Genomic DNA, 57,671 nt, shown 5'->3' on the forward strand with positions numbered 1-57,671 from the left:
TCGATATCGACACCGCCGAGCCGGTGCCGGAATCGCTGCTGCGCAATATTGAGAGCGCGGTCTATTCGGCGAGCAATATCCGCGACCGCTTCTCGCCGGATGGCTGGCTGGCGCTCAACGATCTCGCCAAGACCGCTCGCCGCTTCCACTCGACTATCACCGCCGGTGACGATGCCAGCCACGCCATGACCATCCTGCTGCGCAAACTCGCAGGCTTCGCCGGTCTCGTGCATGAAAACATGTACCGCTTTACCGGATGGCGCTTCCTCTCGCTTGGCCGATACATTGAGCGCGGCCTGCATATGACGCGGTTGCTCGGCCACATGTCCGGCCCGGAAGCGCCCGACGGCGCACTCGACATGTTGCTCGAAATCGGCGACAGCGTCATGACCCACCGCCGCCGCTACAACGTCAACACGGCGCGGCTGACGGTCACCGACCTGCTGGCGCTCGATCCTCTTAATCCGCGCTCGATCCTCTTCCAGATGAACGAGATCCATCGCGAGGTGGAGCAGCTTCCAAACGCTTTCATGAACGGCCAGATGTCGCCCTTCTACCGCGAGGCGATGCGCCTGCATTCGGGCCTAGCCGTCATGACGCCGGAAACGATGAATGGCGACGTCTATCATAGGCTGGAGCGCGAGCTGGAACACCTCTCCGACCTCCTGGCGCAGACCTATCTCGGATGACGGCGGTGCTTTACGATCTCACCCTGCATATGGGCTATGCCTACGACACGCCTGCGTCAGGCGCGCGCCATATCATGCGCCTCATGCCGCTCTCGCTGGCGAACCGCCAGCGGCTTGTCGCGGGCTCGATCAGCATTTCGCCGCAGCCGGACGAACAGTCGCATTTCGTCGATTTCTTCCAGCATCCGGCAACGTCCTTCCTGCTGCGCTCGCCGCATGAAACGCTCGATATCCGCATGCAGGCCCGCGTACAGGTCGAAAGCCAGGTCATGTCGGCGGACTTCTCGCCGCTGCTGGCTAACCTGCCGGAGGAAGTCGCCGGAATCTGGTCGCTCGATTCGGAATCGCCCCACCATTTCCTTGGCGACAGTCCGCGCCTGACCGAAACCAAGGCGATCAGTGAATACGCAAAGACCTGTGTACAGCCGTCGCTGACCGTCATGCAGATCGCCTATGCGCTGTGCGCTCGCATCAACAAGGATTTCACCTACGATCCGGAAGCGACGACCGTCGACACGACACCGCTGGAATCCTTCAAGCTGAGGCGTGGCGTCTGCCAGGATTTCACCCATGTCATGATCCTCGCGCTGCGCAGCCTCGGCATTCCCGCCGGCTATGTCTCCGGCTTCCTGCGCACAATCCCGCCGCCGGGCAAGGAGCGGCTGGAAGGGGCTGACGCCATGCATGCCTGGGTCCGCGTCTGGTGCGGCGAAACGGCCGGCTGGATCGAGCTCGATCCCACCAACAATATCCCTGCTGGAACCGACCATATCGTCGTCGCATACGGCCGCGACTATGCCGATGTCGCTCCCGTTATCGGTGTGCTCAAGAGTTATGGCAGCCAGCGTTCCGTGCAGGCAGTGGACGTAATTCCGCTCAAATAATCCCGAAATTGGAAAAAACAGCCAGTTGCCTGCAATTTTAGAGACTGGCTTTAGCGCCCATTAAAGTCATCTGGTCCATCAAGAGCCAAATAGGGCTCCTTCGAACCGGTGGACATGATGAACACCCTGCATTCGCTTCTTGATCGGCTGCGGCGCGACCGTGGCGGCAATTTCGGTATCATGACGGCCATCTTGCTGCCTGTGCTTATCGGCACCGCGGGGTTGGCTATCGACTATTCAAATGCGATCCTGTCCAAGCGCGAGCTTCAGGAAGCGACGGACGCCGGCGCTCTGGCAGCCGCAACCGCGCTTGCCAACGGAACGGCCGCCAACAGCGCTGCCGCCGAAGCTCTTGCGAAGGATTTCGTCAGCGGCCAGATGGCCAATTATGTCGGCACTGACGCCGTGGACGACATCAAGGCCGCAACGAGCATCAACATCGACACCAGCACGACGGCAACCAGCAAGAGCTATAAGGTTACGGTGAACAGCTCCTACGCTCTTGCCACCACGCCGTTCATGGGCGTCCTCGGCTACAAGACGATGAATGTCGGCACGACGAGCTCGACGACGAGCGGCACGAACGACACCAAGAACGCCCTTTCGATGGAACTGGTGCTCGATCAGTCGGGTTCGATGGGCGACAAAACCAGCACCTGCGCCACGTATAATGGCACAAAGTGCAAGACCTATGTTATCAAGATCGACGCGCTCAAGCAGGCAGCCAATGCTCTCTTTTCGGCATTGAACACCGCCGATCCGGATCACAGCCTCGTGCGGACTGGCGCATACTCTTACAATAATGGTCTTATCTATAATTCAAAAAAGACCCAGATCAAAAGCATGAGCGCCATGGCGTGGGGCACGGCGACGACCGCAACCTATGTAAGCGGCATTACTGCGACCGGCGGCACGGATGCCACCGAACCGATGAGACAAGCAACTCTTTCCGTCCAGAAAGCCCAGGACGGTTCTGATGTTGAAAGCATGGCACACGAGGCCAAGGGCAACAAAAACGTATCGCGCTACATTGTCCTGATGACCGACGGCGAAATGACGGGCAACACAGGCGAATGGCAGAAGACCTACGACCAAAATGTTCGTGACCAATGCGATGCGACCAAAACAGCGGGCATCAAGATCTTCACCGTCGCGTTCATGGCTCCAGACAAGGGCAAGAGCCTGCTTCAATACTGCGCTTCGCCGGGCGGCAACTACTATGAGGCCGAGACCATGGAGAAACTGGTGGCATCCTTCACCAGCATCGCACAGGAGGCGACGAAGGCTCTCACACTGCTGACGAACTGACGGCCGCAGCCCGTATTTCACCACAGCAAAAAGCCGCTCCGGAACAAACCGGGGCGGCTTTTCGTTTAGACTTTATTCGGCCCATCAGATCGGGAAAACCGATTGAAATCAAGTCCCTTGGGCCTGTCGAATATGAAGGTTCCGCAAATTTTTCGTTTGCCCAATTCCCTTGTTGCAAGTGCGTGATAACGGTGCATAAACTGCCCTGTCGGTATAAGCGACAAATCGATTGAATCAGGCGTAAGATACTGTAACCAAATCAAAATTGGCGAGACCTGACATGAATACTGTTTCGAAGCCGATCATCCCCTCACCAGCTCCGCGCAGTTCCCGGCCAGAAATCCTCGCTGAGGAAATCATCGAGCGTCTGACCTACCGCATTGGCAAGGATGCCAAGGTCGCCAAGCCGCATGACTGGCTGACGGCAACCATTCTCGTGGTGCGTGACCGCATCATCGACAAGTGGATGGAGTCCACCCGCAAGGTCTATGAAACAGGCGCCAAGCGCGTCTACTACATGTCTCTCGAATTCCTGATCGGCCGCCTGATGCGCGATGCCGTGTCCAATCTCAACCTGATGGAAGAGGTTCGGGATGCGCTCGCTTCGCTCGGCGTCGATATCAACGTCATTGCCGGCCTCGAACCGGATGCCGCGCTCGGCAACGGCGGTCTCGGCCGTCTTGCGGCCTGTTTTATGGAGTCGATGGCAACTGTCGATGTTCCGGCTTATGGCTACGGCATCCGCTACGTCCACGGCCTCTTCCGCCAGCAGATGGCGGACGGCTGGCAGGTCGAGCTGCCGGAAAACTGGCTTGCGCACGGCAACCCCTGGGAATTCGAGCGCCGCGAAAGCGCCTATGAAATCGGCTTCGGCGGCTCGATCGAGGTCATCAACAGCCATGACGAGCAGCCACGATATGTCTGGAAGCCGGCCGAGCGTGTCATTGCCGCCGCCTTCGACACACCTGTCGTCGGCTGGCGTGGCAAACGCGTCAATACGTTGCGCCTCTGGTCGGCACAGCCGATAGACCCGATCCTGCTCGACGCCTTCAACGCCGGCGACCATATCGGCGCGCTGCGCGAGAGCAACAGAGCTGAAAGCCTGACCCGCGTTCTCTATCCGGCAGACGCAACGCCTGCCGGCCAGGAGCTGCGCCTGCGCCAGGAATATTTCTTCTCGTCGGCCTCTCTGCAGGACATCCTGCGCCGTCACCTGCAGCAGTATGACGACTTCACCTCCTTGCCGGACAAGGTGGCGATCCAGCTCAACGACACGCACCCAGCGGTTTCCGTTGCCGAACTGACGCGCCTGCTCTGCGATGTGCACGGCATGGATTTCGAACAAGCCTGGGATATCACCCGCCGCACCTTCTCCTACACCAACCACACGCTTCTTCCCGAAGCGCTGGAAAGCTGGCCGGTTCCGCTCTTCGAGCGTCTGCTGCCGCGCCACATGCAGATCATTTATGCGATCAACGCCAAGATCCTGATCGAAGCGCGCAAGACGCGGAATTTCTCCGACACCGAAATCCGTTCGATCTCGCTGATCGATGAAAGCGGTGACCGCCGCGTGCGTATGGGCAACCTCGCCTTCGTCGGCTCGCATTCGATCAACGGCGTCTCCGCGCTGCACACCGACCTCATGAAGGTTACGGTCTTTGCGGACCTGCACAAGCTCTACCCTGATCGCATCAACAACAAGACCAACGGCATCACCCCCCGCCGCTGGCTGCAGCAGTGCAACCCCGGTCTGACCGGCTTGGTGCGCGAAGCGATCGGCGACGAATTCCTCGATGACGCCGAGAAGCTGCGCGCACTCGACAAGTTTGCAACGGACCCGAGTTTCCAGCAGAAGTTCGCGGCCGTGAAGCGCGCCAACAAAGTGGCTCTTTCCAATCTCGTCGCCAGCCGCATGGGCGTGAAGCTCGATCCGTCGGCCATGTTCGACATCCAGATCAAGCGCATCCACGAATACAAGCGCCAGCTCCTCAACATCGTCGAAGCCGTCGCGCTCTACGATCAGATCCGCTCGCATCCGGAGCTGGATTGGGTGCCGCGCGTAAAACTCTTCGCCGGCAAAGCGGCGCCGAGCTATTACAACGCCAAGCTCATCATCAAGCTCATCAATGATGTCGCCCGCACCATCAACAATGACCCGTCTGTCCGCGGCCTGCTGAAGGTCGTCTTCGTGCCGAACTATAATGTCACGCTCGCGGAAGTCATGGTACCGGCGGCAGACCTCTCCGAGCAGATTTCCACGGCCGGCATGGAAGCATCAGGCACCGGCAACATGAAGTTCGGCCTGAACGGCGCACTGACGATCGGCACGCTCGACGGCGCCAATGTCGAAATGCGCGACAATGTCGGCGAAGACAACATCGTCATCTTCGGCCTGCAGGCAGACGAAGTCGCCAAGATCCGTAGCGAGGGCCATAATCCTCGTGCGATCATCGAGGGTTCGCGTGAGCTGGCGCAGGCGCTTGCCGCCATCAGCTCGGGCGTCTTCTCTCCTGACGACCGCAACCGCTACACCGGCCTCATCGACGGCATATATTCCCATGACTGGTTCATGGTCGCTGGCGATTTCGATGCCTATGCGGCCGCCCAGCGCGAGGTCGACCAGATCTGGACCAACCAGTCCTCCTGGTATGAGAAGACGATCAACAACACGGCGCGGATGGGCTGGTTCTCTTCCGACCGCACAATCCGGCAATATGCAGACGAGATCTGGAGAGCTTGATGAAGCCGCCGAAAGCCGCCCCTGAAGTGAAGCTTCCCTGGGAAATTTCGGCTGACGAAATAGCGGCAATCCTCAGTGGCTCGCATGACAATCCCTTTGCCGTCCTGGGCGTGCATCAGGCCGGCGAGGCCTTCATCACCAGGTGTTTCCTTCCGGGCGCCGAAGCTGTCACGGCAATGGCGCTGGATGGAACGCCGATCGGCGATCTCCACCAGCTCCATCCTGACGGTATTTTCGGCGGCCAGGTCTCCATCACAAAATTCCAGCCGGTGCGCTATCGCGCCCGGCGCGCCGACGCCGAATGGGCAGTGACGGACCCATACAGCTTCGGCCCCGTACTCGGCCCGATGGACGATTATTACGCCCGGCAGGGTTCGCATCTGCGGCTCTTCGACAAGATGGGCGCCCACCGCATCAAGCATGAAGGCGCGACCGGCATCCATTTTGCCGTCTGGGCACCGAATGCCCAGCGCGTTTCCGTTGTCGGCGATTTCAATAACTGGGACGGACGGCGTCATGTGATGCGCTTCCGTTCCGACAGCGGGATCTGGGAGATCTTCGCTCCCGACGTGCCGCTCGGCGTTCCCTATAAATTCGAAATACGCGGTCATGACGGCGTTCTGCTGCCGTTGAAGGCTGATCCCTTTGCCCGCCGCAGCGAACTGCGCCCAAAGACGGCCTCCGTGACCGCAGCCGAGCTTATACAGGACTGGCAGGACGAGCCGCATCTGAAGCACTGGCGCGAGACTGACAAACGCCGTCAGCCGATCAGCATTTACGAAGTTCATGCCGGCTCCTGGCAGCGCCGCCAGGACGGCTCCATGCTGTCATGGGATGAGCTTGCTTCGAGCCTCATCCCCTATTGCGTCGACATGGGTTTCACCCACATCGAATTCCTGCCGATTACCGAACACCCTTACGACCCCTCCTGGGGCTATCAGACGACCGGTCTTTATGCCCCGACCGCCCGTTTCGGTGAGCCGGAGGGGTTCGCCCGCTTCGTCAACGGCTGTCACAAGGTCGGCATCGGCGTCATTCTCGACTGGGTACCGGCACATTTCCCAACCGACGAACATGGTCTCGGCTGGTTCGACGGTACCGCGCTTTACGAGCACGAAGACCCGCGCAAGGGTTTCCATCCGGACTGGAATACGGCGATCTACAATTTTGGCCGGACCGAAGTCGTATCTTACCTCGTCAACAACGCGCTCTACTGGGCGGAGAAATTCCATCTCGACGGTCTGCGCGTCGATGCAGTCGCTTCGATGCTCTATCTCGACTATTCGCGCAAGCACGGCGAATGGATCCCGAACGAGTATGGCGGCAATGAAAACCTCGAAGCCGTCCGCTTTCTGCAAAGCCTCAATACCCGCATCTATAGTGAGCATCCCGGCGTCATGACCATCGCCGAGGAATCGACGTCCTGGCCGAAAGTCTCGCAACCAGTTCACGAAGGCGGCCTCGGCTTCGGTTTCAAGTGGAATATGGGCTTCATGCACGACACACTGAGCTACATGAGCCGCGAACCGGTGCACCGCAAGCATCACCACAATGAGTTGACCTTCGGGCTGCTCTACGCCTATTCGGAAAACTTTGTCTTGCCACTGTCCCACGACGAAGTCGTGCACGGCAAGGGCTCGCTGATCGCCAAGATGCCGGGCGACGACTGGCAGAAATTCGCCAATCTGCGTGCCTATTACGCCTTCATGTGGGGCTATCCCGGCAAGAAGCTGCTCTTCATGGGGCAGGAATTTGCCCAGTGGGCCGAATGGAGCGAAAACAAGTCGCTCGACTGGAACCTTCTCCAGTATCGCATGCACGAAGGCATGCGCCGTCTGGTGCGCGACCTCAACTTCACCTATCGCAGCAAGGCCGCCCTCCATGAGCGCGACTGCGAGGGCGACGGTTTCGAATGGCTGATCGCCGATGATTACGAGAACTCGGTCTTCGCCTGGCTGCGCAAGGCGCCCGGCCAGAAGCCGGTTGCCGTCATCACGAACTTCACGCCTGTCTATCGCGAGAACTACTCGATCCGACTGCCTTCGGCGGGGCGCTGGCGGGAAATCCTCAATACCGATGCCGACATCTATGGCGGCAGCGGAAAGGGCAATGGCGGGCGCGTGCAGGCCGTCGATGCCGGCGGCGAGATAAGCTGCTCGATAACCCTGCCGCCGTTGGCGACGATCATGCTTGAACCTGAGAATTAGTGACTGGTGGGAGGAGAAAATGGTAGAAAAGCGCATTCAGCCACTTGCCCGCGATGCAATGGCCTATGTTCTCGCCGGCGGTAGGGGAAGCCGCCTCAAGGAACTGACCGACCGACGCGCCAAACCAGCCGTCTATTTCGGCGGCAAGGCGCGCATCATCGATTTCGCATTGTCCAATGCCTTGAATTCCGGCATCCGCCGCATCGGCGTCGCCACCCAGTACAAGGCACATTCACTGATCCGCCACATGCAGCGTGGCTGGAACTTCTTCCGGCCGGAGCGCAACGAGAGCTTCGACATCCTGCCTGCCTCCCAGCGCGTTTCCGAAACGCAGTGGTACGAAGGCACCGCCGATGCCGTCTATCAGAATATCGATATCATCGAGGATTACGGCGTCGAGTACATGGTCATCCTGGCTGGCGACCATATCTACAAGATGGACTATGAATACATGCTGCAGCAGCATGTCGATACCGGCGCGGATGTGACCATCGGCTGCCTTGAAGTCCCGCGCATGGATGCGGTCGGTTTCGGTGTCATGCATGTCAACGAGAAGGACGAAATCTTCGCCTTCATCGAAAAGCCGGCCGATCCGCCAGGCATTCCCGACAAGCCGGATTTCGCGCTAGCTTCGATGGGCATCTATGTCTTCCGCACCAAGTTCCTCATCGAGGCATTGCGCCGTGATGCCGCCGATCCGACCTCCAGCCGCGATTTCGGCAAGGATATCATTCCCTACATCGTCGAGCACGGTAAGGCAGTCGCCCACCGCTTCGCCAAGTCCTGCGTGCGCTCTGATTTCGAGCATGAGCCCTATTGGCGCGACGTCGGTACGATCGACGCCTACTGGCAGGCCAATATCGATCTGACAGCGATCGTTCCGGCCCTCGATATCTATGACAAGTCCTGGCCGATCTGGACCTATGCCGAGATCACCCCGCCGGCGAAATTCGTCCATGACGACGAAGACCGCCGCGGTTCGGCGACCTCGTCGGTCGTTGCCGGCGACTGCATCATCTCAGGCGCAAGCCTCAACCGGAGCCTTCTCTTCACCGGCGTGCGGGCCAATTCCTTCTCCAAGCTGGATGGAGCGGTCATCCTGCCCAACGTGAAGATCGGCCGGCGCGCGCAGCTCAAAGATGTTGTGATCGACCATGGTGTCGTGATCCCGGAAGGTCTTGTCGTCGGCGAGGATCCGGAGCTCGACGCGCGGCGCTTCAGACGGACCGAAAGCGGCATTTGCCTGATCACGCAACCGATGATCGACAAGCTGGATATCTGACTTATGAAAGTTCTTTCGGTTTCGTCCGAAGTCTTCCCATTGATCAAGACAGGGGGCCTTGCCGACGTGTCAGGCGCCCTGCCAATAGCCCTCAAATCCTTCGGCGTCGAAACCAAGACCCTCATGCCCGGATACCCCAGCGTCATGAGGATGCTGCAGAACCCGGTCGTTCGGCTGGAGTTTCCGGATTTGCTCGGCCAGCCGGCAAGAGTGCTGGAGGTAGAGCATCAGGGTCTCGATATCCTCGTGCTCGACGCTCCCGCCTATTACGACCGCCCGGGTGGTCCCTATCTGGATACGACCGGGAAGGATCATCCGGACAACTGGCGCCGTTTCGCCGCCCTTTCGCTGGCTGGTTCCGAAATCGCGGCAGGCCTGTTGCCTGGCTGGCGGCCGGATCTCGTGCATGCCCATGACTGGCAGGCCGCCATGGTGCCGGTCTATATGCGCTATTATCCGACGCCCGAACTGCCGAGCATCCTGACGATCCACAACATCGCCTTCCAGGGCCAGTTCGGCGCCGATATTTTCCCCGGCCTGCGCCTGCCGCCCCATGCCTTTGCCACCGAAAGCATCGAATACTACGGCACCGTTGGCTTCCTGAAGGGCGGCCTGCAGACTGCCTCCGCCATCACCACGGTCAGTCCCTCCTATGCCGACGAGATCCTCACTCCCGAATTCGGCATGGGTCTCGAAGGCGTCATCGCCAGCCGCCGTGACGTGTTGCATGGCATCGTCAATGGCATCGATGCTGACATCTGGAATCCGGCGACTGATCCGGTCGTCCACACGCACTACGGCCCGACGACGCTGAAAAACCGTCTGGAGAACCGCAGGTCGATCGAGGAATTCTTCCATCTCGACCATGACGACGCGCCGATCTTCTGCGTCATCAGCCGGCTGACCTGGCAAAAAGGCATGGATCTTGTCGCAAGCACTGCAGATAAGATCGTCGCACTCGGTGGCAAGCTCGTTGTGCTCGGATCCGGCGAGGCAGCCCTCGAAGGTGCGCTGCTCGCCGCTGCCAACCGCAACCCCGGCCGCATCGGCGTTTCCATCGGTTACAACGAGCCGATGTCCCACCTCATGCAGGCCGGCTGCGACGCAATCATCATCCCGTCACGCTTCGAGCCTTGCGGTCTTACCCAGCTCTATGGTCTGCGTTATGGCTGCGTGCCGATCGTGGCGCGCACCGGCGGTCTCAACGATACCGTGATTGATGCCAATCATGCCGCACTTGCGGCAAAGGTGGCGACAGGCATACAATTCGCACCTGTAAACGAAGAAAGCATGCTACAGGCACTGCGCCGCGCCATGCACCTTTACGCGGATCAAAAAGTCTGGACCCAATTGCAAAAGCAGGGCATGAAGTCGGATGTCTCTTGGGAGAAGAGCGCCGAACGTTATGTTGCCCTGTATTCAAGCCTCGTCTCGAAAGGCATGTGAACTAAAATGATCAAGTCCGTTCCCACCACGCCCTATCAGGACCAGAAACCCGGCACCTCAGGTTTGCGCAAGAAGGTTCCCGTCTTCCAGCAGCCGAACTATGCGGAGAACTTCATCCAGTCGATCTTCGATTCGCTGGAAGGCTATCAGGGCAAGTGCCTGGTCATCGGCGGCGACGGACGCTACTACAACCGCGAAGTCATCCAGAAGGCGATCAAGATGGCCGCTGCCAATGGCTTCGGCAAGGTCATGGTGGGCAAGGGCGGCATTCTTTCGACGCCCGCAGCCTCTCACATCATCCGCAAGTACAAGGCCTTCGGCGGCATCATCCTCTCGGCCAGCCATAACCCCGGCGGCCCGACCGAAGACTTCGGCATCAAGTACAATGTCAACAATGGCGGCCCGGCCCCGGAAAAGATCACCGACGCGATCTTTGCCCGCTCCAAGGCGATCGAGAGCTACAAGATCGCCGACTTCGCCGACGTCAATATCGACCGCATCGGCAAGGAAGAGCTCCCGGGCGGCATGATCCTCTCGGTCATCGACCCGGTAGAGGACTATGCCGCGTTGATGGAAGAACTCTTCGATTTCGGCGCAATCCGCAATCTTATCAGCCTTGGCTTTCGCATCGCCTTCGATGCCATGAGTGCTGTTACCGGCCCCTATGCCAAGGAAATCTTCGAGAGCCGTCTCGGCGCGCCCTCCGGCTCCGTTCGCAATTTCATGCCGCTCCCGGATTTCGGCGGCCATCATCCGGACCCGAACCTCGTTCATGCAAAGGAACTCTATGACGAGATGATGGGTGAGGATGCGCCCGATTTCGGCGCTGCGTCCGACGGCGACGGCGACCGCAATCTCATCATCGGCCGCGGCATCTTCGTCACCCCGTCCGACAGTCTTGCAATCCTCGCTGCCAATGCCAACCTGGCGCCCGGCTATTCCGGCGGCCTCGCCGGCATTGCCCGCTCCATGCCGACATCGGGCGCGGCAGACCGTGTGGCGGAAAAGCGCGGCATCGGCATCTACGAGACCCCGACCGGCTGGAAATTCTTCGGCAACTTGCTCGACGCAGGCATGGCGACGATCTGCGGTGAAGAAAGCGCCGGTACCGGATCCAACCATGTCCGCGAAAAGGATGGCCTCTGGGCCGTTCTGCTTTGGCTGAACGTCCTGGCCGTCCGCGGCGAGAGCGTGCAGGAAATCGTCACCCAGCACTGGCAGACTTACGGCCGCAACTACTACTCCCGCCATGATTATGAAGGTGTCGACAGCGATGCCGCAAACAGTCTGGTCGACAATCTGCGCAGCCAGCTTTCCACATTGCCCGGCAAGACCTTCGGCGATCTGACAGTCGAGAAGGCTGACGATTTCGCCTATCACGATCCTGTCGACAAGTCGGTCAGCGAACATCAGGGTATTCGCGTCCTTTTCCAGGGCGGCTCCCGCGTCGTCTTCCGCCTTTCCGGCACCGGCACGTCTGGCGCAACCCTGCGCGTCTATATCGAACGCTATGAGCCGGATTCGACTCGCCATAATATCGAAACGCAGGAAGCGCTCGCCGATCTGATCGCGGCCGCCGAAAGCATCGCCAACATTCGTGATCGCACGGGACGCAACGAGCCGACCGTGATCACCTGATCCCGGGGGGCATATGGGGGGCAACAGTTCCGCACAGGGCGGTGCCATCGTCTTTAAAACTGGCGTGGAGTTCGCCGTCTGGTCGCATCATGCAGCGCAGGTTGATCTCTGCCTCTTCGACGATGACGGCAAGGAATATGCGAGGCTCCCCATGGCCCGCGACAACGACCACGTCTTCCGTCTTTTCGTCGATGGATTGAAGGAAGGCGCGCGCTACGGCTACCGCGCCGACGGCATTTACGCTCCGGATAACGGCCTGTGGTTCGACCCATCGAAACTGCTGATCGATCCCTATGCCAAGGCGGTCGATGGGCCTTTCCATTACGACCCGCGGCTCGGCATCTTCGGCGAAGATACGCAGCACCTGATCCCGAAGTCGGTCGTCACCAAAGACGCGCCCCTCAAAAGCCGCATGCCGCTCTTCAAACCGGGCGGCTTTATTTATGAGGTGGCGGTCAAGCCCTTCACCATCCTGCATCCGGACGTGCCGGAAGCTCAGCGCGGCACAGTCGCCGCTCTGGCCCATCCCTCCGTAATCACTCACCTGAAGCGCATCGGCGTCGATGCCGTCGAGCTGATGCCGATCACCGCCTGGATCGACGAGCGGCATCTGCCGCCGCTCGGTCTGACGAACGGCTGGGGCTACAATCCTGTTGCCTTCATGGCACTGGATCCGCGTATCGTGCCGGGTGGCATCGCAGAGCTCAGCGAAACAGTGGCGAAGCTGCATGAGGAAGGCATCGCCGTCATCCTCGACCTTGTTTTCAACCATACGGGCGAAAGCGACCGATACGGCGCGACGCTGTCGCTGCGCGGTATCGATAATCTCAGCTACTACCGTCACGTAGCGGACCGGCCATCCGTGCTCGTCAACGATACCGGCACCGGCAATACGGTTGCCTGCGACCATCCCTACGTCCAGCGGCTCATCATCGACAGCTTGCGCCATTTCGTCCGCAATGCCGGCATCGACGGCTTCCGTTTCGACCTCGCTCCCGTTCTCGGCCGCACAGCAAACGGCTTCGACCGCAACGGCACTCTGGCCGCGATCCTCGCCGATGACCTGCTCGCCGATCGCATCATGATCGCCGAACCTTGGGATATCGGCCCAAGCGGCTATCAGCTCGGCAATTTCCCGGCACCCTTCCTGGAGTGGAACGACCGTGCCCGCGATGACGTCAGGTGCTACTGGCGTGGCGATGGCTGGAAGACGGGTTCGCTCGCAACCGTGCTGGCCGGCTCGTCGAACATCTTCTCAGCCAATGGCGGGACAGAGACCCGCAGCGTCAATTTCCTCGCCGCCCATGACGGTTTCACGCTCATCGACCTCGTGTCCTATAGCGGCAAGCACAATGAGGCGAACGGCGAGAACAATCGCGACGGCCACAACGAGAACCATTCCTGGAACAACGGCGTCGAAGGTGAAACCGCCTATCCCGTCATCCGGGAACGCCGCAAGGCCGATGTCATGGCGCTCATCTCCACCCTCTTTGCCAGCCGCGGCAGCGTGATGCTGACGGCCGGCGACGAGGGCGGCCGCACGCAGCACGGCAACAACAACGCCTATTGCCAGGACAACGAGATCACCTGGGTCGACTGGAAGCTGCTGGACGAAGACCTGATCGCCCATACCGCCTTCGTCGCCACGCTTCGCCGCCGTTTCTCGGTCTTCTCCGACCTGGCCTTCTTTTCCGGTAACGGCGATGTGGAGTGGATTTCGCTCGCCGGCGAGCCGATGACAACAAGCGAATGGGAAACGCCCTCGCTCTCCACCCTCGGCATGGTGCTTGCAACGCACGATCGTTCCAACAGCAAAGAGACCCGCCTCGCCGTGCTCTTCAACCGCTCCGAACAGCATCAACTCTTCACGCTTCCCTCAGCCGGCGAAGCAAACTGGCGCCAGCTTCTGCCGGATGGCGCACGGAAAGTCGGTGGTCGCGCCACCGTTGAGCCGCGTTCGGTTGCCTATTTCGTGGAAAATTGATCCACGAAACCCGCGAGTACGAATCGTTATCGCAATCGTCACGAATGCGCGATAAGGCTTGCGGCTGCGGCTTTTTACGAGGAATGCATGGTCATGGAAATTTCGCTCTCGGATGTCCGGGGGCTGGTTGGCACGGAAACAGGATTGTCTGACTGGATCCTCGTCGATCAGAAGATGATTGATGCCTTTGCCGAGGCAACCGGCGACCATCAGTTCATTCACGTCGATCCTGTTCGCGCAGCAGCCGAAAGTCCCTTCGGCGGAACCATCGCTCACGGCTTCCTGACACTCTCGCTGCTGTCGACGATGAATTACAATTGCCTGCCCAAGGTGCGTGAGCAGACGATGGGCATCAATTACGGCTTCGACAAAGTCCGCTTCATGTCGCCGGTCAAAAGCGGCACCCGCATCCGCGGCCACTTCGTGCTCTCGGACGCCCGCTTCCGCGGCGCCGGCATGCTGATGACGACCTATGATGTCTCGATCGAAATCGAGAACGAAAAGAAGCCGGCGCTCACCACCCGCTGGATCACCATCATCCAGTTTGACCCGAAAGACCGGCCGGAAGACGTTTAAGGTCCTTTGCGGGCCTTAATGGCTTGCGTCCTCGGCGCCTTCGGCGAGCAGCCCGAAGACATAATCCGAAAATGACCGCCAGCATTCCACTCGGAACGTATCCTCCTCGCTGCGGAAGAGCACGATCTCGACTTTGCCGAAGATCGTCCGCGAGCAAGCGCCCACCGGGAAAATTTCCAGAGAGAGGTCCTGCGGGCAGCCGGCGGACAGCGTCGCCTCCGCACCCGGTCCGGAAACAATGATTCCGACATTGCGGTGAGAGACATCGACCGCCGAATGCAGGACATCAGCGCCGGAAAGAAGCGCCGGAAGATCCGAACCAGCCTCGTCAATTACGAGCCATTCGTCCGGACCGAGCCAGAGCGCCGAACGCCCCCCGGCACGGCCGGAGGTCTTGGGTGATGCCGGCAAAGTCAGTCCCAATGCGGAAGAGAGCGCCGATACGGATTCAGCCGGCGCACGCAGCGAAAGGCGGCTTGCGACCGGTGCCACCGTCAGGCGCACCGTCGCCGAACCAGCAAGGAGACCAGAGAGAGCCGGTTTGCGAATTGCGACCTCAGCCATGGATACGGCCTCCTTCCTTGTCAAAGAACACCAGATCCGTCACCTCGACCGGAATGGTCCGGTCCGGCATCGGCACATAGAGCGTTTCGCCCACGAGATTGCGGCCACCTTCAACCAGTGCAAAGGCGATCGAGCGACCACAATTCTCAGACCAGTAGGCCGATGTCACGTGACCGAGCATCGTCATCGGCTTAGGCTGGTTCGGGTTGGCGACGATCTGCGCGCCCTCTTCGAGCACCAGCTTCGCGTCCTTCGTCGCAAGACCGACGAGTTGCTTGCGGCCGTCCTTGACAAGATCGGGCCGCTTCAGCCCGCGAATACCAACGAAATCCGCCTTCTTCTTCGAGACAGCCCAGGAGAGCCCGGCGTCATCAGGCGTCACCGTACCATCCGTATCCTGGCCGACGATGATATAGCCCTTTTCGGCGCGCAGCACATGCATGGTCTCGGTGCCGTAGACACAAGCGCCGAGTGGCTCGGCATTGGCCCAGACTGCCTCCAGTACCGACTGGCCATAGTCGGCGGGCACATTGATTTCAAAGCCCGTCTCGCCGGTAAAGGAGACACGGAAGAGACGTGCCGGAATACCTGCCACCTTACACTCGGCGACACTCATGTGCGGGAAGGCTTCGTTGGATATATCAAGCCCTTCGACCAGCGGCGCCACGATATCGCGCGCCTTTGGCCCCTGCACGGCGATTACAGCCCACTGCTCGGTCACCGAGGTCAGCCACACCTTCAGATGCGGGAATTCCGTCTGCAAGTAGTCTTCCATGTGGTTGAGAACACGCGGCGCCCCGCCGGTCGTGGTCGTCACATGGAAACGGTCATCGGAGAGACGGCCGACGACGCCGTCGTCATAAACGAAGCCGTCTTCGCGCAGCATGATGCCGTAGCGGCATTTGCCTGGTTTCAGCGTGTCCCAGGCATTGGTGTACATGAGGTTCATGAATTCGGCGGCATCGGGTCCGACGATCTCGATCTTGCCGAGCGTCGAGGCGTCGAAGATACCGGCAACGTCGCGCGCCGTGCGGCATTCGCGGGCAACGGCCTGATGCATCGTTTCGCCGGCGCGCGGATAAAACCAGGCGCGCTTCCAGTTGCCGACATCTTCGAAGACTGCTCCCTGGCCCTCTTCCCAGGCATGCAGCGGCGTCTTGCGCGTCGGGTCGAACAAGGGCCCACGCGAATGTGCGATCAGCGCTCCGTAAGTCACCGGCGTGTAAGGCGCGCGGAAAGTGGTAAGACCGACCTGCGGAATATCCTTGCCAAGCATTTCGGCAGCGATCGCCAGGCCATGCATGTTGGAAAGCTTGCCCTGGTCGGAAGCCATGCCGTTCGTCGTGAAGCGCTTGATATGCTCGATCGAATGCATGCCCTCGCGCACCGCAAGGCGGATGTCCTTGGCGCAGACATCGTGCTGGAAGTCGATGAATGCCTTGGCATTCGTCTCCGGCCCCGCACCTTCGGCAGCACCAATCATGCCACCCGTCCAGTCGAAGGCCTGCTCGACAGAAATGCCGATCTTGCTGCCCGCCTGTCTGCCGACGGCCTGCGCCATCAGCTCGCCGGCGGCAAGCGATTCCTCGACGGTCTGCTGCAGACCATCAGTGCCATTGCAGGCGCCGACGGAAAGGCAGTCCTGCGCATAGGTGCCGGGCAGGAAACGCTGCGTCTCGGCATCGAAGGCAACCTTGCCCCGCGACTGGGAGAAGAGATGCACGGAGGGTGTCCATCCAGCGCAGACCAGCAGCGCATCGACGGCGATCTTGCGTGGTGATGCGCCGCCGTTGCGCGCGACCGTCATCGACGAGATGCGCAGCGCACCCGACGTATTGACGACCGACTGACCGGTCAGCACATCGATGCCGAGCGTACGGGCTTCGGCCAATACTGCTGCACCCGGCGCCTGTCTACTATCGACGATCGCAGCGATCGAAACACCCGCCCGCTTTAGGTCAAAGGCCACCTCGTAGGCTGAATCGTGCGCAGTATAGATGCCGACCTTCTGGCCGACCGCAACGCCGTAATGATTGAGATACATCCGCCCGGCCGAAGCGAGCATGATGCCCGGCCGGTCATTGTTCGGAAACACCATGTGCCGTTCGATGGCGCCGGTCGCCAGGATGACGCGCTTGGCGCGGACCTGCCACAGCCGTTCGCGCGGCAGATCGCGGCCGGGGCGGGCGATATGATCCGTGACGCGTTCGACGAGGCCGATGAAATTATGGTTGTAGTAGCCGAAGGCCGTGGTTCGGGTCAGGACCTCCACGTTCTCCATCGCCTTCAGGCGTGCAAGGGTCTTCTGCACCCAGGCGTAACCATCAAGCTCATCCACTTTCACGCCGGCATCGAAGCGCAATGCGCCACCGGCTTCCGCCTGCTCGTCGCAGAGGATGATTTTTGCTCCGGCTTCCGCAGCAGCCAACGCTGCCGAAAGGCCGGCAATGCCGGCACCGACGACAAGCACGTCGCAATGGGCATAACGGCTGGCATAGTGGTCGGGATCGTCTTCCGTGGGCGCGACGCCAAGGCCGGCAGCACGGCGGATCATCGGCTCGTATACGCGCTTCCACGCGGCCCGTGGCCACATGAATGTCTTGTAGTAGAAGCCCGCTGCGAAGAAGGGCGAGAACAAGTTGTTGACCGCGCCGACATCGAAGGAAAGCGAAGGCCAACGGTTCTGCGACTTCACGATCATGCCGTCGAAGACTTCCTGCACGGTTGCCCGCACATTCGGCTGCTTACGGGCGCTGTCGCGCGCAACATCAATCAGCGCATTCGGCTCCTCGGCTCCGGCCGAAAGAATCCCGCGCGGGCGATGATATTTGAACGAACGGCCGACAAGATGCACACCATGGGCAATCAAGGCCGAAGCAACAGTATCGCCTTCGAGCGCTGTATAGCTCTTGCCGTCGAAGGTGAAACGCGCGGTTTTGGCGGGCGTCAGCCGGCCCTTGCCGGCAATACGGTTCGCGCCGCTCATTGGGCCTCTCCTTCAACTGCTTCGTAGGTCTCGACCGGCGCATGCGGCTTGGCCGCAGTCCCGATAGCAGGCTTCGGTTCGCCTGCCTTATAGGTCATGATGAACTTGTCGCTGATAGTATCGCGCGCCGCGTTGAAGAAGCGCCCGCAGCCGTGCATGTGCCGCCAGCGCTCGAAGATCAGGCCTTTCGGATTGTCGCGCAGGAAGAAATATTCCTCGAACTGCTCGTCAGAGATTGAGGCGATATTGGCCGGTCGAACGATGTGGGCGTCACCGGCACCACGGAACTCGAGCTCGGAGCGCTCTTCCTGACAGTAAGGGCAATAGATCAGCAGCATGTCGTCCTCCTGTCAGTGCGCGACGGCGGCAGCCGCCGCCTCGTCAATCAGCCGACCGGAGCGGAACCGCTCCAGCGTCAGCCCGGCATTGAACTTGTGCACCTCGTCGCGGGCGATCAGATGGGCGAAGAGATTGGCCGAACCCGGTGTCGCCTTGAAGCCGCCAGTACCCCAGCCGCAATTGACGTAGAGCCCGGGAACAGGCGTCTTCGACTGGATGGCCGAACGGTCCGGCGTATTGTCGACGATACCGCCCCACTGGCGCATCATCTTCACGCGGCGGAACATCGGGAAAAGCTCGCAAATGGCGTCGAGCGTATGCGTGATGATCTGCAGGCCACCAGTCTGGGAGTAGGAATTATACTGGTCCGTACCCGCTCCGATGACGAGTTCACCCTTGTCAGACTGCGAGATATAGGCATGCACCGTGTTCGACATGACGACGCAGGGAAAGATCGGCTTCAGCGGCTCGGAAACCAGTGCCTGCAGCGGGCTCGACTGCAGCGGCACGCGTACGTCCGCCATCTTCATGATTGTTGTCGTGTGGCCGGCAGCCGACACGCCAATCTTCTTCGCGCCGATGAAGCCTCTGTTGGTCTCGACGCCGGTGACCCGACCGTCCGGGCCACGGCGAATGCCGGTGACTTCGCAATTCTGGATGATGTGCACACCGCGGTCTGACGCCGCACGTGCATAACCCCAGGCAACCGCATCGTGACGCGCCGTGCCGCCGCGGCGCTGCAAGGCGGCGCCATTGATCGGGTAGCGGGCCGTCGCCGAAATATCGAGCGGCGGACAGTAGGCCTTGGCCTGCTCGGGTGTCAGCCATTCATTGTCGATGCCGTAGAGCCGGTTGGCATGGATATGCCGCTTGAAGCTCTGCATGTCATGCACATTGTGCGACAGCATCATCACGCCGCGCGGCGAATACATGACATTGTAATTGAGCTCCTGCGACAGCCCTTCCCAGAGCTTCATCGAATGCTCGTAAATGTGCATGCTCTCTTCATAGAGATAGTTGGAGCGGATGATCGTGGTGTTGCGGCCGGTATTGCCGCCGCCTAGCCAGCCCTTTTCCAGCACCGCCACATTGGTGATGCCGTGCTCCTTGGCAAGGTAATAAGCTGCGCCCAGCCCATGACCGCCACCGCCGATGATGATCACGTCATATTCGGGTCGCGGCTCCGGCGAAGTCCACTGCTTTTCCCAGCCCCTGTGCCCGCGCAGAGCCTCCCGCGCTACGGCAAAAACCGAATATTTCCGCATCCGCCATCATCTCCTTCAGGCAAAGGCATTTTCGTCGTGGCCATACAAATCGCAAATCGAATTGCGGCACAACGGTTCTTTTGCGACGTGAAAGAGCTTTTGTTTTGACACGGCGACGGCTGCATCGCGGCGCTTGGCGGCGATCGGCCTTCGCAAATGCGACATAACCCTTTTCTCACCCAACAGGGCAGGCAGAACGGGCCTGCTGGAAATGTTAGTATCCCCTTATGTGGGGTGTACGATGTTGGGTTGGCGTAGCATATGGATCGCGGGCATCTGCTTCGCGCTGTCAGGCGCGTGGCCGGCGTTCGCCGCTGAACCCGTCGGCCAGGCGACTCTCATCAAAACCGAAGTGACGGGACAGGGCGGGCCGATCATCGTCAATGACGAAGTCCACCGCAACGAGCGTATCCGCACCTCCCAATCGGGGCTCGGCCAGTTCATCTTCCGCGACGGCACCAAGCTTGCCGTCGGCTGGGGCTCGTCCGTTGTCATCGATAAATATGTCTACGACGATACCGATTCAGTCAAACGCCTCTCCATCAAGGCGGCCAAGGGTACGTTTCGCTGGGTCAGCGGCAATTCGAAATCCTCGGCTTACCAAATCCAGACGCCGGCGGGCACGATCGGCGTGCGCGGCACTGCTTTCGATTTCTACGTCGGCCCCGACGGTACGACTGCCGTGGTGCTGCTGAATGGCGCGGCGACCTTTTGCGGTCCTGGCGGCTGCCGGCAATTGCAGCAGCGTTGCGATTGCGTCATTGCGCGGCCGAACGGCAACATGACGGATGCTCAGCCTGTCAACCGCAGCGTGCTGCAGAGGCTGGGCAACCAGCGCGCCCTTCCCTTCCTCTCTGGCAATCAGAGTTTAACGGGCGGCCTCGGTCTACTTGGCGGCTGCCGGATGGCCTCGGTCGACCCTGAGCGCAAAGACCGGCTTCGCCAGACACCCCGACCGCGAGATCCGGATCCACAGCCCCAGCAGCAACCACAGAAGCAGGATGCTCCGCCGACGCAGCGGCCAGAAAAACCGCATTACGACAAGCCGCATCATGACAGGCCCCACCATGATAAGCCGGAGCGCGACTGGCATGACAAACACGACGGGCATGGCTGGAGGGACAAGCACGATAGAGACGACCACCATGGCGATCATGGAAGGCCGGACCGGCACGAAGGGTTCGGTCGCCCCGACCGGCACGACGCACCTGACAGGCCGAGCCGCACGGAAAGGGCAGACAACCACCAGGACCGCAGCCATCAGGACAGACCGAGCACGCAGGAAAGAAGCGGAGGCGAAAACCAGACTGCCGGCAACGACCAGAGCGCGGGAAGAGATCGGGATCGTGACCGTAGCCACGATCGGGATCAGAACCGAAATCGAGGCTGGGGCGGAAACGGAAACCGGGACTGGAACCGCAACCGCTGACTGACTATTCGACGGCCTGCTGTTCCGGCAGGCCGATATCCTCCCGAAAATGATCGTTCCTGGCCGATATCCGCTGATAGAATTCCGTGAGGCCGGCCAGAACCTGTACCCCGGCGAGTTTTGCCGCACCGATCAGCTTGCGGCTGTTCCTCGAACGCTCGCGCAAGGCGCCCATTACCTCCTCATGGACGAGATGCAGCGCGCCGAATTCCGGCGAGGCAGCGACCTTCTCATCGCCGACCACGGCAAAGATCTGCGTTCGGCTGCTCTTTCCTTTGAGCGGAATGGCTCCTGCCTCCAAGAGCGCCGCCCCGCTTTGCGCCCGTGCCGTGGTGTCGGAGATCAGGATATCGAAGCCGACGTCCTTGCAGCAGGATTCGATGCGCGCCGCGACATTCACCGCGTCGCCCACCGCCGAATAGTTGAAGCGTGTTTTCGCGCCCATGTTGCCGACACAGGCGAGACCGGTATGGATGCCGATGCCGATCCTCACCTGCTGAGCGCTGCCGAAACCGAAGGCGTCATGGGCATTGAGCTCAGCTAGGGTCTCCCGCATGGCGAGCGCCGCCCGCAGCGCCTTTGCCGCATGATCCGAAACATCGACCGGCGCATTCCAGAATGCCATGATGGAATCGCCGATGAATTTGTCGAGCGTTCCCTCGTTCCCGACAACATGACGGCTCAGCGCATCGAGCAGCGTATTGAGAAACTGGACGACGGCGGTCGGCGTCAGCCTTTCGCTGATCTCGGTGAAATTGCGCACATCGACGAACATCATGGTGAGCTCGCGCTCGTCCCCGCCAAGCTTCAGCGCATCGGGCGTATGCTCGATCCTGTGGAGCAGCGAAGGCGAGAGGTAATGGCCGAAGGCGCGCCGCACCTCCCGCCGCTCCCTGTCGATGACGAGGATGCGGAACGATGTCGCCGCGAAATGCGTGATGGAGCCGCTGATAATAGGCGCCAGCGGATCGAACAGCAGACCGGCATAAAGAAAGCACAGCCACGAAGCGGCAAGCGCCATCGCGGTGATCGCCAGGCCACAGACCAGCGCCACTGCCGGACTGACGAAGGTCGTTATGATGACGAGCAGGAAGCCAACTACGGCGATAGACAGGATCTCCAGCCCGTCGGCCCAGTCCGGCCGTGACAAGTAGCGGCCCGAAAGGATCTGCTCGACAGTCTGTGCCTGCAGCGAAACACCCGGCACATTTTCTCCGAGAGCGGTGGCGCGAATGTCCTGCAGCCCGACAGCCGAGGTGCCGATGAAGATGATGCTACCTTCGACTTGGGCAGCGACATCAGGGGCCACGCCACCGGCAGCAAGGACTTTTCCGGCCGAGATATAGCGCTCTGCCCGGTTCGGCGTCACATAAAGCCAGATCTCTCCGGCAGCCGTCAGCGGAACGATGAAATCGCCGATCTTCGCAGAGGTGATGATCCCTGCCCGGTCGGGTGCGCCGGCCAGCACATAGGTCGAGGCACCCTGCGCGACCCGCAACGCTTCGATCGCAAGATTGGGATAAAACTGCTCTCCGTCGCTAAGGAACAGTGGCACTGCGCGGACCACCGATGACGAGCTGCGGGGATTGAGACTGACATGGCCAAGCCCTGCGGCATTCGCCTCCAGCCCCGGCCGGAGCGGTGTCGAAGCACCAAGATGCGGAGGTGCCGACAGCGGACTCTCGCCGATAAAGGCAAAGCCGGCTTTTACCGGCGGCTTGTAATTGCCTTCGTTGGAAAGCCCGAAGCCGAGAACGACTGGCTTTCCTTCGATCGATTGCGCGAATATCTCGTCATTGTCAGGCAATTGCGCCGCAAGCGATGGATCGACGCCCTCCACCTCCTGGATGACATTACGCGGCGACATCCGGTCGGGCTCGGCAAAGATGACGTCGAAGGCGATGGCCGCCGCTCCCATATCCGAGAGACGCCGGACCAGCATTGCCAGCCTGTCGCGGGGCCAAGGCCACTGGCCGAACTCCCGCAGGGAAGCCTCGTCGATATCGACGACTCTGACGGGCATGGCCTCAAAGCTGCGCGGCACAAGGCGCTGATATTCGTCGAAGGTAACGTCGCGAACCTGCCTGAGCACCGGCGGATCGCTTGCCCGGAACATCGTGAGCGCAGCCACGATGACGAGGCCGATCAGGACACCGATCTGCTGCAAACGCGTCATGCTTCCGTCGAAGTCCCTTACAAGCGCACCAAAGCCTTCCTGTCCGCCGGCAGGCTACGCTTGTTTGATGCCAAAGACTATTCGTTCATGCTCAGAAGCTGAAAAACCGTGTGAAATATGGCTGTCGGTTCCGCCCAAGCATTTTCGCTCCGGTGTAACAGCAACACAGTAAGCAATTACTTCCAGATTTGGCCAACCGTTGCGGCCAGACTTTCCAGCTTCGGCCTTGCCGCGCATGCGACGAAATGTTTTTCTCCTTCAGGGGATTTAACAATTCGATCATTGTCGAAGGGATGAGCCATGGCAGATCCGCAAGGAGAGACCACGGCAAGAACTGCGGAAAACTCGGACTCTGCCGCCCGCAGAAGCGGCTATTGGCTGATCGCCGTCGTGCTGGCGATGCTGGCGGGGCTGCCCCTTGCCGTCTGGCTTGATATCAGCGACCTCTCCGAAAGTGCGCTGCGCCGGCAGGCGCGGGACATGAGTTCGCTCGTCACCAGCATACGCTCCTATTATTCAGCGAATGTCGTCGGCAGAGTGCTCGCCGCCCATCAGGCGGGCGATGTCAGCGGCACGGTCGTCTCACACAACTATGCCAATATTCCAGGCGCCATTCCGCTGCCCGCCACGCTTTCGCTGGAACTCGGCGACGTCATCAAGGAGCAGCAGGCCAACATCACCTATCGCTTCCTCTCCGACCTGCCCTTCAAGAATCGCGCGCCTCACGATCTCGACCATTTCGAAACGGCATCACTCGCATCCTTGCGCGCCAACTCCAGCCAAACGCTGACCGACCTCACCCGCGTCGGATTTACAGATACACTGCGGCTTATCACGCCTGTGATCATGGGCCAGGCTTGCGTCGCCTGTCACAACACTCATCCTGAAAGCCCGAAGAAGGATTGGAAGGTAGGCGATGTGCGCGGCATTCAGGAAGTCATCATCCGCCAGCCCTATGCGAGCAACGTTCTCGCCTTCAAATATCTGCTCTGCTATTTCTTCTTCGTCGCCATCATCGGCATCAGCTTCATTGTTCTGCAGCGCCAGCAGACACGCGTCATCCACAGTGCCAACCGCGATCTTGAAGCGGCTAACGAATTCCTCGCCAGCGTTTCCCTAAAGATTTCCCGCTATCTCTCGCCGCAGATCTACAAGAGCATCTTCAGCGGCCAGAAGGATGTGGTCGTCCATACCGAGCGAAAGCGCCTGACGATCTTCTTCTCCGACATCAAGGATTTCACCGCCACGACCGAGCGTCTGCAGCCGGAAGCACTGACGGAAATGCTGAACGAATATTTGACCGAAATGTCCACGATTGCGCTCAAACATGGCGGCACGGTGGACAAGTTCATAGGCGATGCCATGCTGGTCTTCTTCGGCGATCCGGAAACCAAGGGAGCAGAAGAAGATGCCAAGGCTTGTCTGCGCATGGCAGTCGACATGCAACGCCGGCTCGGCGAACTGAAAGAGAGATGGCGCCGGAACGGCACGGAAGAGCCCTTCGTGGTGCGCATGGGAATTAATAGCGGCTATTGCAACGTCGGCAATTTCGGCAGCAGTGACCGCATGGACTATACGATCATCGGTGCCGAAGCGAACCTCGCCGCACGCCTGCAATCGATCGCCCAGGGTGGGGAGGTCGTCATCAGCTACGAAACCTATGCGCTGGTGAAAGATATTGTTGATGCCCATCCTTTGCCGCCGATTACCATGAAGGGCATCCAGCGGGAGATCGTACCCTACGCCGTGGACGGACTGATGCTCGGCGCCGATCACAAGAGCCGCGTTCTCAGCGAACATCTGGCCGGACTGGACCTGCATCTGGACACGGCTCGGCTTGAGCCAGCGGATCGCTCCCGTGTTATCGCCGCGCTGAAGGAAGCGATCGCAGCTCTGGACGAAACGAAACCCGAGAAGGCACGCTCCTAGCTCCGTACAGGCATGGGCGGGATTTTTCCGCCCGATCGCATATCCCTTCTGGACTTCATTCCGTCGATCTGATATTTCGCAACACCAATCGCAAGGCCGCGGCCGCGCGAACGTTATTTTTTTGCCCCAGGCGCTGCGCCGCCTTTCGGCATTAACCAAACCAAAGGAACGTGATTCTCGTGCAGGTACTTGTCCGCGATAACAATGTTGACCAGGCTCTCCGCGCTCTCAAGAAGAAGATGCAGCGCGAAGGTATTTTTCGCGAAATGAAGATGCGCGACTACTACGAAAAGCCGTCGCAGAAGCGTGCTCGCGAGAAGGCTGAGGCTGTTCGTCGTGTTCGCAAGCTGGCCCGCAAGCGCGCTCAGCGCGAAGGTCTGGTTGCAGCACGCTGAGGCGGTGCCGTCGTTTTTTCGACGTTTTCAGGTGCATGTGTGGCGGGGGCGATCAGTGTCGCCGCCGCCTTTTTAATTTTTTGCCGCTGAAGATTGCATATCCGTTTGTCCGGATATGATGCATGGGGAAAGCGAGCCCGAATGGCTGTCATAACCTTCAATCCGTCCCGCTCTTTGCGTTCGCAGAAATCGGTCATGCTTGTCTCGCTGGCGCTTGCCGCCGCGCTCGGCCTTGCCGGTTGTGAAACGACCAACACCTCGGATGCCGTGATCCGCATCGACAAGGCACAGGGCTCGCAGGAAAACATCGCTTCGCTGACCGGCGTCATCAACGCCAATCCGCGCGATCCGGAAGGCTACAATGTTCGCGGCTCCGCCTATGGTCGCGGCGGCGAATTCCGCAAAGCGCTTGACGACTTCAACACCGCGCTGCAGATCAACCCGCGCTTCTTCCAGGCCTATGCCAACCGTGCGCTGGTCTACCGCAACATGGGCCAACAGGCCCAGGCGATCGCCGATTACAATGCCGCCCTGCAGATCAATCCGAGCTATGACGTCGCCTATATCGGTCGCGGCAATGTCTACCGCATGGCCGGCCAGGACGATCAGGCTTTCAATGATTTCTCAAAAGCGATTCAGCTCGGCACGACCGATGGTCGCGCCTATCACAATCGCGGTCTGATCTATCAGAAGCGTAATCAGCAGGACAAGGCGATCGACGACTTCTCCAAGGCGATCTCGCTGTCGCCGAATTCACCCGAGCCCTATAACGGCCGCGGCATTTCCTATATCGCGCTGAATGACAACGACAACGCATTCGCCGACTTCAACCACGCGATCGAGCTCAACGGCAACCTCGCCGAATCCTGGGCAAACCAGGCTCTCGTCTATGAGCGCCGTGGTGAGAAGGACAAGGCAATCCGCTCCTACCGCCACGCTGTCGGCCTCGATCCGAAATACCAGCCGGCCCGGGATGGACTTGCCCGCGTCGGCGGCACCACCGGTTGACGGATAACGGAAAGAGGTGGCGACGATGACAGCGAAACCGCATGTGATCGTCGTCGGCGCCGGCATCATCGGTGCCTCGATTGCCTGGCATCTCACACACAAGGGTGCAGCAGTCACCGTCGTTGGCGAAGAACTCGGCGGCGTGGCGACACCCTGCTCTTTTGCCTGGATCAATGCGAGCTGGGGCAATCCCGAATTCTATTTCCATTTTCGCCGTCGGGCGATGGCCGAATGGAAGCGACTGGCACGGGAACTGCCCGGCCTGCCGCTCGCCTGGTGCGGCGGTCTCTGCTGGGATAGGCCGGCGGCAGCTCTCGAAGCCTATGCCGATGAACATGGCCGCTGGGGCTACGGTATCAGCCGGCTGAACCGGGAAGAAAGCGCGCTGCTCGAACCCGGCCTTGGCGAATATCCGGATTTCGCCCTCTATATCGCAGAAGAAGGTGCGGCGGAGCCTGTTGCCGCCGCACGTTTGATGCTTGCTGATGCCGAGGCACATGGCGCGACATTCGTTCATGCCACGGTCAACGGTCTGTTGCAGAGTGCCGGACGAATCGTCGGGCTTGTCACGTCGGAAGGCATGTTCGAAGCCGATCATGTCGTGCTGGCCGCAGGTGCAGGCTCAGTTCCGATCGCCGCCTCAGCGGGGATCACATTGCCGCTGTCCGCACCGGCCGGCCTGATCGTGCACTCCCGTCCTGTCTCGAAGCGGTTGAACGGCCTCGTCATGACACCGCAGCTGCATATGCGCCAGACGGCGGAAGGCCGTATCATCGCCGGCTCGGATTTCGGTGGCGGCGATCCCGGTGAAGATCATCAGGCAAGTGCAGCGGAACTCTTCGCACGCGTGAAAGCGATGATCATAGACAATGCCGATCTGAAGTTCGATTTTTTCACAGTCGGCTATCGCCCGACACCGGCTGATGGTTTTCCCATCATCGGCAATGCGGGCCTGCCGGGTCTCTATGTCACGGTCATGCACTCCGGTGTCACGCTTGCTCCGCTTGCGGGCCTTCTTGCTGCCGACGAGCTTCTGTCAGGCAAGAGTGACGAAAGCCTCATGCCCTTCCGGTTGCAGCGCTTCACCGACGCAGAATAGTCCATAAAAAATTGACGATTTTGCACCTGACTATTTTAGTAGGTTGCAACCAAATGCCCCGCCCCCTAACATGATCCCGCTTTGATAGCGGGCTATTGGGCGGTACGAAATGTAAGGGGCGTTTGCGAGCGATGCGGATTCTTGCTTTCGTTAGACTCTGCGAAACCGAGCTTCCCCAGCATCCAGTCCCGGCAGTTCGGGGGCGGTATCGATGAGGTTCGCCGTACGTCTTTTTCCGAAAGCTTCCATCGGAACATATCTTATCGCCATGGCCGTGGCGATTGCGCTGCCGATCTTTGCCTTCGTTGCTCTTCTTCTCATGCAGCTGGAAGACAATCAGCGGTCTACGCTCAAGCGCGAAACCGCGCAGGATGCGCTCGCCCTCTCACGCACCATCGACCGCCAGCTTCAGGATATGGCAACGACGCTTCGGCTGCTGTCCTCCTCGCCGGAGCTGGAGAGCGGCGACTATGAGTCTTTCTACAATCGCACGGAAACAGCGCTGCGCGGCGATACGCTCTATGTGATCGCCGTCGACAGGGCCGGGCAGCAATTTCTGAATACTCGTCGCGCCTTCGGCACGCCGCTCGGCAAGACGACGAACATCGCGGCTTTGGAAGCCGCGATGAAGTCCGGCCGGATCGAAGCCTCCGACGTCTTCATGGGCGCGACGAGCGGCATGTGGGTCTATAACGTCACCCTGCCGCGTGACGAGGATCCTGTCGCCGCATTGATCATCACCCAGAATGCCACCGATCTTGCAAAGCTCGTCACGACAGAGGGCCTTGCCTCCGGCTGGTCGGCGGCGGTCATCGATCAGGGTGGTCATGTCGTGGCGAGCCGCGGCCCTGCCAATCTGCAGCCTGGCGAACCCTTCGACCCGCGCATCCTGCCTTCGCTCGTCGCATCCAGCGGCGTTTTCGAAGACAGCGATATCCTCCCACATGCCCTGTTGGGCTATGCGCAAATTCCCGGTTGGTCCTGGAAGACCGTGGTATGGGGGCCGATCGCCACCGCCCAGGCACCGATCCTCAGCACCTGGCGCTTCCTGTTGATCGGCGGCCTCGTGCTGCTGCTCGTTGCCGTACTTGCCACCTATGCCGTTGCCCGGCAGGTCCGCTCGACGATCCGCGAAATAGCAGACATGGCGAACCGGCTCGGCGAAGGCCATATCGTCTCTCCCGTCGAAACCAGTGTCATCGAGGCCAACCAGGTGGCGATTGCGCTTTCCAACGCCTCTTTCGACCGTAGCCAGAGCGAAGACCGGCTGCGCTTCGTCATGCATGAGCTGGTTCATCGCACCAAGAACCTGCTGACGCTTGTTCTCGCAATGATGCGCCAGCTCTCCAAGCAGGCCGACAGCGTCGAGACATTCCGGCTGGCCGTCGCTCACCGCCTTGAGGGACTCGTGCGCTCGATCGAGCTTCTGACGGGCGAGCAATGGTCCGGCGTCTCGCTGCATCGCGTCATCGATATTCATCTCCAGGCCTTTCCACAGGCTCGCGAGCAGGTGAAAATCGAGGGCATGGATTTCATCCTCAAGCCCGATGCCGTGCAGAATCTCGGCCTGGCGCTGCATGAACTCGCCACCAATTCGGTGAAGTACGGAGCGCTCTCCGTACCACAGGGCCGTGTGCGCTTCGAATGGCAGCCAGCAGAGGACAACATGTTGCGTTTCACCTGGACTGAAAGCGGTGGCCCGCCCGTCAGCCCGCCGTCGCGCACCGGTTTCGGCACCACCGTCATCAAGGCGCATGCCGCCTCCGCTTTCCGGGGCAAGGTCGATGTCGACTTCCGCCCGGAAGGTCTCGTCTGGACCCTCACAGCCCAGCGTGGGACGATGGAGCGCGAGTAGCGCAAGCGGAACAATCACTGCAATCGCCCGTTTCGAACAGGTCATTCAAAAGGAGAAGGACCATGTTCAAGCAAACCATGATTGCCGCGGCAATCGTTTCGGCTGCAACTTGGGCCAGTTCGGCCGCAGCAGCCGACTATATGTCGCTTGGCCGGCTCGTCTGCGGATCGGATGGCGGCCAGGGACTGATCGTCACTTCTGAGAAAAACCTGATTTGCACCTATACGCCGGCTTCCGGTGGCCCTAAGGCGGTCTATGCCGGCAAGATCGAGAAATTCGGCATCGATATCGGCCAGACCGGCAAGAGCGTGATGATCTGGCAGGTGCTCGCCAAGACCGGCACCAACATGCCTGATTTCGCACTCGCCGGCGAATATTACGGCATCGGCGCAGATGCCAGCCTCGGCGCCGGTGGAGGTGCCAAAGTCATTGCCGGTGGCACCGACAAGGCCTTCATGCTGCAGCCGCTCAACCTGCAGGCGCAAGAAGGTCTCAATCTCGCCATCGGTGTCGAGAAGATGACGCTGGTGCCGGGCGAGATCTGACAGTGCACCGATAAAAGAAAAGCCTGCCGAAGCGGGCTTTTTCGGTTAGTGGGCGATTGCCTTGTTGATCTCTTCGGTCACCTTCTTGGCGTCCCCGAGCAGCATCATCGTGCCGTCCTTGTAGAACAGCGTGTTGTCGATGCCGGCGTAACCCGAGCCGAGCGAACGCTTGACGAAGAGACAGGTTTTGGCCTTGTCGACGTCAAGGATCGGCATGCCGTAGATCGGCGAGGACTTGTCGTCGCGCGCCGCCGGGTTGGTGACGTCATTGGCGCCAATGACATAGGCGACATCGGCCTGGGCGAATTCCGAGTTGATGTCCTCAAGCTCGAAGACTTCGTCATAGGACACATTGGCCTCGGCAAGCAGCACGTTCATATGACCCGGCATGCGGCCGGCGACCGGATGAATCGCATACTTTACTTCCACGCCGTTCTTCTTGAGATTGTCGGCGAGTTCGCGCAACGCATGTTGTGCCTGCGCCACCGCCATGCCGTAGCCCGGCACGATGATGACCTTGGAGGCATTCGCCATCAGGTAGGCCGCATCCTCAGCCGAGCCGAGCTTGACGATCTTCTCCGACGTATCCGCAGCGCCGCCTGCCATCTCGCCGCCGAAACCGCCGAGGATGACGGAAAGGAAAGAGCGGTTCATGCCCTTGCACATGATGTAGGACAGGATCGCACCCGATGAGCCGACCAGCGCACCGGTAATGATAAGCGCCAGATTGCCGAGCGTGAAGCCGATGCCGGCGGCAGCCCAACCCGAATAGGAATTCAGCATCGACACGACGACAGGCATGTCTGCACCGCCGATCGGCACGATCAGCAGGATGCCGAGCAACAGCGAGAGCGCAACGACCGCCCAGAAATCCAGGTGGCTCTCAGTCACCGCCAGACCGATGATGAAGAGCACGATCAGGACAGCGAGAGCGATGTTGATCAGATGGCGGAAGGGTAAAAGGATCGGCTTGCCGGACATGCGCCCATCGAGCTTCAGGAAGGCGATGATCGAGCCGGTGAAGGTCAGCGCGCCGATCGCCACACCGATCGCCATCTCGATGCGCGCTTCCGTATGGATCTGGCCAATCTCGCCGATACCGAAAGCATCAGGCGTATAGAGCGCTGACGCCGCGACCAGAACCGCGGCAAGACCAACCAGCGAATGGAAGCCGGCAACGAGCTGCGGCATCGAGGTCATGGCAATGGTGCGGGCAATATAGGCGCCGGCGCTGCCGCCGATGGCAAGACCGAGAATGATGAGCACGAAGCCGCCGAAGTCAGGCGTCGCCAGCACCAGCGTCGTGAGGATGGCAATCCCCATGCCGATCATGCCGTAGAGATTGCCCTTGCGGCTAGTCGCCGGATGCGAGAGCCCCCGCAACGCAAGGATGAAGAGAACGCCGGAGACGAGATAGAGGAAGGCTGCAAGATTGGTCATCGGCCCCTCACTTGTCCTTCTTGCGGTACATCGCCAGCATGCGCTGCGTGACGAGGAAGCCGCCGAAGATATTCACGGAGACGAGCACGAGCGCCACGAAACCGAAGCCGGTCGCAAGACCGCTGGTCGAAATGCCGACGGCAAGCAGCGCACCAACGACAATGACCGAGGAGATCGCGTTGGTAACGGCCATCAACGGCGTATGTAGCGCCGGCGTTACCGACCAGACGACGTAGTAGCCGACGAAGATCGACAGCACGAAGATCGCGAACTGGAAGACGAAGGGATCGATTGCACCGCCGGTGGCGGCACTTGCCGCTTCAGGCGCCTGGGCAGCAGCGGTGATGACCGCGGTGACGGCCTGGTCGAGCTGCTCCAGCGCCTTGTCCATTGCTTCACTGGCCATCAGTTATCCCCCTTCTTGGCGCCGCCGAATGCCGGATGCACGACATCCCCCGCATAGGTCAGCATCGTCGCCCTGATGAGCTCGTCCTCGAGATTGAGCACGACCGATTTCGTTTCCTTGCTCACCATCGTCTCCAGGAAAGTAACGAGGTTCTTGGCGTAAAGCGCTGAGGCACTGGCCGCCACACGACCCGCCATGTTCGGAAAGCCGATCACCTTCACACCTTCGACATCGGCGACCTGCCCTGTAACCACGCCTTCAATGTTGCCGCCACGCTCGACTGCGAGATCGACAGCAACCGCCCCCGGCTTCATCGAGGCCAGCATGGTGCGCGAGACGAGCCGCGGCGCCGGACGGCCGGGAATGAGAGCCGTGGTAATGACGATGTCCTGCTTGGCGATGTGCTCGGCAACGAGTGCAGCCTGCTTCGCCTGATAGTCGGCCGACATTTCCTTGGCGTAGCCGCCGGCAGTTTCCGCCGCCTTGAACTCGTCATCCTCGATAGCGATGAACTTCGCGCCGAGAGATGCAACCTGTTCCTTCGCTGCAGGGCGAACATCGGTTGCCGAAACGGCGGCACCGAGACGGCGCGCCGTCGCAATCGCCTGGAGGCCGGCAACGCCCGCACCCATGACGAAAACCTTGGCCGCAGGAATAGTACCCGCTGCCGTCATCATCATCGGCATGGCGCGGTCATAGACGACGGCTGCCTCGATGACCGCCTGATAGCCTGCAAGATTGGCCTGCGACGAAAGCACATCCATGGACTGCGCACGGGTGATGCGCGGCATCAGCTCCATCGCGAAGGTGGAAAGACCGGCGCGGGCCATCGCGGCGACTGCCTCATCATTGCCATAGGGATCCATGATGGCAATGACGACGGCACCCGTCTTATAGCCGGAAATTTCGCTTTCGCTCGGCCGGCGGACCTTGAGGATCACATCGGCGGACGCGGCATCTGCGAACGTGCCGATTGCGGCGCCCACAGCCTCGAACTCACAATCCGGAATGCGAGAAAGTGCTCCCGCGCCCGCTTCGACGATGACATCGAAGCCGAGCGACTTTATCTTTTTCACGGTTTCGACAGATGCGGCAACGCGCGTCTCATCGCCCGTGATTTCCTTTGCTACGAAAACGATATTGGCCAACTGCCCCCTCCTCCGGGTCAGCTGGGCCGTGGCAGGCTGCTTGCCTGCACGGGCCAAGCATCTACATCACAAAGTTCGGAAGACCGTGTCTTCCCGCCGGCCGCGCTTAGCGGAGCAGGAAGATGCCGGCAACGAGGATGATGAGGAAGACGAGGATGCCGCCGAGGAAACCGGCGCCGCCGAAGAAACCGGCAGCCATGGCAAGCATCAAGGCGATCAGAAGCATCGAGCCGTATTTCGTGCCGGCAATGAACATGTTGTAGGTCTTTTCATGTTCCTTGTAGTCCATCGGCGCGCCGGTCTCGACCGGTCCGGTATGATGTTCGGCCATGAATATCGTCTCCCTGAAATGCCTTAGCGCTGCCTGATTCCCTCGCCTCAGCGAGGCAAATCCCCACCCGCAGGGATTACACAATGACGGGCGAAAGCGCAATGCATGAGAATGCCGCAGGCGCGCCTCGCAGCGACCTCATCCGGACGAAAAGACAACCTCAACGGCCGGATGAAAGGAGGTCCGGCGACAGATGCGGTTTTTGACTGTCGCCCACGCCTCATCTGCCCTGACGAGCATTGTCTCTCTATCGCGAAGAAAGGGAAATCACAGCGGTAGATCGGTGCCGAGTTCGCCTGACGGCACGAAACGCGCCGTCGGAATGATGGTGAGTGGCGGCAGCGTGTCGTTCGGATTGCGCGAAAACATCATGCGCTGCTCGCTGGGGCTGGAGATGAAGAAGGGGTAACGCGTCAACAGCTTGCGCCCGACCTCGACCACATTCGTCGCCATCAGCGTCACATCAACCCCGTAACTCTTCGCCAGTCGGCCGGGCACAATGGTATCGGCGTAGAAGACCCGCTTGTAGAAGGCGGCATGCGGGGGCCGGACGGACTGAATAACGCGGTCAGCCCGGAAATACGCTGCCGCAACGATGGCGGGTCTCAGCGTCAGATAGGGAACCCATGGCATGTTGGCGGTGATCTCCGGATCGGCCGCGAAACGCGCTGGGTCGATCAAGGTCAGCCCGGCGTCCAAAAGCTCATCCATCGCCTCGGGAAAGGCCTCTCCGGACCGGCTGATACGATGCTCCGGCGTCACATGGTGAATTCGGATCGTACTGACCAGTTCACCATAATAGTAGAGACCGAAGATATAGGCATAGCTGTCGAAATCGACATCATCTAATAGACCCTCCGGGGCAAGCGACAGCGCGCCGTGGGCCTTGTAGGCCTTGTAGCGCAACCGCTCCACCTCTTCCATGTCTTCGCGGCTTTCGACACGGCGATATTCGACATGATCCAGAATTTCCAGGATTTTCCTGCTGAAATCGCCACGCGTAAAAAGTGTGTCTGACATTCTCTTGATCCGCTCGTTAACGGATCATTAATCATACGCCGGCGATATATAGGCAAGAAAATCTGAGAATTTGCGTTAAATTTAAATTATTAAGGTTAACGGCGTGCGAGATTTTTCGGCTGAACAACCAATCACCTGCAGGCGGCTCAGGCGGCCTTGGTGCGACGGCGCTGGACGGTGCGGCGGCCGATGATGCCCTCTTGCAGCAGCGTGATGTTCTGGGAAGGTACGGGCGGCGAGAAAACATAGCCCTGCACGAGATCGGCGCTGCGGTATTTGTTGAGCAGCGCCAGCTGCTCCTCGGTCTCCACACCCTCGATGACGATCTTCAAACCCAGTTCGCGGGCGAGATTGACCGTGCCGCGCAAGAGCTTGAGGCGGCGCGCATCCTCGACGATGTTGCGCACGAAGGAGCGGTCGATCTTGACGATATCGAGCGGCAGCGTGTCGAGATAGCTGAGGCTGGAGAAGCCGGTGCCGAAATCGTCGATGGCGATGGTGATGCCGCGGGACCTGAGCTCCGCCAGGATGGCGCGCACCGCCGCCGGTTCGTCGATCAGGCAGCTCTCGGTAACCTCGAGATGCAACCGCGCCGCGGCGAGGCCGGAATGAGCAAGCGCATCGGCGACGACTGAAAGGATGTCAGCATCGCGCAGATCCCGCGCTGAAAGGTTGACCGAGACGGCGATATGTTCCGGCCAGGTCATGCATTCGCTGCAGGCCTTGAATAGCACGAAACGAGTGATGTCGGAGATGATGCCCATATCCTCGGCGAGCCGGATGAAGACGTCGGGTGGGATCGAACCCCTCTCCGGATGCACCCAGCGCGCCAAGGCCTCGGCACATTCGATCCGCGAGCCGTCGGCCCTGAACATCGGCTGGAAGACGAGATGCAGCGCTTGGGCCGAGACCGCGTCGCGTAAATCCGCCTTCAGCTTCTGCTGTTCGATATAGCGGCCGTCCATCTCCCGCTCGAAGCCTGAGATACCGCCCTTGAAACGCGACTTGCTTTCGAACAGGGCAAGGTCGGCCTTGACGCTCCATTCGTCCATCGCGAACGCATCGCTTTCGAGGATCGCATAGCCGGCGCTGAGCGAAACGAGAAAGGTTACTTCATCGACCTCGTAGCGGCCCTGGATCGCGGCGTGAACGCGGCGGATTTCGCGGTCGAGCGACGCCTGCTCCTTAGCACGCGGGAAGAACAGGATGAACTGATCTCCCATCAGCCGACCGAGAATGGCATTCCCGGAGGCCTGCTTGATGCGGGCGGCGATAGCGCAGAGCAGATGGTCGCCGGTCACATGGCCGCGCATGTCGTTGACATGTTTGAACTCGTCGATATCGAGCACCATGAAGCCGAGCGGCCCGTTCTTCTTCGGATACTTGGCAAAATACTCCTGCACCAGCTGGCCGAAATATTCCCGGTTGGGCAGGCCGGTCAGCGCGTCGAAACGCACCATGTGCAGGATCTTCTGCTCCGCCTTCACCCGGCTCGACACGTCCTCGAAGATCAGCACGGCGCCGCCGTCCGTCCTGCGGCTGGCGGAGAATTCGAGCGACAGGCTCTCGGGAAAATGAATGAGCGTGCGCGACAGGCTGCCCTCGGCGACCTGGGTGAGTTGGCGCAGGATGAGCTCCGGCTGCGAGCCATCCATGAAGCTGTAGCGCGCGCCATAGCGCAGCACGGCACCTAGATCGCGGTCCTTCAGCCGCTCCGGCGCACCGATCTTCAGAAGCTCGCAGGCCTTGCGATTGACCACCTGGATGCGGTTTTCGGCATCGACCATGACGAGGCCGTGCGGCATGTTGTTGAGCGCCGTATCGAAACGGTCGGCGATGATGGTGATTTCCCGGCGCGCAATGACGTTCTCATAGAGAAACTCGCGCACGCCGTTCGCCATGGCCCGCGTCGTCAGCCAGAAAGGAATGAGGAAGATCGAAAGCACGCCGCGATAGAAATCCAGCGCCAGGAGGCTGCAGACGATCATCGGCAGGCAGCAGAAGAGCGTCTGGAGGTCGACTGCGAAGCGCGAGCCGTAGTTGCGGCCGACGACGGAAACCATGGTCGCCATGGTGACGGAAATGCAGGCAAGCTCCGCAAATGAATCATGCACGACGAAGATGGCGTAGCCACTGGCGATGCCGAGGAGCGCGGTGGTGCAGGCTCCACTGGCAACGAGAATCCGCTCCCAACGCTCGATTCCGGCGTGCGACAGGCTCTGCTTGTCGACACGATCGAACCGCCGGAAGATCACCATGCGAGCGCTGAAGACCAGAAGGAAGGCGACTGACAGCAGGATGTAGATGGAGTACTGCGTCTTGGCAGCCACGGCAAGGCACGTCGCAACATGCACAATCACGCCAACAAGAAGCGTCATGCGGTTCCCGGACAGGGAACTCACAAACGACAGATACACATCCTTAGGGACCCTGTTCGGGTTATGTGGCTTCATCCATACTTTCCCTGTGCGCGGGAAATGTAAATCGAACCCTTTAAAAATTGATTTCAAACGGTTCAAACATTTGGTCAATTTTTCTAAAACCCTAGGATGAACCACGCATCCCAGGCGCGATAATGCAGCTTTCTCGCGAGGTTTTTGAAAAAAATATCCGCGCCTGAGTTGCCGGAATTTTCCAACGGGATCACAGGGTCTAGCCGTATACGACTATACTCCAAGGCGGGTCATTTATCCTTCCAATTTCAAAAACCCTGGTTTACACCGGTTGCAGGGGAAGAACTGCCGAAAACGGCAAGATAATAAGGGGAGGCGAATGTCGGTATTCCTGGCCGTCAGTCGGCTGATCGACTCGATCAGCGAGTTCATTGGCAAACTATCCGAATATATGGTGTTGTTCTGCTGCCTGATCAGCGCCGGCAATGCCGTCGTCCGCTACGCCTTCAACTACAGTTCAAACGGCTGGCTCGAGATCCAGTGGTATCTCTTCGCCTTCGTCGTGGTGCTCGGCGCCTCGCATGCGCTGCGCAACAACGAGCATGTCCGCGTCGATCTGATCTATGGTTCGGTTTCCGACAGGGCGAAGATCTGGATCGACATCGTTGGCCTCATCCTCTTCCTCATTCCCGTCTGCATCTTCCTCACCTGGGTCTCCTGGCCCTTCTTTGCGCTTTCCTACCGGCAGGGGGAAATATCGGGCAACGCCGGCGGGCTGATCCGCTGGCCCGTCAAGCTGGTCCTTGTCGCCGGTTTCGCGCTGCTCTCCCTTCAGGGCGTTTCCGAGCTGATTAAGCGGATCGCAGCCGTTACCGGCCATATCAGCATCGACACGAAATACGAAAAGCCGCTGCAGTAACGCGCCCCTGGAGGAACGGATTTGTTTGATTTCGGCATCATTCCGCCGGCCATGTTCCTGGGCATGGTCATCTTTATGCTCTACGGCTTTCCGGTCGCCTTTTCGCTGGCCGCCGTCGGCCTGTTCTTCGGCATCGTCGGTATCGTCACCGGCCATTTCGACGAAGCCCTCCTGCAGGCGCTGCCGCTGCGCTTCTTCGGCATCGTCTCCAACGACCTCTTGCTTGCCATTCCCTTTTTCACCTTCATGGGCGCGGTGCTGGAGCGTTGTGGGCTGGCCGAAGACCTGCTCGAAGGCACCGGCAAGCTCTTCGGTGGCATTCCCGGCGGCCTGGCCTATGCTGTCATCCTCGTCGGCGCCGTGCTTGGCGCGATCACCGGCACCGTGGCCGCCTCGGTCATCACCATGGGTGTGATTTCGCTACCGATCATGCTGCGCTACGGCTACAATCCGCGCCTTGCTACCGGCGTCATCGCCGCCTCCGGCACAATCACCCAGGTGATCCCGCCCTCGCTGGTACTCGTCGTTCTCGCCGACCAGCTCGGCAAATCGGTCGGCGACATGTATCGCGGCGCGATCGGCCCGTCGATCCTGCAGGTGGCGATCTTCGTGCTCTTCATCCTGGTGCTGTCGATCGTCCGGCCAAAATCGATGCCGCCGCTGCCAAAAGAAGTGCGCGGCGACTTCAATTGGGCGCTGCTCATGAAGGTGCTGATGGGCATGGTGCCGTCGATCGTGCTGATCTTCCTCGTGCTCGGCACGATCTTCATGGGTCTTGCGACGCCGACGGAAGCCGGCGCGCTCGGCGTCGTCGGCGCCATGGTGCTCGCGGCCATGAACCGGCGCCTCACCTGGCCGCTGATCCGCGAGGCGATGACATCGACCACGCACATCACCTCCATGGTTGTGATGATCCTTATCGGTTCCACCTGTTTCAGCCTGGTCTTCCAGGGCATGGACGGCTCGCGCTGGATCGAGCATATGCTCTCAGGCATTCCCGGCGGCCCGGTCGGTTTTCTGATCTTTGTCAACATCTTCATCTTCGTGCTCGCCTTCTTCCTCGATTTCTTCGAGATCGCCTTCATCGTCATCCCGATGCTCGCCCCGGTCGCCTCCAATCTCGGCATCGACCTGATCTGGTTCGGCGTGCTGATCTGCGTCAACATGCAGACGAGCTTCATGCACCCGCCCTTTGGCTTTGCGCTCTTCTACCTGCGCTCGATCGCCGGCCGCGAGGTCAAGACCTCGGATATTTACATGGGTGCGCTTCCATGGGTCGGCATGCAGCTGATCCTGGTGGCGATCGTGATCTTCTGGCCACAATCGGTGACCTACTGGCTGGACCATGGCCCGAAGGTCGACCCGAACTCTATCAAGATTGAAGTCCCGGGCTTCGGCGGTCAGCTCGGCTTGCCCCCGCTCGGCGGCAACAATGGCTCGCCGCAGATCCCGGGCCTGACCCTGCCGGCCCTGCCGAGCGCGCCTCCGCCTCTACCTGCGCAGTAGAGCAATTCCAGTAAAAGTGTGCAGCGGTTTGCGTCCGGAATTGCGTGAAAAACAAAGAAATAGAGGAAAACAAAAGCCCCGGATTTTCATCCGGGGCTCTTTTATTGATATCGCCGAGAAGAGGAAGATCTCTTAGATCTTACCCGCGCGCTGCTGGATCATCATGAACGTATCGAACGTGTATTCCGAGAGCTGCATCCAGAGATAGGCATCCCGCTTGAAAGCAGTCTGGTCATCGTAGATCTTCTTGAAATATTGGTTCGTGCCTGAGATTTCGTCGTAGATGCCCATCGCGGCCTGGAAGCAGGCTTCCATGATCTCCTGGCTGAACGGCCGCAGCGTTGCGCCTTCCGCAACAAGCTGCTTCAGCGCGCTCGGGTTCTTCGTATCGTATTTTGCCAGCATGTTTGTGTTGGCGAAGGCACAGGCGTCGTTGAGCGCTGCCTGATAGTGCTTCGGCAGGCTGCTCCACTTATCGAGATTGAAGAAGGCATGCACCGTCGGGCCACCTTCCCACCAGCCCGGGTAATAGTAGTACTTCGCCACCTTGTGGAAGCCGAGCTTCAAGTCGTCATAGGGGCCGACGAATTCTGCCGCATCGATCGTTCCCTTTTCCAGCGCCGGATAGATGTCGCCGCCGGCGATCTGCTGCGGGATGACGCCCACTTTCTCCATGACGCGGCCAGCGAGACCGGCAATGCGCATCTTGACGCCCTTGAGATCGTCGAGCGTATTGATTTCCTTGCGGAACCAGCCACCCATCTGCGCACCGGTATTGCCGGCCGGCAGGGCATACATGCCCTGTGTGGCATAGAATTCGTTCATCAGTGTATTGCCGTTGCCCTGGTAAAACCAGGCATTGGTCAGGCGGCTGTTCAGTCCAAACGGAATGGCCGTTCCGATGGCGTAGGTCGGATCCTTGCCGACGAAATAATAGGAGGTGGTGTGGGCTGCCTCGACAGTACCCGCCGCCACCGCATCGACGGCCTGCAGGCCGGGGACGATTTCGCCGGCTGCGAAAGGCTGGATCGTGAAATTACCGTCCGTGGCAGCCGAAACATGCTTGGCAATATCTTCGGCGCCGCCGTAGATCGTGTCCAGGCTCTTCGGAAACGACGAGGTCATACGCCAGGCAATCTTCGGGTTTTCCTGCGCAATTGCAGGTGCTGCCAAAGCAGTCGCGGCAACGGCACCGGCGCCGGCTGTTCCCGCCTTTTTCATAAATGAACGACGATCCATCAAAAACCTCCCGTATAGATGGCACTGCGTGGTCAATCCTCACCCCTACCCGCAGTAATGGCAAAGCTAAGCATGGCGGAAGAAGCGTTTCAAGCTTTAGTCTATTAGTCTTTGGGATCACGACGCTTCTGTGGCACACGCCACACATCCATCGGAATCAGCAGCTTAGCTGTATCGTGCCGGCCGCTTCCGCGATGAAGCGGCCGGGCTTGCCTTCAGGAGAAACGATCAATGATGATCGTCGTCCTCGTCGTCATGCTCATGTTTCAGCCAGGTGCAGAGTTCGGCCGGAAGCAGTTTTTCGTAGGCGTCGTCGCTGCCCACGAACTCTCCGAGATCCCTGACGCTGACGAAACCGACATTCGGGAAATGCTCCGCGGCGCTGCGCAGGAATTCGAACTTCTCGTCGCCGATACCGACCATGACATAGTAAATCTGCGATTCAGCCTGTTCGGCCTTCTGCAGCAAGTCCCAGGCCGCGTCCCGGTCGGAATTCTCCCCGTCTGTCAGGAAATAATTGATTGCCGGAATGCCCGATCGCGTTTCTTCACCGAAGGCGTCGCGCCGCATGCCGAAGATCATGCCGAGCAGGCCACCTGCCTCTTCTTCCTCCATCAGCCCGTAAGTCATGAGGTTCGAGCGGATGACCGGACCGTAGTCAGTGCCGCCCCACAGGATCGGCTGGACTTCCTTGTTGCCGACAATCTCGCGCTGAATGTAGCCCTCGTAATTCTTGGCCGTGGCAGGCGTCAGTGACGCCATATTCTGCTTGTTGGAAAAAGCCCAGGTATCGATACGGCCATCATCGTCGAAATAGAGAGCGACGGGAAGGATGCGCTCCAGCGCTGCCTGCACCGCGCCGGATTTGAAAAGGTCGCTCATGGAGCCAGAGACATCGATATTGATGCCGACCTGCGCCGGAATGCGCTCGTGAATGCCCTGCTTCTGCAAAACGAAGCCGACGCGGCGAACCTCTTCCTCCGGTTTCTGTAGCTTGAATGTCGTCACGGCCTATTCCTCTCCAATTTGAGTTTTCCAAGAATGCGGGTGTGAAGGTCGCGAAGCGGCACCGTTGTCCTTGCCTGCTCCGCCGATTGAGCGGTTAGGGCTGCGGAATATGCCGCATGCCAGGCAGGCAGGTCTTCCTGCAATAGGCCCTCGGCCAAGCGGGCGAGCGCTTCGATTTCCTGCGAGACGGCCGCAACGGTCCAGATACTCATCTCGACGGTCGCCTTCGTGGCCGAAAGGCTTGATGTCCGTGTCTCCAGTGCTTCAGACTGCGAGGCATAATGAGCCTGCCGCTCGCGGTCGGACAGTTGAAGGCTACTGATGTGGTGGACGAGAAATCGACCGGCAAGAATATGCCCGGCAAGGTTATTCGAGAGTGACTTATAGGCCTTGCCAACAGCACGTACCTGCTTGGCAACGGCAACAATCTCGGGCGCAAGCACGTTAAGTCCAGTCGCCAAAGCCCGCACCTCCGGATAGAGGCGAGAAAAAAGGCCGGCAGGATCACGGGGCGCGGCTAGAGCCTTGACGGTATTGAGAAAACCGCCGCGGACAGAAAACACCCTGTCCGGATCGAGGTCCGTCAGGCGCTGCAGCAATCCGGCCGCGAACCGTCTGCCCTCTGCCACAACTTCACTGCTGACGATCTCGAGTTCGCTTTCCGCCAGTCTGCCGTGCTCGGTCTGCAGAGCAGCACCAAAGCGGACCACATCATCGAAATAATGGTCGTCGAGATTGGTGCTGTCGACGATCCGCAACGCGGCTTTTGCCACCGCCTCGGTCGCATTCGCATCCATGCCCCGGAGGTCGGCGACGCCGCAGGAGATGCGTTGCCTCACCTCCCCAGCGGCTAGAACCCGTGGGCGATCGCCCTTGGGCGTGGGAGCACGGGGCGCACCGAAGAGTATCTTCGGCTGATTTCCGTCTTTCGGAGCGGCGACAGGCTCGGGCGCGGCACTTTCCGGGAAAAGCACCCTGGGCGATCCGCCCGGCTTTTTCTCCGGCGGTTCATCTGCCTTGCCGCTGGTCAAGCAGAGCCTCCGCTCAGCCGAGATAGGCCTGAATGACATCGCCGAGCCCGGCATTCGATCCCGCGCCGACGGCATAGAATTTCCAGGATCCGTCCGCCTGCTTCAGGAAGGACGCAACCTGGATCGTCGTCTTGCCGGCAAATTCGGCCGTCAGCTGATAGCGGCAGAGCTCGTCGTCCATGGCATCGCAGACTTCGATATAGGCGTTCTTGACCTTGCCGAAATCCTGCTTCTTGCGAGCAGCATCGTGGATCGTTGCCCAAACGGCGAGCTCGGAAATCTCGTGCGGCAGCTTCGCCAGCACGATCTTGAACTCCTCGCGAAACCCCTCGTCGTGATGACCGCCGCCATGATGATCGTCATCGTCATCGGGCTCCGGCTTCGTGAGAGCGCCGCGTCCGGTGCGGTCGTCGCGCTCATGCCACATCGAGCCGTCATCCGTCTGGAAGGATCCATCGGCATTCTTGGACAGTGATCCCTCGGGATTGCTGGAGCTGCGCACGAATGCGTAACACAGTGCATGCGAACCGTCATTGTAGAGCCGCGCCCGGTTTGAATCGCCACCGGGATGAACCAGCGCAAAACAATGGACATCGAGGTCGAAGGCCGGGCCGGAGCCTTCCGGCGGATCCCAGACCAATCCGGAATGAACGAGCTGGATCTCTTTCTGGATCTGGAACGACTGACCCTTGTTGAGATTGAAGGTTGCCATGCGCTGTCTTCTCCTGAGGTCTCAGATCGGGCGGGCAATCACGATCTGGCGTGCTTGTTCAAGCTTGGTACGGGCGGCGGCATAACGCTCCTTGTTGCGCTCGCCTTCGGCAACGACCTTGTCGGCGATCGCCCGCAGCCGCTGGGCGGTACCGAGCACAAGATCGGCATCCGCAAGCCGGGTTTCGCCAGCTGCCTTGACCGCATTGACCGAAACATCTTCGAGCACCTGCGAGCCATATTGCTGCAGCGAGGCCCGCAGCTCACGCCGCATGGCATTGATCTGCTGGATCGACTGCATCTGGAAGAGCGCATGCAGCCTGATCAGGATCGACTTGATGTCGTTGAATTCGGCATTGGCAGAGGAGACGGTGTCAGCGAGCGTCGCAAGAGCCGCACCCCGCGCAATGCCGATCGAGTCGAGATCCGTCGGCGCCTTGGCGTAAGCCGTTTCAAGAACGAGCACGCGGTTCTGGAAGATATCCAGCTTCTGCGAGAAGTCGCGAGCCTCCTGAACCTTGAGCGGATCGCCCGAGACCGCTTCTTGCTTTAGCCGTTCGAGATCCCTGCCTGCGTCAGCGATGATGCGACGGCCGGCCTCGACGAAGACCCCGAGCGAAACGATGGTATCGCGATATCCCTCCGCCAGGGTGCTCATGCGCGAGACTTCGAGAATGAGCTTGCCGCTTTCCTCATCAATCTGGGCTTCCATCGGCTTGATGAGATCGCTGAGCGACTTCGCCTTGCTCTGCAGCATGCCGCGCACTTCATCCGTCACGGCCTTCAGCCGTTTGGCGGGGTCGCCAAGACCGATTGCGATCAGCAGACGTTCGAGAAAGCTTCCCTTCAGCTTCTCCCGGATGCTTGCCTCCAGCTCTTTCAGATCCGCATCCTTCACGCCCTCGCGAATCGTGCGGAAAAGCTCGAAAAGCACCGGCGACTGGGCGTTGGTGATCTGCGAGAGAATAGTATCCAGCTTGGCACCGAAACTGCTGATGGCTTCCTGGCCGAAGGTAACAAGCGTATGCGGCTCTGCCGTCGCCAACCGATATCGTTCTGCCAGATCGCTGATATCGCCAGCCTTTTCCAGCGGAAGCACGACGGTCACTACGGCAGGCGGGCCGCCAGCCGCGATCGACGGCATGAGGTCAGGTTTCTCGAGTGCCGTCGTCTTCGGTTCCGACATGCCGTCAATCCTCTTGGTCCGTCCTCTTAACGATACGGTCAAGCCGCACGAAAATTACGAACACAGGTTGCATAAATCAGGTGGAATGTAATTCAAGGGATGACACTCGGCAACACGATCCCCAACAATATTGGATGTGTTTACCGACATTCCAATATTGTTGCGTTTGAAACTTGAAAGAGCTGGAAAACTTTAAAATCAATTATTTAGCCAACTTCCAGTAAACACCGGACTTTTGAGCGGCCGCAATTTGGCCACCGCGTGCATCCAAGCGTTGACTTCACGGTCGATCTGGCCGCACAAACATCCGATATTGTTTTCTTCGGGGCAAAAAATGACGAAACCGATCGTTGCGATTCCTGCCGATATCCGCAGCCTTGATGGCGCGACCTGGCATGCAGTGCAGCAGCAATATGTGCGCGCGGCGCTGAATGCTGCCGGCGTAATGGCCTTCATCATTCCCGCCTTTGAGGAAGGCTATGACACAGATGCCATTCTCGATCGCGTGGACGGCGTGCTGGTTTCCGGCTCGGCAAGCAATGTGCATCCCTCGCTCTATGGCATCGAAGCCACCGAAGCCGATGGCCCCTTTGACCCGGCCCGCGACGCCACCAGCCTGCCGCTCATCCGCCGCGCCATCGACCGGGCTGTCCCGCTTCTTGCCATCTGCCGCGGCATTCAGGAATTGAATGTTGCGCTTGGCGGCTCGCTTGCGAGCGAAATCCAGGAACAGCCCGGCATCTGGGACCACCGGAAACCCGATGTGAAAGATCGCGACAGCATGTATGCGATCCGCCAGAGCGTCTTCGTCAAGGAAGGCTCCTGCATCGCCGGTATCATCGGCGCCGGTGAAATTCGCGTCAACTCGCTGCATCGTCAGGCAATCGGCAAGACCGCCCCGCGCCTGCAGGTCGAAGCCACAGCAGAGGACGGCACGATCGAAGCCGTCTCCGTCATCGACGCCAAGGCCTTCGCAGTCGGCGTGCAGTGGCACCCGGAATACTGGGCCGAGACCGACAAGCCCTCGAACAAGCTCTTTGCCGCTTTCGGCGATGCCGTCAGAGATTACGCCGCCAGCAAGTTGCCGCTGCTTCAGGCACAGGCAATCGCCTGAAAACGGAAAGGCCGCCGGATCGCTCCGACGGCCTTCTTCATCTCCAACTCAATGGCTCAGCGGCCGCCTTCGATCTTGCGGTGACGCTGGTTGGTGCCATTCGCACCATACGGATATTGCCCCGGCGTCGGCGCGCTGACTTCGTTGAGCTTTGCCGTCTCTTCGGCCGAAAGCACGAATTCCGCCGCAGCGAGATTGTCGGCGAGCTGTTCGGATGTGCGTGCGCCGAGAATGACCGAGGTCACTGCCGGACGCGCGGCCACCCAGGAAAGCGCCACCTGCGCCATGCTGACGGCGCGTGCCTTGGCAATCTCCTCGACAGTGCTGATGATATCCCAGGTCCGCTCCTGCGCGTTACGGGCAGCATAGGCCTCGCCGCCGCGATTGGGATTTTCGCCGAGGCGCGTCGCACCTGTCGGCGTCTCGTCGCGCTTGTACTTGCCAGTCAGCCAGCCACCGCCGAGCGGCGACCAGGGCAGCAGGCCCATGCCTGCATCCTGGCAGGCATCGACGATCTCGAGCTCGATGTCGCGCATCAACAGGTTATACTGCGGCTGCAGCGTCACTGGGCGCGTATAGCCCTTTGCCTTGGCGATCTCGGAAGCCTTGGCAATGTGCCAGCCGACATAGTTGGAGAAGCCGTAGTAACCGATCTTGCCCGCGCGAACGGCATCATCAAGAAATCGCAGCGTCTCCTCGATCGGTGTCAGCGCATCCCAGGCATGCATCTGGTAGAGATCGATATGCTCGACGTCGAGGCGACGCAGCGAGTCGTTCAGCGCCTGATTGAGATGGCGGCGGGAAAGGCCGATATCGTTCGGCCCGTCGCCCATCGGGAAACGGCCCTTCGTGGCGATGACAGCCTGCTTTGCCTGCGCGGGACGCGCCTTCAGCCAGCGACCGATGATCTCCTCCGATACACCGTTGCTATAGACGTCTGCCGTGTCGATGAAATTGCCGCCCCAGGCGAAGTAGTCGTCGAGCATCTTGAAGGAAGCCGCCTCATCGGACTCCTTCCCGAAGGTCATGGTACCCAGGCAATATGCGGTGACGATGGCCCCGCTGGGACCGAGCTTGCGATAATCCATTTCTGCCTCCTTCCAGAGGCGCCGGCTGCCCGCACGAAAAGTCGCCGGGCGGAGCAGACGCTCCCCGATCAAATCGCTATGTGTAAGCTTGAGACGGCGAAATGCCGCCGATGAAATCACGGCCGCTGGGAATGGACGCGGCCGGAGGTAATCATAGCCAATCCTTCCCGGTCGACCAAGTGGGAAACAGGAAAAAGACTAACGGCAAAATAGGAACAAGCGAAACGCGCTCTCCGCCTTCACGGAAGGAGGGGGGGGAACGGCCTATTGCTTGACCGAAGTTTCCGCAACGGGTGTCACCGGCTTGCCCTGCTCGAACCACGAGACGAGGTTTTCCGCCACCAGATCCGCCATCGCATTGCGCGTCGGGATGGAGGCCGAGCCGACATGCGGCACCAGCACGGTATTCGGTGCGGAAAGCAGACCGGCCGGCACGTTCGGCTCGTCATAGAAGACATCGAGGCCGGCGCCACCGATAGTGCCTGCATTGAGCGCAGCAATCAACGCATCCTCATCCATCGTCCAGCCGCGGCCGACATTGACGACGATGCCATCAGAGCCGAGCGCAGAAAGAACCTCCGCGTTGATCGTGCGGTGCGTCTGCGGCGTTTTCGGCACGATCGCAATCAGCGTGTCGACGGCCTCGGCAAGACCCTTCAGCGTCGGATGATAATCATAGGGCGCATCGGCATGGCGGGAGCGGGTGTGATAGCTGATCTTCACCTTGAAGGGTTCCAGGCGCTTGGCGATCTCAAGACCGATGCGGCCAAGGCCATAGAGGCCGACATGGCGGCCTTTCAGGGAAAAGCGCGTCAGCGGATAGGCAGAACCCGGCTTCCAGTTGCCGCCCCGCAGCCAGGCCTCGGCCTTCGGCAGCTCGCGAATGGCGTTTAGCAGAAGCGCAATGGCTGTGTCGGCCACCTCGTCGTTCAACACGTCGGGCGTATTGGTGACGATGATGCCCTTCGAACCTGCAAGCTTCGCATCGATGCCGTCGTAACCCACCCCGAAACTGGCGACGATCTCCACATTCGGCAATTGTTCGAACCAGGCGACCGGGAAAACTCCGCTGAGCGCCACGCCGCGAATACGTTTCGCCGTCTCGGCATCGAGCTTCAGCGTCTCGTCGCGATCGACGGTTACTACTTCGAAACGATCCTTCAGCTGGGCGAGAACGCGATCATGTATCTTCCCGGGAACGAGAACGGCAATGCGGGACATGGCTTTTCCTCTTGGCTTCGGCGGTCAGGAACGCGGCCGATAAGGGCTTGTGGACTGGCGGATACGCATTTCCGGCTTGATGAGATGGATGCCATCAGGCTCATGACTGCCGGCAAGTCGATCAAGTAGGGCGCGGGCGGCAAGACGTCCAACCTCCGTCTGGCCGTTCCAGACGGTGGTCAGTGCCGGCGTGGCGATCGAAGCTTCCTCCAGATCGTCATAGCCGGTCACCGAGATATCGCTGCCAGGCACGAGGCCCGCGCGGGCGATACCGTTCATAAGGCCGATCGCGACCAGATCGTTCCAGCAGACGGCCGCCGTAGGCTTCTGCGGCAGGGAAAGGAAATGTACCGCGGCCTCGAAACCGCCCTGCTTCGAGCGCGGGCCGGGAATGCGCAGGTTCGGATCGACCTCGATGCCGGCCTTGCGCAGCGCATTGACATAGCCCTGATAGCGGTCGCGCCCAGTCGAGGTCTGGTCCGTACCGCCGATCATCGCGATCGTGCGATGGCCGAGGCCGATCAGGTGGTTGGTGGCAAGCGAAATGCCGTAGCTGTCGTCGCCGCGATAAGTCGGCACATCCTGGCTGTCCATGGAACGGGCGACGAGGATCGCCGGCATGCCGTTTTCTTCCGCGAGCTGGATATCCTCCGGCGGCGTGCCGATCGCCGGCGACATGATGACCCCGTCACCACCGAGCTGCAGCAGGGTTTCGATGAAGGTGCGCTGCTTCTCGACGGAATCGTAGTGATTGGAGAGAATGAAGGTGTGGCGGCTGCGATCGAGTTCGCTTTCGATCGCCTTCAGGATTTCCCCGTAGAACGGGTTCATGATGTCGTGAACGACAACGCCGATAATGCCGGAGCGTGACGTGCGCAGGCTGGCGGCGCGGCGATTGTAGATGTAACCGAGCGCGCGGGCCTGTTCCTTGATCTTTTCGCGAGTATTGCCGGCAACCAGCGGACTGTCGCGTAAGGCAAGGGAAACGGTCGCCGTTGATATGCCGAGTGTTTCGGCAATCGTCGAAAGCTTGATCTTCTGAACCACGTCTCCTCCTCCGGGCAACGCGTGAAGCTGGTCGACGGCTGCCGCGGTGCAACGCCAGCCTTAAAAAGTTTAATTAAAAGATTTAAGCGGCGCAGGCAATTCGCCTTTTGAGGAAATTTTCAGTCTTCCTCATCTTCGTCGACATGCATTGCCTCCGCCTGCAGATTGGCGTCGATCGCCTTGAGCAGACGCACCAGATTGCGGATCTCCTTTTCGGAGAAATCGAGCGTCGCCAGCTTGTCGCAGGAGGAAGCCGCAAGCTCGATTGCCTGCACGCTGCCACGACCGAGTTCAGTGAGGTATACCTTGGTGAGGCGGGCGTCTTCGGCGTCAGGCTTGCGTTCCAGGAAGCCCTGAGCCTCCATGCGGCCGATGGTGCGGGTCATGGTGGGCGCCTTGACACCGAGCTTCTGGGCAAGCCCGCCGGCTGTCATACCATCGCTTTCGGCAAGGGAAGTGATGACCCCGTCCTGGCCGGCATAGAGACCACTTTCAAGAAGGTTGCGCGACAGGACCGTACGCATGGAGCGAGCAGCCTGCGTCAGAGCCGGCGAAAAATCGACAAGCGTATACTCGGTCTGGTCCTTCTTTTTCTTGTGCTTCTTGCCGTCCTTATGCTTCTTGCCCATTGCCATCCCTTTGATCTTTAAGCACTGCCCAGGCTGGGTTATGACATTGCCCATCATCTCGTCATAAACAAGAGGCAACGCCCGATGTTGGTTCCGTCGTTCCGTTTCGAGGACAATGATCCGGCACTCGCTCCGAAGGCACGCCGCCGGTGGATAGCGGTCCTGCCACTCGGCGCACATGAACAGCACGGCCCCCATCTGCCCTTCGAAACCGACACATTGATCGCGCAGGGCATCGTCAACAGGCTGAAAACCGCCCTGCCGGCCGGTTTGCCCGTCACCGTACTCCCCATCGAATCGGTCGGCTACTCCTTAGAGCACATGGATGTTGAAGGAACGAAGACGCTCCCTTTTGATACAGCCGTAAAGCGCTGGCTCGATATCGCTGAAAACCTCTCGAAGCTCGGTATCCGCAAATTCGTGATGCTGAATGCCCATGGCGGCAACTCGCCGCTGATGACCATCGTCGCCACGGAAGCGCGTGTGCGCTTCAGCATGCTGGCCGTCGCCACGAGCTGGACCCGCTTCGGCCTGCCGGAGGGTGTGATCTTGCCGGATGAAAAGGCTGTAGACATTCATGGCGGAGATATCGAAACATCCGTCATGCTGGCGCTCTATCCGAGCAGGGTGGATATGGAGAAAGCTGCCGACTTCCCTTCCAACCAGACAGAGTTCGCCCGGTGCTTCAAGCACCTGCGCGCCTATGGCCCGCATGCCTTCGGCTGGAAGATGTCCGATCTCAACCCGCAAGGCGCTGCAGGCAATGCGAAAAAGGCGACTGCAGAAAAGGGTGAGGCGCTGATAGCCCATGCGGTCAGCGGATTGGTGGAGCTGCTGCAGGATGTCGATGCTTTCGACGCAGAAACGCTGCGATGAAGGCGCGGCTTTGCATAGAAAGCAATGTGATCTTATAACATACAAAACCCTTTGAACTGCCGCTTCCAAGCGCCTATATGAAACCGACCCATTCAGGCCCCGCACTTTGCCCTCGGGGTCAATATCCTACTTTCGAGGTTCTCATGACCGACGCGATCCAGACACAGCAGAAGCCCATCCCCGTCACCGTGCTCACCGGTTATCTCGGTGCCGGCAAGACGACGCTGCTCAACCGCATCCTTTCCGAAAACCACGGCAAGAAATATGCAGTCATCGTCAACGAGTTCGGCGAGATCGGCATCGACAACGACCTGATCGTCGAATCCGACGAAGAAATCTACGAAATGAACAATGGCTGTGTGTGCTGCACGGTCCGAGGCGACCTGATCCGCGTCGTCGAGGGCCTGATGCGCCGTCCCGGCCGCTTTGACGGCATCATCGTCGAAACAACCGGCCTTGCCGATCCGGTTCCGGTCGCTCAGACCTTCTTCATGGATGATGACGTCCGCGCCAAGACCGAACTCGACGCCGTCGTTGCCCTCGTCGATGCCAAGCATCTGCCGCTGCGCCTGAAGGACAGCCGCGAGGCCGAGGACCAGATCGCCTTCGCCGACGTCGTCATCATCAACAAGACCGATCTCGTCACGCCAGAAGAACTGGCGCAGATCGAAGACATCGTGAACGCCATCAACCCGGCTGCTCGCGTCTATAAGACGAGCCGTTCCGGCGTTGATCTCGCCCGCGTTCTGGACCAGGGCGCCTTCAATCTAGAGCGCGCGCTGGAAAACGATCCACATTTCCTCGAGCACGGCCATGACGATCATGTCTGCGGCCCGGACTGCGATCATGATCACCATGGTCATGATCACCATCATCACGATCATGACCACGACCATCACCACCATCATCATGGTGAGATGTCGGCCATCCATGACATAACGGTGCAGTCCGTTTCGCTGCGCGGCGGCGAGATGAACCCGGAGCGCTTCTTCCCCTGGATCCAGAAGATCACCCAGACGCAGGGCCCAAGCATTCTGCGCCTCAAGGGCATCATCGCCTTCAAGGGTGACGCCGAGCGCTACGTCGTCCAGGGCGTGCATATGATCATCGAAGGCGACCATCAGCGTCCTTGGAAGGACGGAGAGAAGCACGAGAGCCGTCTCGTCTTCATCGGTCGCGACCTCGACCGCGCCAAACTGGAAGAATCCTTCAAGGCGTGCGAGGCGACTGCCTGATGCCAACAGTTGCACCGCTTGATCTCGACGGCCACGTTCTGGCCGTCGAATTTTTAGGTGATGTTCCCTTCTTCGCGAATGCCAACGGTACTTTTCACCGGCTCGGTGGCGGCGACAAGGTCATCGAAGCCCATCAGGGCATGCTGACGGCGATCCGTGATCCCTACAGCGAAAGCCTGATTTCGGGCGGCGAGGATGGCAAGGTGCTGCGCATCGCTGCTGACGGCAGCGTCAGCGAAATTGCCTCGGCCCCGCGCAAATGGATTTCTCAAGTCGCCGCCGGCCCGCAGGGTGCGATCGCTTATTCCTATGGCAAGAGCACGCTCGTGCGCCTCGCCGATGGCACGACGAAGGAATTTCCCGAAGAGCGCACGGTCGAAGGCATCGCCTTCGCGCCCAAGGGCCTGCGCATCGCAGCCGCTCGTTATAACGGCGTATCGCTGCATTGGGTCGGCACAAGCGCCAAGCCTGTTGATCTCGAATGGAAGGGCGCCCATACCGGCGTCACGTTCTCGCCCGACGGCAATTTCCTGGTCACATCAATGCAGGAAAATGCGCTTCACGGCTGGAAGCTCGACGTCAAGTCGGGCACCGAAGCCCGCCACATGCGTATGACCGGCTATCCGGCCAAGGTGAAGTCGCTCTCCTGGTCCGCGAAGGGCAAGTGGCTTGCCTCCTCCGGTGCGCCTGCCGCCATCGTCTGGCCCTTCCAGGGCAAGGACGGTCCGATGGGCAAGGCGCCACTGGAGCTCGGCACGCGCTCCAACATCATGGCAACTGCGGTGAAATTCCACCCGGTCGAGGATATACTCGCCATTGGCTTCATCGACGGCATGATCCTTGCCGTTCGCCTCGCCGACAGTAAGGAAGCGCTACTGCGCCGCCCCGGCAAGGGCGCTATCACCGGTATGAGCTGGAGCAAGGACGGCAAGCTGCTCGCTTTTGCTTCCGAGACCGGCGATTGCGGTGTAGTGGATATTGCGGCTTGAGGAAAAGCGGATGCCGATGACAAGGATAGCAGCACCAGAAGAGCGGGCGGGAGGTAGCATGGGTTCTCCGTGGCCCACCATCCGTGCCGAAGCTATCGATCTGGCAGATCGCGAGCCCACTCTTCGTAAACTGCTTTCGACACAGATCATCGGCGCAGAGAATGACGCCGATATCATCGCGCATGTGATTTCGGCGCGCCTCTCGGTCGCGAGGGTCGATGCCGAAGACCTGTTCCAGCTATTTTATAGCATACTACAGGAACACCCCGATATCGGCGCCGCCATCGAAGCCGATCTTCTGGCCGTGCGCGAACGAGATCCCGCCTGCACCACCTATCTGCACGCATTGTTGAACCTCAAGGGCTTTCACGCCCTACAGACCCATCGCATTGCCCATGCCCTGTGGATGGCTGGCCGTGTCGAGATTGCGAGCTGGCTTTCCAACCTCGCCTCGCTGGTTTTCGGCCCGGATATCCATCCGGCTGCACGGATCGGTTCCTCGATCATGCTCGACCATGGGTCGGGCATCGTCATCGGCGAGACGGCCGTCATCGAAGATGAAGTCTCTATCCTGCAGAACGTTACGCTTGGTGGTACGGGCAAGGAGACAGGTGATCGCCACCCGAAAATCCGCCACGGCGTGATGATCGGCGCCGGTGCAAAGATCCTCGGTAATATCGAGATCGGCGCTTTCAGCAAGATCGCGGCCGGCAGTGTCGTACTGAAAGCGGTCCCAGCTCATTGCACGGTTGCCGGTGTTCCGGCGGCTGTCGTGCGTATTCATCGCAATGATGAAATTCCGGCCGAAACGATGGATCAGAATATCTAAGCGGCTTGCTGGTTTTCTCCTGCCGCCTCGACGCGGTTGCGGCCTTCGCGCTTCGAACGGTAGAGCGCCTCATCCGCCTTCTGCACGAGCCGCTCGAAATCCCCGGCCTCGTCCGTGCGTGTGGAAACGCCGATGCTCAACGTTGGGAAGATCGCCAGATCCGGCATCTGCATGACGGCTGCCGCAAAGGAAAGACGGATGCGGTTTGCGATCTCTATCGCCTCGTCCCGATCGACATTGCGGAGCACCGCCAGGAATTCATCCCCGCCTTGCCGGGCGAGCAGATCTCCGGAGCGCATGATGCCCTTCGACACTTTAGAGAAAAGTCGCAGGACCTCGTCGCCGGCGGCATGACCATGCTGGTCGTTCAACTGCTTGAAATTGTCGATATCGATGACGAGGAGCGATACCGGCTGGCCGGTAAGCAACGGCACATGCTGGGCAAGGCCGCTACGGTTGAGCATTCCGGTCAGGGGATCGTGATGCGCAAGCTCGATGAGCTGGTTCCGGCTCCTTTCGGCCGCCATCAGCACCATTGCCATGCTGCGAAGCATGATGAAGGCCACGGCCGATACCGCCATCCAGCTATGGATGACGCTGCCGCCGAAGGGATCCGGCCCGCCGATGTCTCCGGTTGCGGCGAGAAGGCTGCGAACTGCGAAGATCGCCGCGGTGACGACGTAAAGCCCCAGAAGAAGAGCCGCCGAATAAAGTTTCTCGCGGCGGAGAATGCCGGCTGCTTCCCTGGCGATCGTGATATCACAGAGGCAGCAGATCACCGAGACATAGAGGAGACGCTCAGATATCGCTGCGGGATCGCTGATGAAAAGCGCCACGGGCATGCTGCCGCAGACTATCACGAGCCAGGAATAGCGCCGGTCGATGGGATGTCCCGCAAAGGCGCGGGCGGCAAAGAACATCAGCATGTAGCCGACGATGGTCAGCACATTACCCGCGTCGATGGAGATATAGTAGGGAACGAGATTGCGCAGCGCGACGAGGAAGGAACCGATACCGACGAGCAGGTTGCTGGCGCCCCACCAGAGCGGCCAGCGTTCGAAGCGGCCCGTCGCATAGGCAGCGAACTGGAGAGCGCTCAGAACGACGCAGCTCACCGCAACGATGAAATAAATTGTCCGCAGATCCAGCAGCATCGAGCCTATCCCGAAGTCCCACACCGCAGACCATACAGGAAGCGATTTGCAGTTTGATTGGATGCTTCGCTAAAAATTTAGCGACATTTGGTTTTTCAGCGTCAGGCGGCCCGTACCGCGCCGATGATGTCAGCCAGCAGGCCGTGCAGCGAATCCCGATAGCCGTTGCGCGCGGAAGGGCCGCTCTCCTCCGAGGTCATGACGACCGTGAGATTGAGCGACGGCACGATATAGAGCATCTGGCCTCCATAGCCCCAGGCGAAATGCACCTGCTCTCCGCCGATCTGCCGCGTAAACCAGCCGTAACCATATTCATCACCCGAGAAGCGCGAATTGGTGCGGCGCTGCCAGGATTGGGCAACCCAGTCCGCCGGAACCACCTGTTTGCCTTCGTCCGTGCGCCCGCCGTTGCGGTAAAGCTCACCGAAAGCAAGCAAGGATCGGGCGCTCATCGCCATCTGGTTGCCGCCGAGATAGATGCCTTGCGGATCGCGCTCCCAAGCACCGATGCTAAAGCCCTCGACGGGACCGAGCCACTCTCGCGCCAGCGCCAGCGTCGACTTGCCGCCGACTTTGGTCAAAATAGCGGAGAGAAGATGCGTCGAGGCCGTGGAATAGAGCATCTCTCCACCGGGCTGATCAACGAAAGGCTGCGAGAGCGCAAAGCGGACCCAGTTGCGTGAGGAGACCCAGCGCCCGTAATTCGCCCCGGACATGCGATCCAACCCCGCCTGCATGGAGAGAAGATTGCCGATGGTGATCTCGTTGAGGCGCTGATCCGGCGAAGCCGGTAGATCCGCCTTCAGGATCGGCGCGATCTTCTGGTCCGGTCCTTCCAGCAGGCCCTTGCCGATCGCAATGCCGACCAACGCTGAAATGATCGATTTCGATGCGGATTTGATATTGGTCGATTCCGATGGTGAATGACCGCGATAGCCGTGCTCCGCCACCACCCGCCCGTCACGGGCGACAACAACGCTTTTCAGCGGTTTCAACTCCTCCCGCTCTCCGAGGCTGTCCAGAAGAGTTGAGAGGGAGCTTCCCTGCTGCTGGGCGAGAGCGGCAATAGGGACGAGCAACAGTGAAAGGCAGAGAGCGAGGCGCTTGATCATGGAGCGATGAGCTAGCGCAGCTGCGTGACGAAATCAGCAGCGGAAAGCGCCGATTCACGCGGACGTGAAACTTTATGATCCGCGCACTGGCCACTTGCAGTCCTGCGAAGCGGCACGACATACTGCCCATGACCCGCCCATATGCGCATCTGGAGGAGACTGCATGGCTCGCGTGATCGTCATCGGAGCAACAGGACATGTCGGCACCTATCTCGTACCCCGCCTCGTCGAGGCCGGCCATGAGGTGGTGGCGATCAGTCGCGGCGCAGCCGCGCCTTATAAGGCACATGAAGCGTGGAGCCGTGTCGATATCAGGCATATGGATCGCGCAGCGCTCGAGGCGGAAGGCCGCTTCGGCGATGCGATCCGCGCGCTGGAGGGTGAGATCGTCATCGACATGATCTGCTTCACGCCTGAAAGCAACGAACAGCTCGCAACCACCCTTGAGGGTCATGTCCGCCATTTTCTCCATACCGGCACGATCTGGACCCATGGTTTCTCCACCGTCGTGCCGACGCCGGAGGAGGCACCGAAGAAGCCCTTCGGCGACTACGGCGTAAAGAAAGCCGCGATCGAAGCCGATCTGCTACGGATGGCTCGCGAGAAGAATTTTCCGGTAACTCTCATCCATCCCGGCCATATCGTCGGCCCCGGCTGGAACCCGCTGAACCCTGCCGGGCATTTCAATCCCGAGGTTTTCACCTCGTTGGCACGTGGAGAAACGCTGGCCCTGCCGAATTTCGGTATGGAAACCGTGCATCACGTCCATGCCGACGATATTGCAGAACTCTTCATGGCCGCCATCGCAAAGCCTGAGGCCGCAATCGGTCAGGCTTTCCACGCCGTTTCGGAAAAGGCGGTGACGCTGCGGGGTTATGCCGAGGCGATGGCCGCGTGGTTTGGCCAGGAAGCGAAGCTGGAATTCCTTCCCTTTGAGGCCTGGGCAAAAAAACAGAACCCAGAAGAGGCGAGAGCCACCTGGGAACACATCGCCCGCAGCCCCAACTGCTCCATGGAAAAAGCCCGCCGGTTGCTTGGCTTCACACCGCGATACAGCTCGTTGCAAGCCGTGCAGGAAGCGGTCCGCTGGTTGATCGAAAATGGCCGCGTCGAAGCAAAAGCTTCGTGATCATTCGGCGATGACCTTAAACAAAAAAGCCCCTCCCGAGAAAGGGAGGGGCTTCAGCCGGTCAGGCCGCCTTCCGGACCGGCGCGCCGGCCAGCATGCGTCCCGAAGGAACGATCATGCCGGCCGCGCCGCCAAGCCAGCCCTCGACGAGCTCAAGCGCCAGAAAGCGCGAGCGTTCGAAGGGGCCGGGCATGACAAGGTGACGAGCCTTCTCGGCAAAAAAGCCGAAGCGCTCGTAATAGTCCGCATCGCCGACGAGCAGGATCGCGCCGTGGCCGCGGTTTTTTGCTTCGAGGATCGCCGCGCGCATCAGCGCCGAGCCGATGCCTTTGCCGCCATGCTTGCCGTCGACGGCGAGCGGGCCGAGCAGCAGCGCATCGAGCGGCGTACCCTCGTAGTTGATGCCGGCTTCGACATTCCACAGACGCACCGTGCCGATCACATGGCCGTCGCGGTCGCGCGCGACCAGCGCCAGGCCTTCGGCCGGCACACGGTTGCGGCGGATCATTTCCGACGACTTCTTGCGACGATCCGGCCCCATGACGCGATCGAGCAGGGTTTCGCGA

The 57,671-nt window shown here is 60.1% G+C and carries 48 protein-coding genes (2 of these 48 only partly in view); 25 read left to right on the top strand and 23 right to left on the bottom strand.

The window, feature by feature from the left end; translation table 11 throughout:
- The 10 genes from J2X71_RS18520 to J2X71_RS18565 all read left to right on the top strand — a co-directional run.
- Positions 1-689 carry the final stretch of a circularly permuted type 2 ATP-grasp protein gene (locus J2X71_RS18520; RefSeq protein WP_310383674.1) on the top strand. It extends 1,729 nt beyond the left edge of the window, so 689 of the gene's 2,418 nt are visible here — the last part of the coding sequence; its start codon lies off the left edge, out of view; it ends in the stop codon at positions 687-689.
- A complete protein-coding gene (locus J2X71_RS18525; protein WP_310383676.1) occupies positions 686-1,573 on the top strand; it encodes a transglutaminase family protein in 888 nt (295 codons plus the stop codon). The genes J2X71_RS18520 and J2X71_RS18525 overlap by 4 nt, the downstream gene beginning before the upstream one ends.
- 117 nt (positions 1,574-1,690) lie before the next feature.
- Positions 1,691-2,881, top strand: coding sequence for a pilus assembly protein TadG-related protein (locus tag J2X71_RS18530; protein WP_310383988.1), 1,191 nt, complete (start codon positions 1,691-1,693; stop codon positions 2,879-2,881).
- A 280-nt stretch (positions 2,882-3,161) separates the two neighbouring features.
- Positions 3,162-5,621 (top strand): glycogen/starch/alpha-glucan phosphorylase, encoded by a 2,460-nt coding sequence (locus tag J2X71_RS18535; protein WP_113320952.1) that lies wholly within the window; start codon positions 3,162-3,164, stop codon positions 5,619-5,621.
- Positions 5,621-7,828 (top strand): 1,4-alpha-glucan branching protein GlgB, encoded by a 2,208-nt coding sequence (gene glgB, locus J2X71_RS18540; protein ID WP_310383679.1) that lies wholly within the window; start codon positions 5,621-5,623, stop codon positions 7,826-7,828. The genes J2X71_RS18535 and glgB overlap by 1 nt, the downstream gene beginning before the upstream one ends.
- 19 nt (positions 7,829-7,847) lie before the next feature.
- Complete coding sequence (gene glgC / locus J2X71_RS18545) at positions 7,848-9,110, top strand: glucose-1-phosphate adenylyltransferase (RefSeq protein WP_113320954.1); 1,263 nt, start codon at positions 7,848-7,850, stop codon at positions 9,108-9,110.
- A 3-nt stretch (positions 9,111-9,113) separates the two neighbouring features.
- Positions 9,114-10,556, top strand: coding sequence for a glycogen synthase GlgA (gene glgA, locus J2X71_RS18550; RefSeq protein WP_113320955.1), 1,443 nt, complete (start codon positions 9,114-9,116; stop codon positions 10,554-10,556).
- Between the two features lie 6 nt (positions 10,557-10,562).
- Entirely contained in the window at positions 10,563-12,194 is a 1,632-nt protein-coding gene (locus J2X71_RS18555) for an alpha-D-glucose phosphate-specific phosphoglucomutase (protein WP_310383683.1), read from the top strand.
- Between the two features lie 13 nt (positions 12,195-12,207).
- Positions 12,208-14,178, top strand: coding sequence for a glycogen debranching protein GlgX (gene glgX, locus J2X71_RS18560; RefSeq protein ID WP_310383684.1), 1,971 nt, complete (start codon positions 12,208-12,210; stop codon positions 14,176-14,178).
- 87 nt (positions 14,179-14,265) lie between these two features.
- Complete coding sequence (locus tag J2X71_RS18565) at positions 14,266-14,754, top strand: MaoC family dehydratase (protein ID WP_113320958.1); 489 nt, start codon at positions 14,266-14,268, stop codon at positions 14,752-14,754.
- Between the two features lie 15 nt (positions 14,755-14,769).
- On the opposite strand, the gene J2X71_RS18570 is transcribed toward J2X71_RS18565, so the two are convergent.
- The 4 genes from J2X71_RS18570 to J2X71_RS18585 are packed head-to-tail and all read right to left on the bottom strand — an operon-like array spanning position 14,770 to position 19,908.
- The gene (locus J2X71_RS18570; RefSeq protein ID WP_310383687.1) at positions 14,770-15,318 is read right to left on the bottom strand and encodes a sarcosine oxidase subunit gamma; all 549 of its coding nucleotides are present in this window, start codon (positions 15,316-15,318) and stop codon (positions 14,770-14,772) included.
- Positions 15,311-18,304: a sarcosine oxidase subunit alpha gene (locus J2X71_RS18575; protein WP_310383689.1), complete on the bottom strand. Its 2,994-nt coding sequence runs from the start codon at positions 18,302-18,304 to the stop codon at positions 15,311-15,313. Before J2X71_RS18575 ends, J2X71_RS18570 begins: the two co-directional genes overlap by 8 nt.
- Positions 18,301-18,642: a sarcosine oxidase subunit delta gene (locus tag J2X71_RS18580; protein ID WP_310383690.1), complete on the bottom strand. Its 342-nt coding sequence runs from the start codon at positions 18,640-18,642 to the stop codon at positions 18,301-18,303. Before J2X71_RS18580 ends, J2X71_RS18575 begins: the two co-directional genes overlap by 4 nt.
- 12 nt (positions 18,643-18,654) lie before the next feature.
- Entirely contained in the window at positions 18,655-19,908 is a 1,254-nt protein-coding gene (locus tag J2X71_RS18585; protein ID WP_113320962.1) for a sarcosine oxidase subunit beta family protein, read from the bottom strand.
- A gap of 241 nt (positions 19,909-20,149) precedes the next feature.
- Here J2X71_RS18585 and J2X71_RS18590 point away from each other — a divergent pair, with 241 nt between their 5' ends.
- Positions 20,150-21,337: a FecR domain-containing protein gene (locus tag J2X71_RS18590; RefSeq protein ID WP_310383693.1), complete on the top strand. Its 1,188-nt coding sequence runs from the start codon at positions 20,150-20,152 to the stop codon at positions 21,335-21,337.
- A gap of 4 nt (positions 21,338-21,341) precedes the next feature.
- On the opposite strand, the gene J2X71_RS18595 is transcribed toward J2X71_RS18590, so the two are convergent.
- Positions 21,342-23,513: an adenylate/guanylate cyclase domain-containing protein gene (locus J2X71_RS18595; RefSeq protein WP_310383694.1), complete on the bottom strand. Its 2,172-nt coding sequence runs from the start codon at positions 23,511-23,513 to the stop codon at positions 21,342-21,344.
- Between the two features lie 300 nt (positions 23,514-23,813).
- Here J2X71_RS18595 and J2X71_RS18600 point away from each other — a divergent pair, with 300 nt between their 5' ends.
- The 6 genes from J2X71_RS18600 to J2X71_RS18625 all read left to right on the top strand — a co-directional run bounded on the left by J2X71_RS18600 (position 23,814) and on the right by J2X71_RS18625 (position 30,344).
- Positions 23,814-25,442 (top strand): adenylate/guanylate cyclase domain-containing protein, encoded by a 1,629-nt coding sequence (locus J2X71_RS18600; RefSeq protein WP_310383696.1) that lies wholly within the window; start codon positions 23,814-23,816, stop codon positions 25,440-25,442.
- Positions 25,443-25,621: 179 nt separating this feature from the next.
- The gene (gene rpsU / locus J2X71_RS18605) at positions 25,622-25,837 is read left to right on the top strand and encodes a 30S ribosomal protein S21 (protein ID WP_003542939.1); all 216 of its coding nucleotides are present in this window, start codon (positions 25,622-25,624) and stop codon (positions 25,835-25,837) included.
- A gap of 141 nt (positions 25,838-25,978) precedes the next feature.
- A complete protein-coding gene (locus tag J2X71_RS18610; protein WP_310383717.1) occupies positions 25,979-26,845 on the top strand; it encodes a tetratricopeptide repeat protein in 867 nt (288 codons plus the stop codon).
- A 25-nt stretch (positions 26,846-26,870) separates the two neighbouring features.
- Entirely contained in the window at positions 26,871-27,944 is a 1,074-nt protein-coding gene (locus J2X71_RS18615) for an FAD-dependent oxidoreductase (RefSeq protein ID WP_310383720.1), read from the top strand.
- Positions 27,945-28,155: 211 nt separating this feature from the next.
- Positions 28,156-29,799 carry a sensor histidine kinase gene (locus tag J2X71_RS18620; RefSeq protein WP_310383722.1) on the top strand — a complete coding sequence of 548 codons (1,644 nt, stop codon included), beginning with the start codon at positions 28,156-28,158 and terminating at the stop codon, positions 29,797-29,799.
- A gap of 62 nt (positions 29,800-29,861) precedes the next feature.
- Positions 29,862-30,344, top strand: coding sequence for a DUF992 domain-containing protein (locus J2X71_RS18625; RefSeq protein ID WP_310383724.1), 483 nt, complete (start codon positions 29,862-29,864; stop codon positions 30,342-30,344).
- A 45-nt stretch (positions 30,345-30,389) separates the two neighbouring features.
- On the opposite strand, the gene J2X71_RS18630 is transcribed toward J2X71_RS18625, so the two are convergent.
- From J2X71_RS18630 to J2X71_RS18655, 6 genes are all read right to left on the bottom strand, one after another.
- On the bottom strand, positions 30,390-31,784 hold the full coding sequence (locus J2X71_RS18630; protein WP_113320970.1) for an NAD(P)(+) transhydrogenase (Re/Si-specific) subunit beta: 1,395 nt from the start codon (positions 31,782-31,784) through the stop codon (positions 30,390-30,392).
- Between the two features lie 7 nt (positions 31,785-31,791).
- Positions 31,792-32,190 carry a proton-translocating transhydrogenase family protein gene (locus J2X71_RS18635; RefSeq protein ID WP_007817406.1) on the bottom strand — a complete coding sequence of 133 codons (399 nt, stop codon included), beginning with the start codon at positions 32,188-32,190 and terminating at the stop codon, positions 31,792-31,794.
- A complete protein-coding gene (locus tag J2X71_RS18640; RefSeq protein ID WP_310383729.1) occupies positions 32,190-33,338 on the bottom strand; it encodes a Re/Si-specific NAD(P)(+) transhydrogenase subunit alpha in 1,149 nt (382 codons plus the stop codon). Before J2X71_RS18640 ends, J2X71_RS18635 begins: the two co-directional genes overlap by 1 nt.
- 106 nt (positions 33,339-33,444) lie before the next feature.
- Positions 33,445-33,669, bottom strand: coding sequence for an aa3-type cytochrome c oxidase subunit IV (locus J2X71_RS18645; protein WP_007817412.1), 225 nt, complete (start codon positions 33,667-33,669; stop codon positions 33,445-33,447).
- Between the two features lie 267 nt (positions 33,670-33,936).
- Complete coding sequence (locus J2X71_RS18650; protein WP_310383732.1) at positions 33,937-34,689, bottom strand: N-acyl amino acid synthase FeeM domain-containing protein; 753 nt, start codon at positions 34,687-34,689, stop codon at positions 33,937-33,939.
- Between the two features lie 146 nt (positions 34,690-34,835).
- On the bottom strand, positions 34,836-37,142 hold the full coding sequence (locus tag J2X71_RS18655; RefSeq protein ID WP_310383734.1) for an EAL domain-containing protein: 2,307 nt from the start codon (positions 37,140-37,142) through the stop codon (positions 34,836-34,838).
- Positions 37,143-37,461: 319 nt separating this feature from the next.
- On the opposite strand from J2X71_RS18655, the gene J2X71_RS18660 reads away from it, so the two are divergent.
- A complete protein-coding gene (locus J2X71_RS18660; RefSeq protein ID WP_113181518.1) occupies positions 37,462-38,001 on the top strand; it encodes a TRAP transporter small permease subunit in 540 nt (179 codons plus the stop codon).
- Positions 38,002-38,022: 21 nt separating this feature from the next.
- Positions 38,023-39,507 carry a TRAP transporter large permease subunit gene (locus J2X71_RS18665; protein ID WP_310383737.1) on the top strand — a complete coding sequence of 495 codons (1,485 nt, stop codon included), beginning with the start codon at positions 38,023-38,025 and terminating at the stop codon, positions 39,505-39,507.
- Between the two features lie 132 nt (positions 39,508-39,639).
- Here J2X71_RS18665 and J2X71_RS18670 read toward each other — a convergent pair whose 3' ends face one another.
- The 5 genes from J2X71_RS18670 to J2X71_RS18690 form a co-directional block, all read right to left on the bottom strand.
- On the bottom strand, positions 39,640-40,746 hold the full coding sequence (locus J2X71_RS18670) for a TRAP transporter substrate-binding protein (RefSeq protein ID WP_310383739.1): 1,107 nt from the start codon (positions 40,744-40,746) through the stop codon (positions 39,640-39,642).
- A gap of 228 nt (positions 40,747-40,974) precedes the next feature.
- Positions 40,975-41,754, bottom strand: a complete 780-nt coding sequence (locus tag J2X71_RS18675; protein ID WP_310383741.1) for a VWA domain-containing protein — start codon at positions 41,752-41,754, stop codon at positions 40,975-40,977.
- Complete coding sequence (locus J2X71_RS18680) at positions 41,751-42,785, bottom strand: hypothetical protein (protein ID WP_310383743.1); 1,035 nt, start codon at positions 42,783-42,785, stop codon at positions 41,751-41,753. The genes J2X71_RS18675 and J2X71_RS18680 overlap by 4 nt, the downstream gene beginning before the upstream one ends.
- Before the next feature lie 13 nt (positions 42,786-42,798).
- On the bottom strand, positions 42,799-43,497 hold the full coding sequence (locus tag J2X71_RS18685; RefSeq protein WP_310383744.1) for a TerD family protein: 699 nt from the start codon (positions 43,495-43,497) through the stop codon (positions 42,799-42,801).
- 21 nt (positions 43,498-43,518) lie between these two features.
- Positions 43,519-44,682, bottom strand: coding sequence for a toxic anion resistance protein (locus J2X71_RS18690; RefSeq protein ID WP_310383746.1), 1,164 nt, complete (start codon positions 44,680-44,682; stop codon positions 43,519-43,521).
- Between the two features lie 334 nt (positions 44,683-45,016).
- Here J2X71_RS18690 and J2X71_RS18695 point away from each other — a divergent pair, with 334 nt between their 5' ends.
- Entirely contained in the window at positions 45,017-45,796 is a 780-nt protein-coding gene (locus tag J2X71_RS18695; RefSeq protein ID WP_310383748.1) for a gamma-glutamyl-gamma-aminobutyrate hydrolase family protein, read from the top strand.
- 56 nt (positions 45,797-45,852) lie between these two features.
- Here J2X71_RS18695 and J2X71_RS18700 read toward each other — a convergent pair whose 3' ends face one another.
- The 4 genes from J2X71_RS18700 to J2X71_RS18715 form a co-directional block, all read right to left on the bottom strand.
- Positions 45,853-46,884 carry an aldo/keto reductase gene (locus J2X71_RS18700; protein ID WP_310383750.1) on the bottom strand — a complete coding sequence of 344 codons (1,032 nt, stop codon included), beginning with the start codon at positions 46,882-46,884 and terminating at the stop codon, positions 45,853-45,855.
- A 264-nt stretch (positions 46,885-47,148) separates the two neighbouring features.
- The gene (locus J2X71_RS18705) at positions 47,149-48,105 is read right to left on the bottom strand and encodes a 2-hydroxyacid dehydrogenase (protein WP_310383752.1); all 957 of its coding nucleotides are present in this window, start codon (positions 48,103-48,105) and stop codon (positions 47,149-47,151) included.
- A 24-nt stretch (positions 48,106-48,129) separates the two neighbouring features.
- Positions 48,130-49,152 carry a LacI family DNA-binding transcriptional regulator gene (locus J2X71_RS18710; RefSeq protein WP_113321897.1) on the bottom strand — a complete coding sequence of 341 codons (1,023 nt, stop codon included), beginning with the start codon at positions 49,150-49,152 and terminating at the stop codon, positions 48,130-48,132.
- Between the two features lie 119 nt (positions 49,153-49,271).
- The gene (locus J2X71_RS18715) at positions 49,272-49,781 is read right to left on the bottom strand and encodes a MarR family transcriptional regulator (RefSeq protein ID WP_310383757.1); all 510 of its coding nucleotides are present in this window, start codon (positions 49,779-49,781) and stop codon (positions 49,272-49,274) included.
- An 84-nt stretch (positions 49,782-49,865) separates the two neighbouring features.
- Between J2X71_RS18715 and J2X71_RS18720 the strand changes: the two genes are divergently transcribed.
- The 4 genes from J2X71_RS18720 to cysE all read left to right on the top strand — a co-directional run bounded on the left by J2X71_RS18720 (position 49,866) and on the right by cysE (position 53,710).
- The gene (locus J2X71_RS18720; protein ID WP_310383759.1) at positions 49,866-50,657 is read left to right on the top strand and encodes a creatininase family protein; all 792 of its coding nucleotides are present in this window, start codon (positions 49,866-49,868) and stop codon (positions 50,655-50,657) included.
- 143 nt (positions 50,658-50,800) lie between these two features.
- On the top strand, positions 50,801-51,892 hold the full coding sequence (locus tag J2X71_RS18725; RefSeq protein ID WP_310383760.1) for a GTP-binding protein: 1,092 nt from the start codon (positions 50,801-50,803) through the stop codon (positions 51,890-51,892).
- A complete protein-coding gene (locus tag J2X71_RS18730) occupies positions 51,892-52,881 on the top strand; it encodes a WD40 repeat domain-containing protein (RefSeq protein ID WP_310383762.1) in 990 nt (329 codons plus the stop codon). The genes J2X71_RS18725 and J2X71_RS18730 overlap by 1 nt, the downstream gene beginning before the upstream one ends.
- A 10-nt stretch (positions 52,882-52,891) precedes the next feature.
- Positions 52,892-53,710, top strand: coding sequence for a serine O-acetyltransferase (cysE, locus tag J2X71_RS18735; RefSeq protein WP_405049728.1), 819 nt, complete (start codon positions 52,892-52,894; stop codon positions 53,708-53,710).
- Here cysE and J2X71_RS18740 read toward each other — a convergent pair.
- Together J2X71_RS18740 and J2X71_RS18745 are read right to left on the bottom strand one after the other, a co-directional pair.
- Positions 53,707-54,864, bottom strand: coding sequence for a GGDEF domain-containing protein (locus J2X71_RS18740; protein ID WP_310383766.1), 1,158 nt, complete (start codon positions 54,862-54,864; stop codon positions 53,707-53,709). The genes cysE and J2X71_RS18740 overlap by 4 nt on opposite strands.
- 101 nt (positions 54,865-54,965) lie before the next feature.
- Positions 54,966-55,976 carry a serine hydrolase gene (locus J2X71_RS18745; protein WP_310383768.1) on the bottom strand — a complete coding sequence of 337 codons (1,011 nt, stop codon included), beginning with the start codon at positions 55,974-55,976 and terminating at the stop codon, positions 54,966-54,968.
- Positions 55,977-56,139: 163 nt separating this feature from the next.
- Between J2X71_RS18745 and J2X71_RS18750 the strand changes: the two genes are divergently transcribed.
- Positions 56,140-57,105, top strand: coding sequence for an NAD(P)-dependent oxidoreductase (locus tag J2X71_RS18750; protein ID WP_310383771.1), 966 nt, complete (start codon positions 56,140-56,142; stop codon positions 57,103-57,105).
- 61 nt (positions 57,106-57,166) lie between these two features.
- On the opposite strand, the gene J2X71_RS18755 is transcribed toward J2X71_RS18750, so the two are convergent.
- Positions 57,167-57,671, bottom strand: partial view of an N-acetyltransferase gene (locus tag J2X71_RS18755; protein WP_310383773.1) — the 3' portion only. 86 nt of this gene lie beyond the right edge of the window; 505 of the gene's 591 nt are visible here — the last part of the coding sequence; its start codon lies off the right edge, out of view; it ends in the stop codon at positions 57,167-57,169.

Origin of the sequence: Rhizobium sp. 1399, assembly GCF_031455475.1 — a bacterium.
Taxonomy (GTDB): Bacteria; Pseudomonadota; Alphaproteobacteria; order Rhizobiales; family Rhizobiaceae; genus Rhizobium.

What these genes read in the sequence shown, in the direction of transcription:
- J2X71_RS18720 (WP_310383759.1), top strand. Translation starts at nt 49,866, where the DNA reads ATGTTGGTTCCGTCGTTCCGTTTCGAGGACAATGATCCGGCACTCGCT.
- J2X71_RS18745 (WP_310383768.1), bottom strand. Translation starts at nt 55,976, where the DNA reads ATGATCAAGCGCCTCGCTCTCTGCCTTTCACTGTTGCTCGTCCCTATT.
- J2X71_RS18615 (WP_310383720.1), top strand. Translation starts at nt 26,871, where the DNA reads ATGACAGCGAAACCGCATGTGATCGTCGTCGGCGCCGGCATCATCGGT.
- J2X71_RS18645 (WP_007817412.1), bottom strand. Translation starts at nt 33,669, where the DNA reads ATGGCCGAACATCATACCGGACCGGTCGAGACCGGCGCGCCGATGGAC.
- J2X71_RS18600 (WP_310383696.1), top strand. Translation starts at nt 23,814, where the DNA reads ATGGCAGATCCGCAAGGAGAGACCACGGCAAGAACTGCGGAAAACTCG.
- J2X71_RS18590 (WP_310383693.1), top strand. Translation starts at nt 20,150, where the DNA reads ATGTTGGGTTGGCGTAGCATATGGATCGCGGGCATCTGCTTCGCGCTG.
- J2X71_RS18575 (WP_310383689.1), bottom strand. Translation starts at nt 18,304, where the DNA reads ATGAGCGGCGCGAACCGTATTGCCGGCAAGGGCCGGCTGACGCCCGCC.
- J2X71_RS18660 (WP_113181518.1), top strand. Translation starts at nt 37,462, where the DNA reads ATGTCGGTATTCCTGGCCGTCAGTCGGCTGATCGACTCGATCAGCGAG.
- cysE (WP_405049728.1), top strand. Translation starts at nt 52,892, where the DNA reads ATGCCGATGACAAGGATAGCAGCACCAGAAGAGCGGGCGGGAGGTAGC.
- J2X71_RS18685 (WP_310383744.1), bottom strand. Translation starts at nt 43,497, where the DNA reads ATGGCAACCTTCAATCTCAACAAGGGTCAGTCGTTCCAGATCCAGAAA.
- J2X71_RS18650 (WP_310383732.1), bottom strand. Translation starts at nt 34,689, where the DNA reads ATGTCAGACACACTTTTTACGCGTGGCGATTTCAGCAGGAAAATCCTG.
- glgX (WP_310383684.1), top strand. Translation starts at nt 12,208, where the DNA reads ATGGGGGGCAACAGTTCCGCACAGGGCGGTGCCATCGTCTTTAAAACT.
- J2X71_RS18555 (WP_310383683.1), top strand. Translation starts at nt 10,563, where the DNA reads ATGATCAAGTCCGTTCCCACCACGCCCTATCAGGACCAGAAACCCGGC.
- J2X71_RS18565 (WP_113320958.1), top strand. Translation starts at nt 14,266, where the DNA reads ATGGTCATGGAAATTTCGCTCTCGGATGTCCGGGGGCTGGTTGGCACG.
- J2X71_RS18570 (WP_310383687.1), bottom strand. Translation starts at nt 15,318, where the DNA reads ATGGCTGAGGTCGCAATTCGCAAACCGGCTCTCTCTGGTCTCCTTGCT.
- J2X71_RS18750 (WP_310383771.1), top strand. Translation starts at nt 56,140, where the DNA reads ATGGCTCGCGTGATCGTCATCGGAGCAACAGGACATGTCGGCACCTAT.
- J2X71_RS18670 (WP_310383739.1), bottom strand. Translation starts at nt 40,746, where the DNA reads ATGGATCGTCGTTCATTTATGAAAAAGGCGGGAACAGCCGGCGCCGGT.
- J2X71_RS18695 (WP_310383748.1), top strand. Translation starts at nt 45,017, where the DNA reads ATGACGAAACCGATCGTTGCGATTCCTGCCGATATCCGCAGCCTTGAT.
- J2X71_RS18610 (WP_310383717.1), top strand. Translation starts at nt 25,979, where the DNA reads ATGGCTGTCATAACCTTCAATCCGTCCCGCTCTTTGCGTTCGCAGAAA.
- J2X71_RS18635 (WP_007817406.1), bottom strand. Translation starts at nt 32,190, where the DNA reads ATGGCCAGTGAAGCAATGGACAAGGCGCTGGAGCAGCTCGACCAGGCC.
- J2X71_RS18655 (WP_310383734.1), bottom strand. Translation starts at nt 37,142, where the DNA reads ATGAAGCCACATAACCCGAACAGGGTCCCTAAGGATGTGTATCTGTCG.
- J2X71_RS18630 (WP_113320970.1), bottom strand. Translation starts at nt 31,784, where the DNA reads ATGACCAATCTTGCAGCCTTCCTCTATCTCGTCTCCGGCGTTCTCTTC.
- J2X71_RS18705 (WP_310383752.1), bottom strand. Translation starts at nt 48,105, where the DNA reads ATGTCCCGCATTGCCGTTCTCGTTCCCGGGAAGATACATGATCGCGTT.
- J2X71_RS18535 (WP_113320952.1), top strand. Translation starts at nt 3,162, where the DNA reads ATGAATACTGTTTCGAAGCCGATCATCCCCTCACCAGCTCCGCGCAGT.
- J2X71_RS18690 (WP_310383746.1), bottom strand. Translation starts at nt 44,682, where the DNA reads ATGTCGGAACCGAAGACGACGGCACTCGAGAAACCTGACCTCATGCCG.
- J2X71_RS18525 (WP_310383676.1), top strand. Translation starts at nt 686, where the DNA reads ATGACGGCGGTGCTTTACGATCTCACCCTGCATATGGGCTATGCCTAC.
- glgA (WP_113320955.1), top strand. Translation starts at nt 9,114, where the DNA reads ATGAAAGTTCTTTCGGTTTCGTCCGAAGTCTTCCCATTGATCAAGACA.
- J2X71_RS18585 (WP_113320962.1), bottom strand. Translation starts at nt 19,908, where the DNA reads ATGCGGAAATATTCGGTTTTTGCCGTAGCGCGGGAGGCTCTGCGCGGG.
- J2X71_RS18530 (WP_310383988.1), top strand. Translation starts at nt 1,691, where the DNA reads ATGAACACCCTGCATTCGCTTCTTGATCGGCTGCGGCGCGACCGTGGC.
- glgC (WP_113320954.1), top strand. Translation starts at nt 7,848, where the DNA reads ATGGTAGAAAAGCGCATTCAGCCACTTGCCCGCGATGCAATGGCCTAT.
- J2X71_RS18625 (WP_310383724.1), top strand. Translation starts at nt 29,862, where the DNA reads ATGTTCAAGCAAACCATGATTGCCGCGGCAATCGTTTCGGCTGCAACT.
- J2X71_RS18595 (WP_310383694.1), bottom strand. Translation starts at nt 23,513, where the DNA reads ATGACGCGTTTGCAGCAGATCGGTGTCCTGATCGGCCTCGTCATCGTG.
- J2X71_RS18580 (WP_310383690.1), bottom strand. Translation starts at nt 18,642, where the DNA reads ATGCTGCTGATCTATTGCCCTTACTGTCAGGAAGAGCGCTCCGAGCTC.
- J2X71_RS18700 (WP_310383750.1), bottom strand. Translation starts at nt 46,884, where the DNA reads ATGGATTATCGCAAGCTCGGTCCCAGCGGGGCCATCGTCACCGCATAT.
- J2X71_RS18715 (WP_310383757.1), bottom strand. Translation starts at nt 49,781, where the DNA reads ATGGGCAAGAAGCATAAGGACGGCAAGAAGCACAAGAAAAAGAAGGAC.
- J2X71_RS18620 (WP_310383722.1), top strand. Translation starts at nt 28,156, where the DNA reads ATGAGGTTCGCCGTACGTCTTTTTCCGAAAGCTTCCATCGGAACATAT.
- J2X71_RS18740 (WP_310383766.1), bottom strand. Translation starts at nt 54,864, where the DNA reads ATGCTGCTGGATCTGCGGACAATTTATTTCATCGTTGCGGTGAGCTGC.
- glgB (WP_310383679.1), top strand. Translation starts at nt 5,621, where the DNA reads ATGAAGCCGCCGAAAGCCGCCCCTGAAGTGAAGCTTCCCTGGGAAATT.
- J2X71_RS18730 (WP_310383762.1), top strand. Translation starts at nt 51,892, where the DNA reads ATGCCAACAGTTGCACCGCTTGATCTCGACGGCCACGTTCTGGCCGTC.
- J2X71_RS18725 (WP_310383760.1), top strand. Translation starts at nt 50,801, where the DNA reads ATGACCGACGCGATCCAGACACAGCAGAAGCCCATCCCCGTCACCGTG.